At 63.1% G+C, this 57,671-nt stretch carries 44 protein-coding genes and 1 tRNA gene (1 of these 45 running past the window's edge); 6 read left to right on the forward strand and 39 right to left on the reverse strand.

The window, feature by feature from the left end:
* Positions 1–45: 45 nt before the first annotated feature.
* Complete coding sequence (locus C41B8_RS10825) at positions 46–351, reverse strand: hypothetical protein (protein WP_037337814.1); 306 nt, start codon at positions 349–351, stop codon at positions 46–48.
* A 328-nt stretch (positions 352–679) separates the two neighbouring features.
* Between C41B8_RS10825 and C41B8_RS10830 the strand changes: the two genes are divergently transcribed.
* Positions 680–1,477, forward strand: a complete 798-nt coding sequence (locus C41B8_RS10830) for a Crp/Fnr family transcriptional regulator (protein ID WP_037337817.1) — start codon at positions 680–682, stop codon at positions 1,475–1,477.
* A gap of 162 nt (positions 1,478–1,639) precedes the next feature.
* Here the strand turns inward: C41B8_RS10830 and C41B8_RS10835 are convergent, their stop codons facing one another.
* From C41B8_RS10835 to C41B8_RS10850, 4 genes are all read right to left on the reverse strand, one after another.
* Positions 1,640–4,171, reverse strand: a complete 2,532-nt coding sequence (locus C41B8_RS10835) for a plasma-membrane proton-efflux P-type ATPase (RefSeq protein ID WP_051883396.1) — start codon at positions 4,169–4,171, stop codon at positions 1,640–1,642.
* A gap of 991 nt (positions 4,172–5,162) precedes the next feature.
* Positions 5,163–5,786 (reverse strand): hypothetical protein, encoded by a 624-nt coding sequence (locus tag C41B8_RS10840; protein WP_232226045.1) that lies wholly within the window; start codon positions 5,784–5,786, stop codon positions 5,163–5,165.
* Between the two features lie 13 nt (positions 5,787–5,799).
* A complete protein-coding gene (locus C41B8_RS10845) occupies positions 5,800–6,552 on the reverse strand; it encodes a helix-turn-helix domain-containing protein (RefSeq protein ID WP_051883397.1) in 753 nt (250 codons plus the stop codon).
* Positions 6,553–6,555: 3 nt separating this feature from the next.
* Entirely contained in the window at positions 6,556–7,380 is an 825-nt protein-coding gene (locus tag C41B8_RS10850) for a universal stress protein (protein ID WP_051883398.1), read from the reverse strand.
* Positions 7,381–7,787: 407 nt separating this feature from the next.
* Between C41B8_RS10850 and C41B8_RS10855 the strand changes: the two genes are divergently transcribed.
* Complete coding sequence (locus C41B8_RS10855) at positions 7,788–8,435, forward strand: Crp/Fnr family transcriptional regulator (protein ID WP_037337822.1); 648 nt, start codon at positions 7,788–7,790, stop codon at positions 8,433–8,435.
* Positions 8,436–8,527: 92 nt separating this feature from the next.
* Here the strand turns inward: C41B8_RS10855 and arcC are convergent, their stop codons facing one another.
* The 16 genes from arcC to glgB all read right to left on the reverse strand — a co-directional run bounded on the left by arcC (position 8,528) and on the right by glgB (position 34,026).
* Entirely contained in the window at positions 8,528–9,478 is a 951-nt protein-coding gene (arcC, locus tag C41B8_RS10860) for a carbamate kinase (RefSeq protein WP_051883399.1), read from the reverse strand.
* Between the two features lies 1 nt (position 9,479).
* Positions 9,480–10,481 carry an ornithine carbamoyltransferase gene (argF, locus tag C41B8_RS10865; protein WP_037337823.1) on the reverse strand — a complete coding sequence of 334 codons (1,002 nt, stop codon included), beginning with the start codon at positions 10,479–10,481 and terminating at the stop codon, positions 9,480–9,482.
* Positions 10,482–10,501: 20 nt separating this feature from the next.
* A complete protein-coding gene (gene arcA / locus C41B8_RS10870; RefSeq protein WP_037337825.1) occupies positions 10,502–11,722 on the reverse strand; it encodes an arginine deiminase in 1,221 nt (406 codons plus the stop codon).
* A 58-nt stretch (positions 11,723–11,780) separates the two neighbouring features.
* Entirely contained in the window at positions 11,781–14,141 is a 2,361-nt protein-coding gene (locus C41B8_RS10875; RefSeq protein WP_037337827.1) for an Orn/Lys/Arg family decarboxylase, read from the reverse strand.
* 12 nt (positions 14,142–14,153) lie between these two features.
* Positions 14,154–15,620: a basic amino acid/polyamine antiporter gene (locus tag C41B8_RS10880; RefSeq protein WP_051883400.1), complete on the reverse strand. Its 1,467-nt coding sequence runs from the start codon at positions 15,618–15,620 to the stop codon at positions 14,154–14,156.
* 160 nt (positions 15,621–15,780) lie between these two features.
* Positions 15,781–18,057, reverse strand: coding sequence for an Orn/Lys/Arg family decarboxylase (locus tag C41B8_RS10885; protein WP_037337829.1), 2,277 nt, complete (start codon positions 18,055–18,057; stop codon positions 15,781–15,783).
* 226 nt (positions 18,058–18,283) lie between these two features.
* Positions 18,284–19,405, reverse strand: coding sequence for an ABC transporter permease (locus tag C41B8_RS10890; protein ID WP_037337830.1), 1,122 nt, complete (start codon positions 19,403–19,405; stop codon positions 18,284–18,286).
* Between the two features lie 2 nt (positions 19,406–19,407).
* On the reverse strand, positions 19,408–22,167 hold the full coding sequence (gene rbbA / locus C41B8_RS10895) for a ribosome-associated ATPase/putative transporter RbbA (RefSeq protein WP_037337831.1): 2,760 nt from the start codon (positions 22,165–22,167) through the stop codon (positions 19,408–19,410).
* A 13-nt stretch (positions 22,168–22,180) separates the two neighbouring features.
* Entirely contained in the window at positions 22,181–23,263 is a 1,083-nt protein-coding gene (locus C41B8_RS10900) for an HlyD family secretion protein (RefSeq protein WP_051883401.1), read from the reverse strand.
* Positions 23,260–24,702, reverse strand: a complete 1,443-nt coding sequence (locus C41B8_RS10905) for an efflux transporter outer membrane subunit (RefSeq protein ID WP_051883402.1) — start codon at positions 24,700–24,702, stop codon at positions 23,260–23,262. Before C41B8_RS10905 ends, C41B8_RS10900 begins: the two co-directional genes overlap by 4 nt.
* A gap of 133 nt (positions 24,703–24,835) precedes the next feature.
* Positions 24,836–26,695 (reverse strand): ATP-dependent zinc metalloprotease FtsH, encoded by a 1,860-nt coding sequence (gene ftsH / locus C41B8_RS10910; RefSeq protein ID WP_051883403.1) that lies wholly within the window; start codon positions 26,693–26,695, stop codon positions 24,836–24,838.
* A 75-nt stretch (positions 26,696–26,770) separates the two neighbouring features.
* Positions 26,771–27,175: an Hsp20/alpha crystallin family protein gene (locus tag C41B8_RS10915; RefSeq protein WP_037337836.1), complete on the reverse strand. Its 405-nt coding sequence runs from the start codon at positions 27,173–27,175 to the stop codon at positions 26,771–26,773.
* A gap of 365 nt (positions 27,176–27,540) precedes the next feature.
* Positions 27,541–29,916: a phosphoketolase family protein gene (locus C41B8_RS10920; RefSeq protein ID WP_037337838.1), complete on the reverse strand. Its 2,376-nt coding sequence runs from the start codon at positions 29,914–29,916 to the stop codon at positions 27,541–27,543.
* 128 nt (positions 29,917–30,044) lie between these two features.
* Positions 30,045–30,260 (reverse strand): hypothetical protein, encoded by a 216-nt coding sequence (locus C41B8_RS10925; RefSeq protein WP_037337840.1) that lies wholly within the window; start codon positions 30,258–30,260, stop codon positions 30,045–30,047.
* Positions 30,261–30,361: 101 nt separating this feature from the next.
* On the reverse strand, positions 30,362–31,858 hold the full coding sequence (gene glgA / locus C41B8_RS10930; protein WP_037337939.1) for a glycogen synthase GlgA: 1,497 nt from the start codon (positions 31,856–31,858) through the stop codon (positions 30,362–30,364).
* A complete protein-coding gene (gene glgB / locus C41B8_RS10935) occupies positions 31,858–34,026 on the reverse strand; it encodes a 1,4-alpha-glucan branching protein GlgB (RefSeq protein WP_037337842.1) in 2,169 nt (722 codons plus the stop codon). The genes glgA and glgB overlap by 1 nt, the downstream gene beginning before the upstream one ends.
* A 313-nt stretch (positions 34,027–34,339) precedes the next feature.
* On the opposite strand from glgB, the gene glgC reads away from it, so the two are divergent.
* The 3 genes from glgC to malQ are packed head-to-tail and all read left to right on the forward strand — an operon-like array spanning position 34,340 to position 38,670.
* Positions 34,340–35,605, forward strand: coding sequence for a glucose-1-phosphate adenylyltransferase (glgC, locus tag C41B8_RS10940; RefSeq protein ID WP_037337843.1), 1,266 nt, complete (start codon positions 34,340–34,342; stop codon positions 35,603–35,605).
* Positions 35,598–37,286, forward strand: a complete 1,689-nt coding sequence (locus C41B8_RS10945) for a glycoside hydrolase family 57 protein (protein ID WP_037337844.1) — start codon at positions 35,598–35,600, stop codon at positions 37,284–37,286. The genes glgC and C41B8_RS10945 overlap by 8 nt, the downstream gene beginning before the upstream one ends.
* 4 nt (positions 37,287–37,290) lie before the next feature.
* Positions 37,291–38,670 carry a 4-alpha-glucanotransferase gene (gene malQ, locus C41B8_RS10950; protein ID WP_037337848.1) on the forward strand — a complete coding sequence of 460 codons (1,380 nt, stop codon included), beginning with the start codon at positions 37,291–37,293 and terminating at the stop codon, positions 38,668–38,670.
* Between the two features lie 314 nt (positions 38,671–38,984).
* Here malQ and glgP read toward each other — a convergent pair whose 3' ends face one another.
* The gene (gene glgP / locus C41B8_RS10955) at positions 38,985–41,546 is read right to left on the reverse strand and encodes an alpha-glucan family phosphorylase (protein WP_051883404.1); all 2,562 of its coding nucleotides are present in this window, start codon (positions 41,544–41,546) and stop codon (positions 38,985–38,987) included.
* Positions 41,547–41,884: 338 nt separating this feature from the next.
* Between glgP and atpG the strand changes: the two genes are divergently transcribed.
* Positions 41,885–42,751 carry an ATP synthase F1 subunit gamma gene (gene atpG, locus C41B8_RS10960; protein ID WP_037337854.1) on the forward strand — a complete coding sequence of 289 codons (867 nt, stop codon included), beginning with the start codon at positions 41,885–41,887 and terminating at the stop codon, positions 42,749–42,751.
* A gap of 142 nt (positions 42,752–42,893) precedes the next feature.
* On the opposite strand, the gene C41B8_RS10965 is transcribed toward atpG, so the two are convergent.
* From C41B8_RS10965 to odhB, 17 genes are all read right to left on the reverse strand, one after another.
* Positions 42,894–42,969: transfer RNA gene (locus C41B8_RS10965), tRNA-Lys, on the reverse strand.
* A 51-nt stretch (positions 42,970–43,020) separates the two neighbouring features.
* Complete coding sequence (queC, locus tag C41B8_RS10970) at positions 43,021–43,722, reverse strand: 7-cyano-7-deazaguanine synthase QueC (protein WP_037337863.1); 702 nt, start codon at positions 43,720–43,722, stop codon at positions 43,021–43,023.
* A 27-nt stretch (positions 43,723–43,749) separates the two neighbouring features.
* A complete protein-coding gene (gene queE / locus C41B8_RS10975; RefSeq protein WP_037337941.1) occupies positions 43,750–44,382 on the reverse strand; it encodes a 7-carboxy-7-deazaguanine synthase QueE in 633 nt (210 codons plus the stop codon).
* A gap of 95 nt (positions 44,383–44,477) precedes the next feature.
* Positions 44,478–45,251, reverse strand: a complete 774-nt coding sequence (ybgF, locus tag C41B8_RS10980; protein WP_051883406.1) for a tol-pal system protein YbgF — start codon at positions 45,249–45,251, stop codon at positions 44,478–44,480.
* A 13-nt stretch (positions 45,252–45,264) separates the two neighbouring features.
* Positions 45,265–45,849 (reverse strand): peptidoglycan-associated lipoprotein Pal, encoded by a 585-nt coding sequence (pal, locus tag C41B8_RS10985; RefSeq protein WP_037337866.1) that lies wholly within the window; start codon positions 45,847–45,849, stop codon positions 45,265–45,267.
* 76 nt (positions 45,850–45,925) lie between these two features.
* The gene (gene tolB / locus C41B8_RS10990) at positions 45,926–47,242 is read right to left on the reverse strand and encodes a Tol-Pal system beta propeller repeat protein TolB (RefSeq protein ID WP_051883407.1); all 1,317 of its coding nucleotides are present in this window, start codon (positions 47,240–47,242) and stop codon (positions 45,926–45,928) included.
* Positions 47,239–48,450, reverse strand: a complete 1,212-nt coding sequence (gene tolA, locus C41B8_RS10995) for a cell envelope integrity protein TolA (protein ID WP_051883408.1) — start codon at positions 48,448–48,450, stop codon at positions 47,239–47,241. The genes tolB and tolA overlap by 4 nt, the downstream gene beginning before the upstream one ends.
* Positions 48,451–48,894: a protein TolR gene (tolR, locus tag C41B8_RS11000; protein ID WP_037337868.1), complete on the reverse strand. Its 444-nt coding sequence runs from the start codon at positions 48,892–48,894 to the stop codon at positions 48,451–48,453. It lies immediately after the preceding gene.
* 30 nt (positions 48,895–48,924) lie between these two features.
* Positions 48,925–49,683: a protein TolQ gene (tolQ, locus tag C41B8_RS11005; protein ID WP_037337870.1), complete on the reverse strand. Its 759-nt coding sequence runs from the start codon at positions 49,681–49,683 to the stop codon at positions 48,925–48,927.
* Positions 49,680–50,087 carry a tol-pal system-associated acyl-CoA thioesterase gene (gene ybgC, locus C41B8_RS11010; RefSeq protein WP_037337873.1) on the reverse strand — a complete coding sequence of 136 codons (408 nt, stop codon included), beginning with the start codon at positions 50,085–50,087 and terminating at the stop codon, positions 49,680–49,682. Before ybgC ends, tolQ begins: the two co-directional genes overlap by 4 nt.
* Entirely contained in the window at positions 50,080–51,144 is a 1,065-nt protein-coding gene (ruvB, locus tag C41B8_RS11015; protein ID WP_037337876.1) for a Holliday junction branch migration DNA helicase RuvB, read from the reverse strand. The genes ybgC and ruvB overlap by 8 nt, the downstream gene beginning before the upstream one ends.
* Position 51,145: 1 nt before the next feature.
* A complete protein-coding gene (gene ruvA, locus C41B8_RS11020) occupies positions 51,146–51,754 on the reverse strand; it encodes a Holliday junction branch migration protein RuvA (RefSeq protein WP_037337879.1) in 609 nt (202 codons plus the stop codon).
* Entirely contained in the window at positions 51,751–52,254 is a 504-nt protein-coding gene (ruvC, locus tag C41B8_RS11025) for a crossover junction endodeoxyribonuclease RuvC (RefSeq protein WP_037337882.1), read from the reverse strand. The genes ruvA and ruvC overlap by 4 nt, the downstream gene beginning before the upstream one ends.
* A gap of 3 nt (positions 52,255–52,257) precedes the next feature.
* Positions 52,258–53,007: a YebC/PmpR family DNA-binding transcriptional regulator gene (locus tag C41B8_RS11030; protein WP_037337885.1), complete on the reverse strand. Its 750-nt coding sequence runs from the start codon at positions 53,005–53,007 to the stop codon at positions 52,258–52,260.
* A gap of 104 nt (positions 53,008–53,111) precedes the next feature.
* Positions 53,112–54,956: a potassium transporter Kup gene (locus C41B8_RS11035; RefSeq protein ID WP_051883415.1), complete on the reverse strand. Its 1,845-nt coding sequence runs from the start codon at positions 54,954–54,956 to the stop codon at positions 53,112–53,114.
* A gap of 242 nt (positions 54,957–55,198) precedes the next feature.
* On the reverse strand, positions 55,199–56,638 hold the full coding sequence (lpdA, locus tag C41B8_RS11040) for a dihydrolipoyl dehydrogenase (RefSeq protein ID WP_037337890.1): 1,440 nt from the start codon (positions 56,636–56,638) through the stop codon (positions 55,199–55,201).
* A 64-nt stretch (positions 56,639–56,702) separates the two neighbouring features.
* A protein-coding gene (gene odhB, locus C41B8_RS11045; protein WP_037337891.1) for a 2-oxoglutarate dehydrogenase complex dihydrolipoyllysine-residue succinyltransferase crosses the window boundary here: on the reverse strand, positions 56,703–57,671 show its 3' portion. It continues 327 nt past the right edge of the window; only the last 969 of its 1,296 coding nucleotides appear in the window; its start codon lies beyond the right edge, outside the window — the gene reads right to left on this strand; its stop codon occupies positions 56,703–56,705.

The following is a 57,671-nucleotide window of genomic DNA, read 5'->3' on the forward strand; positions in this document are numbered from 1 at the left end:
CACCCAGGGGGGGGGCAAAATTATGTCGGCGTCAGGGGGTCATTTTTACATCGGCGGTAACACATCGTGGCCGGCGTCGACCAGTGCCACACCCTCGATGTCTAGATGATGCGCATCCGCCACCGTCCTTATTTCCGCCTCCCGACCCACCAGAATGGGTTCGATCAAGCCGCAACGCATTGCGTCCAAAGCTCCGCTCAGCGAAGACGGATCGCTCGGCTGGACCACGGCGGTCGCCAGATGTTGCGCATCCTTGGCCTGCTTGATAATGATATTGAGACGATGACCCGAGGCCGTTTCGAGGGTTTTTTTCAACGGAGCATCCATATTGCCTCCGACGCCTGGTGCCATCACACCACCCGGATGATCCTGGGTTCTCGCGGCAGAACCGACCATTCGCCCGGCGTACGCGCTCACCCACCCGCTCGTGATCCCGCCGCATCATGCAATTCGCGATGCTACGACGCGTCACTCACGCCATTCCTGCTTTCGAGCCTATGACTGCGTGGGGAAACAGTCGTTGATCTGAATCATCGGTTTGCATGTTCGATATAGCGACCATTCGATAGCCATAAGAAAAGAAACCGGGCCCGGCCCAGGAGAATGTCCGATGTCGATGCCTCCGGGAACCAACACGCCGAGCGATTCGTCTGCGCGAAATACGGCGCCCGCCGATCGCATGCAAACGTCGGGACGCGGCAACTGCCGTGTCTGCATTTTCAAATCGCGTTGCCTGCCCGCCGAACTCGAGGGGGAAAGGCTGCGCGCGTTCGAACAACAAATCTGGCGACAGAGCCGGCCGGTCAAAGCCGGGCAGATGCTGGTGCACCAGGGCGATATGATCGACTCGATCTACGCCCTGCGGGTCGGATCGCTCAAAGCCTTCATCGACGAGCCCGACGGCAACGAGCGCGTTATGGCGTTTCGTTTCCCCGGCACCATCATCGGGCTTGCCGAGCCGTATCAGAAACAATGGGGCCGGAGCTTCGCCACGCTCGAAGACAGCTGGCTGTGTCGTATTCCGCTGAGCGCGATCACCGAGGCGCTGCACCGGCAACTCATCCATCTTATGAGCGTGTGTCTGCGGCGTGAATATGAAGCGCATCTCACGCTGGCACTCAGTAGCGGAACCCGTAAGGTCGTATCGTTCCTGCTCGAATTGAGCGCGATCTTCAAATCGCTCGGTCAATCGCCCACGCATCTGCGGCTGCCCATGACCTATCTGGACGTCGCCAGCTATCTCGGCATGCGGCACGAATCGCTCTCACGCACGCTCGCCCAGTTGCAGAAACAGACGTTGCTCCGCAAGAAAGGCAAGGAGATTCATATCGATGACTTGCCCGGCCTTTTACGTCTGAAGACAGAGGACGTGATCGGTGCGGCTCCGATGGCCGTCGTGCCAGCCGGGACGCCGGATTCCTATCGCGGCTCCATCGATACCGATCCTTCGCTCGCGACCCATCGGCGCTCGAAGTAAGAGCACACCTCAGCACTTCCGTGGTGATCGGACGAACGAAATCGTCATCACCACGCTTTTGCGGAGAAAGAGCCGCTCACCTCTTCTATTCACCCCGCATAAAACAAACTAAATATCCGTATCGAAATTGTTAAAGCTATTCGGGCAACCGTAGTTCGATTTCTAATGCGTGCGCCGCAGCGATATCGGTTTGATGACCTGCTTTATATGCATCCAGGCATGAGCGCCAGACCGCGGGTACACATCCAGGAAACGATAAGTCTTGAGCTTCACCCAATCCATAACCAGCATCCAGCCCAGCGCGTAAAGCCAGATCAGCCCAATAGACAACCATGAAATAGCGGGCATCAGCCAGCCAAAGGCAACGAAGCATACGCCTACGATTTGCGTGCCGATAATGGCGATGGATAGTTGCCAGGACGGATACGGCGGCCGCCACAATGGATGGCGTGTGCGCGTGACAAACAATAGAAGATGGCCGCCCACGATAAAGCGCAGGAACATCATGCTCTGCGTCTCGGAAATCCCGATATGAAACCAATGCCGGGCCAGCCAATACAGGCCAAGACTTTGTATCAAGGCCAGCAGACCGAGTACGGCCGAGATGGTCAGCAAACGATCCATCTGCCAGCGCACGGGCTTTGGACTCAGCTCTGCGTTATCCCAGGCGATCGTCATGATCGGGATATCGTCGAGCAGAGCGATCAAAATGATCATGATCGTGGTTAGCGGATAGCGGTTGTGCAGCAGCATGACCAAAACGACAAACGCCATGATGCTCAAGGTCATCGCGATACGATAGATCGTATAGCTCATCATGCGTTCGAAGATGCGGCGCGCTTCTTCGACCGCCGCGATGATGACCGATAGGCCTGGCGCGGTGAGGATCAGGCTGGCCGCACTGCGTGCCGCGTCGGTCGCCCCGGACACGGCAATCCCGACTTCGGCCTGCTTCAAGGCGGGCGCATCGTTAACGCCGTCGCCCGTCATGGCGACTATATGGCCACTATCCTGAAGTGACTTGACGATGGAATACTTATGTTCGGGAAAGACTTCAGCAAAACCGTCGGCTTGTTCAATGGTGCGTGCCGCTAATGCCGGGCCATCGGCGTCATCCGCCGCCGCATCCGCCAGGCGGCCGGCCGGCTGAATATTGGTTCCCATATCCAGCTGCCGCGCGATTTCGCGCGCGATTGCCACATTGTCACCGGTGACCATTTTGACGTCGATGCCATGATCGCGAGCGACTGCAATCGTTTCTTTGGAATCATCCCGGGGCGGATCGTATAACGGCAAAATCCCCAGGAACTGCCACCGCGTCTGTCCGTCATCCAGGCGCGCCACGCCCAGCGTCCGATACCCTCTTTGCGCCGCGTCATTAACCGCCTTGGTTGCTTGATCCAGCATTTCCCCTGATAGCGCGCACAGTTCGAACACGACTTGCGGCGCGCCTTTAGTGGCTCGGAAGGCCTGATGATGACCATCCGCGATCGCGGCTTCGGTACGTTTGTGAACCGGATCGAATGGAGTGAAATGGGTCTGCTGATACCCCTCCAGCACCGATGCGTCGGACAGTCCCTGGATGATGGCGTTGTCGATCGCGTCCCGGTCTTCGGGCTTGGACGCCAAAGCCGCGCATAGAACGACATCGGCCGGCCCGGTCTCGGCGAACACAACCGGTTCACCCAGGGTCAGCTGATTTTTTGTCAGCGTGCCGGTCTTGTCGCTGCACAGCACATCGACACCGGCGATCTCTTCAATGGACTCGAGTCGCGAGACGATGGCTTTCATCCGAGACAGCGCTAAAGCGCCGAGCGCCATGGTGACCGACAGCACTGCCGGTAGCGCGACCGGAATCGACGCCACAACGACAATCAGCACAAAAGAAAGCAGTTGCAGTATCGGCATGCCACGTGCGATTTCGACGCCGATCAGCAACAATGAAAGCGCCGCCGCACATACAATGAGCATGTTGCCGATACGCAGTACCGCCTTTTGAAAATGCGATACGGCGCCCGCCGTTTGTACGAGCTTCGCCGTTTGCCCGAAATAGGTCTGAGCCCCGGTGGCGCAAACGACCGCCACCATCTCGCCTTCCTTGATCAGCGTGCTCGAATACGCGATGTCTCCCATATTCTTGGTGACCGGCAGCGATTCGCCGGTCAATGCTGATTGGTCAACGGACAGATAATCGCCTTCGAGCAATTTCACATCGGCCGGGGTCACGTCGCCAAGCCGGAGCCTGACAATATCGCCTGGAACCAGATCGGCGGCATCGATCTCGGCCCACTTTCCGTCCCGGCGTACCCGGGCCTTCAAGGCAAGCTGTCCTTTTAACGCATCCAGCGCATCGCCAGCCGACTTTTCCTCCCAGAAGCCGATGCCGCCATTGATCAGCAGCATGGCGAGAATCACGATAAAACTGTCCCAATCGCCATCGACGGCCGAAAGCACGGCAGCGAGCTCGATCATCCAGGGGATCGGCCCCCAGAAATAGGAGACCAGCTGTCGCCATAGCGACCGCTTCTTTTCGCTCAGCGCATTCGGACCCACAGACGCAAGACGGCTACGGGCGCTTTGGCTGTCCAGCCCATCCATCCGTGTATCGAGTTTTGCGAGCGCCGCGGCCGTATCGAGCGCGGCGAACTCGTTCACTCCATTGTCTTTTCTCTGCTTCGCGGCCTGGGTTGCCATATCGATACCTGTCCCGACACATCAGATCCATAACGACCGGAAACCGGGTCCGGTCCTTCGGCGTCGCCGCCGCGGCTCGCCCTGAGCCAACCCACGAGAGCGGCCGGTCAACACACGATGAATAGGCCCTCTCAAGTCACGCATCAGATGGCGGGTGATACCGGCCGGCGGCCACTCTTGCAGACGTGAGTGGCCATGCACAGCCCATCGATATTTCGGTCGGCCACAATCGAGGTCAGGACCTCGTCCACGCTGTGCGAGCCAGCCCCGGTTTCGACGACGTGATATACGCCCTGCCTCGCGATCGATATTGGGCGTCTTCCGAATAATCACTTCGCATCAAACTCTTAGGACCCACCTACTATTGGCTAGAGTTAGCTTGACGTTGCATCAATATAAGTCCGTGAGTCACCACGCCGATTGATGCAGGTCAAATACAACAGATACGACCAAAAACGCGCTGATCGGCATTCCGTTGGTCTGGTCCGGATAACTCGTGGCACCTCGCGGCCACGACATGGGCGGCGGCTCGCGCGCATCGACTACCGGCCCGGCGTTCGGAATCGCCTGCACGCCCCGTTTGCTGTCACCGCGGCACGAAGCCGGTGGAGCGGCCCGACTCCGCATCGGCATGAACAGCGCCAGTCGGAGGGCGGAAAAACGCAAGCGGCCGTCGGCCCCACCCGACCGATCGCGGCGACCATGCGCCCGACGACATTGACTGACTGGTCGCCGCGCGGACGCTGCTGCCGGGGCCCGGCGCTGCCCTCGGACCTGTGACCGGCACCGTAACCGAGCCTGTCGCCGGGGCGTCGATGACCGTCAAAGACTCGCACCGCGTCGCGAATTGAACGGCTTCAGCGGTCTGGTGGACACGATATGAACGCCGGCCCGGTACGCATCGGGGCCTATCACCCGATCGAGATGCGCATTGACGTGCACAACCGCGGTTTTGAAACGCCCCTAACCCGCAGCCATCCAAGCGCGCCTTTCATGCATTGGGTTTGCGCTGCGTCGAATCGGCGACGGGCGCCAAATCGCCGGCCGGGAGAGAACGGTGCAAACGGGCAGCAAAAGACTTCAGCAACGCCTCGTCCGGCGGTAGCCTGGTGAACAGACGCCGCTCACTGCGCCCGTACGCGGCCAGAATCGCAATCAGCGCGCGCAATTCAACGCAACACGTCTCGGTCTGCTGTTGCGACACCCCGACCGCAACGCGTCTCCGTCGTCGCTCTATTTCGTTCTGTTGGCGCCTGAGACGGTTCAATCGCGCCCGCCCGAGCAAGGCGCCTTCGATCAACCGTGGATATAAGAGTTCTTCCCCGGCCGCCCGGTAACACACCAGGTTGGCCGTGAATTCCTGCAGCCGCGTCTCGGCCGTCGGCCACGCTGCCTCGATAATCGCCAGCTGTACTTCGTTGAGCAGCGAGACGCAGTACTGATTGCTCAACAGTGCCAGTACACCATACGTCGTCAATGCGATATCCGGCCGTGGAACACTGAATGCATCGTCGCGCCAAAATCTTCGGAACGCGTTGATCTGGCTCAAGATCGAACCGATCTCGCAACGGACGATAACGCGGCCATCTGGCAGCAGGATGACGCCCACGAGCACAAAGACGCCATGCTCAGTCGTGCTCCGACCAGCCAGCGACCGCGCATTGAATCAACAGCGCGGCATCCACGATCTGTAGTTGCTTGCCTTGCACTTCAAGGATTCCGGCTTTTTCCAGACGCCGGAAGGCGCGTGACACCGTCTCCTGCGCCAAACCGAGATAATTCGCGATTTCCGCTCGCGACATCGATAGCCGGAAGGTACGGGCAACGCTGCCATTGCGGCCGAGACGGCAGGCGAAGCTGAGCATCAGGATGGCAACACGCTCGGTCGAACGTCGCTGGTTGACCACCAGCAAAAGCTGTTCGTGCTGTGCCAGCGCTCTTCCGACCAGCGCGACCAGTGCATCGCGCAGGGCGGGCGCCTGCTGCATCGCATCCTGTAGTCGGTGCAACGGCAGAACGCGCACCCGAGTCGTTGTAATGGCCGTGGCCATGCAGACGTGCTCGCGTCGCGGCAGCGCATCCAGGCCGACCAGTTCGGTACGAAAATGAAACCCCGTGATCTGTTCACGCCCTTCATCGTCGACGATCACGGTCTTGAGCATGCCGTCGATGACGCAGTAGAGCGCGTGCATGCCGTGCCCCTGCCGGAACAGCCGTTCTCCGCGAACCAGCCGGCGTTCGCGCGATACATCGTCGCCGAGCTGGGCCATAGCAAGCGGCGATAGCGCATGCGGCAGGCACAACTCGTTGATGCTCGCGCTGCGACTGTAGTGCAGCAGATCGGCAACCCGAAGCGTGGCGTGGGAATTCAGGTCCGCCACGCGTCAACAGACCACGAATGTCGGCACCATCATCCGGCGCATGAGGGCGGCGCTAGTCTGACCCACCGCGACCTGGCGTAACTTGGGATGCCCGTAGACCCCCATGCACAGCAAGTCGGCCGCCTTATCCGCGACCATCGAAAGCAGCACTTCACTTACTTCAAGAACACCGGCAGGCACCGTTGTTACCGAGGCGTTTACGTGATGCCGTGCCAGATAGGACTTGATCTCATGGCCGTCGGCCGATTGCACCTTCGCATCGAGACCGGGCGTGACGTCCTCTTTCACGATGACGACGTCCACGGTGGTCGCATTGACGAGAAACGGCAACGCCGCACTCACCATACGGGCCGCCTGCGGCGAATCGTTCCAGGCGAGGATGACGCGGCTTGCGATGTGGGCAAAACGATCGGAACGCGGGAGCACCAGGACCGGGCGCCCGGACATCAACGCAATTTCGACCGGATCTTCGTAGGTTCCCAGTCCCCCTCGATCGGAGGGATCGAACTGCCCCATGACGATCAGATCCGCATACAATCCATGCCGGGCGACTCGCTCCACCCGATCGCCCTCGTCGGAACGCCATTCATACTGCACGCCGGCGTATCGCCGTGCCAATGCTTCGAACTTGTGCACGAGTTCGGTCTCCCTACGTTCAGAATAGACGTCGAGTTGCCCTGGATCGCCGCTGTGGCCGATCTCGGGCGCCCCCTGATGAATCGCCGTCACATAGGCCCCATGCTGAACGGCCAACCGTAGCGTGTAGTCCCAGATCGTTTCGCGGTGTTGCACCGAACTTGCATCCAGCAGGACCGTTTCGTAACCCATCGTTGCCCCCGCAGCGCCATGACCGTTGGACAGAATACCGCTAGGCATTCTGTCCAACGGTTGCCCCGGCGAGGCCGATCGCTCGCAATCCCGGGGATCTCGGCTGAAGCATGCGCGAATCCGGCGCCCCGGTCGTTGATTTCAATCAACTGAAAAATCAGCGGAATCGCGACATAGCCGGAATGTGGCATATATGAGCGCCGGATTTATGACATAGGTCATAAACGCCATGCGCCGTCCGACTAGCATCGGGCTATGCATTTCCGCGGTCATATGGATCAGATATGTCGAACGGGAACCATGACCGGCGACGGCGGCTTGCACCAGAGCCCATCCGAAAGCCATCCGGGTCGCCGCGTGCCGTACCGTCCGCCAACTGTCACGCCTGTGCATTCAAGCCCACCTGCTTGCCCGCGGAACTCGACGGCGAGGCGCTGACGCGCTTCGAGCAGCGGGTCTGGCGCTCGTCACGGGCAGTGCGTGCCGGCGAGGTCCTGGTCCGGCAAGGCGAAACGATCGATGCGCTGTATGCGCTACGCGTCGGATCGATGAAGGCTTTTTTCGATGAGCCCGATGGCACCGAGCGCGTATTGGCGTTCCGCTATCCGGGCGCCATCATCGGCCTGGCCGAGCCTTACCAACAATGCTGGTCGCGCAGTTTTGCCGCCCTCGAAAACACCTGGGTCTGTCGTATTCCGAGCACGGTAATCGATGACGTGCTGCAGTATCAGTTGATCCACCTGATGAGCGCCTGCCTTCGCCGTGAATATCAATCCCACCTGACGCTCGCACTGACCAGCAGCACGCGTCGCGTGGTCGCATTCCTGCTGGAGACGAGCGCGACCTTCGGCGCACTCGGCCAGTCTGCGGTTCGTCTTCGTCTGCCCATGACCTACCTCGATATCGCCAGCTATCTGGGCATGCGTCATGAATCGCTCTCGCGCACACTCGGCCAGTTGGAAAAACAAGGCCTGATCCAGAAAGACGGCAAGGTCATCGAACTCAACGATCTCGCGCGGCTTCGGCGGATGAAAGACGAATCGACACGCGATTGAGCGGCAGCGACCGGCCCCGCTCTGCTTCACACCGATCATTCGCAGAGGGCCGCGTCGCGCGTATTCCGAGATCAGTGGCGCCGGTCGAGCGCTTAGCGGGGCTCTCTCCAATAATAGGCACACTCGCCCTTGGCGCCCGCCTCGATACGCGTGCCGGCCCGGCCGTTGAGCAGTAACAACGCATCCTCGAGCCGACCAATGGCCGCCATCCCGCCGGTCCGGGCGACGAAATCCCGGGCCGCGGCAATCTTGGGCGCCATCGAGCCGGCGGCGAACGTCATATCGTCCAGGGTCCCGGCGCTGACGCGCCGGATGCGGCGCGCCGCCGGCGTGCCGAAATCCACTTGCACCGCATCGACATCGGTCAACAACAACAATGCATCGGCGTTCAGGCAGCGGGCGAGCAATGCGGAGGTCGCATCCTTGTCAATGACCGCCTCCACACCGCCGTAGGAGCCGTCGTCGCGTCGAACCACGGGAATGCCACCGCCGCCGGCACAGATCGGGATCACGCCTTCGCGTAACAGCAGCGCGATCACGTCCAGTTCGAGGATGTCCACCGGGGCTGGCGAGGCCACCACACGACGATAGCCACCGCCGTCCGGCGCGATGGACCAACCGTGCTGCCGGGCCATCGCTTCAGCATCACGCTGGGTGTAGACCGGCCCGACCGGTTTCGTCGGCTGCTGGAAGGCGGGATCGGCCGCGGCGACTTCCACTTGCGTGAGTAGCGTCGCGATGCCGCGATCGCGCGGTAGCCGGTTCGCCAGCTCCTGCTCAATCAGATAACCGATCATGCCTTCCGTCTCGGCGCCGAGCACATCCAGCGGATACAGTTCGTCAGCGTTGTAGGCCTCGCCCTGAAGCGCCAATAGTCCGACCTGCGGCCCGTTGCCGTGCGCGATGACGACTTCGTGCCCGCCGTTAACCAGTCGGGCCAGCGCTTCGGCGGCGATTGCGGCATTCGCGCGTTGATTCTCGGCCGTCAGCGGCTGGCCTCGCCGCAGGAGCGCATTGCCGCCGAGTGCCACCACTACGCGCATCTCAGCGCCCCAGCGTGGCGACCATGATCGCCTTGATGCTGTGCAGCCGATTCTCGGCCTGGTCGAATACGATGGAATGCTTCGATTCGAAGACCTCCTCGGTGACTTCCATCGAATCCAGCCCGTAGGTCTGAAAGATTTTCTCCCCGTACTGCGTGTCGCGGTTGTGAAACGCCGGCAGACAGTGCATCACGCGCACCGCCGGGTTGCCGGTCGCATCGAGCATCGACCGGTTGATCTGATACGGGCGCAACAGCTCGATCCGCGACGCCCAGGCCTGTTCCGGCTCGCCCATCGACACCCAGACATCGGTATAGAGAAAATCCACGCCGGCGACGGCGTCGTCGACATCGTCGGTCACCACGATGCGCGCGCCGGTCTGCTCGGCGAGCGCGCGACAGTAGTCCAGATGTTCGGCGGCGGGCTGACGCTCGGCGGGAGCCGCGATACGGCAGCCCATGCCGAGCTTGGCCGCCCCGATCATGAGCGATACGGCCACATTGTTGTGGCCGTCGCCGACGAAACAGAAGGCGATGTCCTTGAGCGGTTTGTCGCAGTGCTCGGTCATGGTGAGGAAATCGGCGAGCACCTGGGTCGGGTGGAACTCGTCGGTCAGCCCGTTCCAGACCGGCACGCCGGCATGGGCTGCCAGATCCTCGACGATGGACTGGCCGAAACCGCGATATTCGATGGCATCGAACATGCGCCCGAGTACCCGCGCGGTGTCCTTGATGCTCTCTTTGACGCCCATATGCGAGCCGCTCGGGCCGAGATAGGTCACGTGGGCCCCTTGATCGTGGGCCGCGACCTCGAACGCACAGCGCGTGCGGGTACTGTCTTTTTCGAATACCAGCGCGATGTTACGTCCGGCCAGCCGCGGCTGTTCCGTGCCGGCTGCGCGCGCGGCCTTGAGCTCGCGCGAGAGGTTCAGCAGATAACCGATCTCCGCGGGCGAAAAATCCTTGAGCGTGAGAAAACTGCGGTTGTACAGATTGAAAGCCATGATGAAATTTCCGGCAAAAACTAGATCGGATCGCGTTCGAGCGGGCAGCTCATGCAATGGGCCCCGCCCCGCCCGCGCGAGAGTTCGAATCCGGGAATCGTAATCACTTCGATCCCGGCCTTGCGCAGCTGGGTATTGCTGTAGACGTTGCGGTCGTAGGCGATGACCACGCCCGGCGCGATCGCCAGCACGTTGTTGCCGTCGTCCCACTGCTCGCGCTCGGCTTCGTACTCGTCGCCTCCGGTCGGAATCACCCGCAGCGCCTTGACGCCCAGCGCATCGGCGACCGCGTCCAGGAAATTGTCCTCCGCCCGTAAATCGAGCGTGCCCTCGCGCTCGCCCGGGCGCAGGCTCCAGGTCCGAAACGACTCCACCGCGGCCGGGAACATCGTGGCCGCATCGCGATCGAGCAATGTGAACACCGTATCCAGATGCATGGCCGCGCGCGCCTTGGGAAAGGCCGCGGCGATCACGCGTTCCGCGCCCCCACGGGCGAACAGATTCAACGCCAGAGATTCGACGGCCTGGGGCGTCGTACGCTCGCCCATTCCGACCAGCACGGTGCCGTTGCCGATGGGCATCACGTCGCCGCCTTCGATCGTCTGGCCGTCGTAGCTGCGGTCTTCCTCTCCGAACCAGAAGGCGAACGGTTGATCGCGGAATAACGGATGAAAGCGGTAAATCGTTTGGTAGTTCAGGGTCTCGCGTCGGCGCGCGGGCTTGGCCATTGGGTTGACCGATACCCCGTTATAGATCCAGCACGAGGTATCCCGCGTGAACAGATGATTCGGCAACGGCGGCAGAATGAAGTCGTGCCCATCCATGGCCTCGGTGGTCAGCCCGGTACCACGGAACGGGCTTTCGGCGCGCGCGAGACCGCCGATGAGCATGTCCGTGAGTTCGCGGGCCGGCCGTTCGGCCAGATAGGCGCGCACCTCCTCGCATAGCGCCACGCCCACGTTGCCGGGCGTGATCGCACGCGCCAGCAGCCAGCGCCGTGCCTCGGCGTCCTCCAGCGTCTCGGTGAGCAGATGTTGCAGGTACAGCACTTCCACGTCGCGCTCGCGCAGCGAATCCACGAACACGTCGTGCTCCTCCCGCGCTCGCTTGACCCAGAGCACATCGTCGAACAGCAGGCTTTCGCGATTACCGGGCGTGAGCCGCTGCAGGCTCAGATCCGGGCGATGCACGAGCACGCGGCGCAGCGTACCGACTTCGGAATAAGTGCCCAGCTGGCTCATGATCGAACTCCTTGCAATGACAAAGCATCAACGGCGCATGCCACCTCTCGTGGGCACTTCATTCCTGCACCACGTAGGTATAAAGACGGGTCCGGCCATCTTCGGTGACGGCATAGAGGCCCTGAATTTCGTTGGCGAAACCCGGGAAACGATTGGCCGCCGCCTCGAACATGCGGAAGTAATCCAGCATCGGGCGGGCGGCGGCATCGTAACGCTCGCCCGGCACGACCACGCCGATACCCGGCGGGTAGACCAGCGCGAGCGTGGCCGCGATACGGCCCTCGATGTCGTCGATCGGCAGGAAATCGACATCGTTGGCGATCAGCCGATCGGTGGCCTGTTTCGGCGTAAGCGCGATCTCGGGAAAATGAGCCGCGCGGAACTGGTCCCGCTGCAGTGCCGCGGTATCGGCGTCGCGATAGAAGGCATGCATCTCGGCGCACAGATCGCGCAGGCCGAGCCCGGCATAGCGATCGCCGTGTGCCGCCACGAAGGCCGGAATGACCTCGGCCAGCGGCGCGTTGGCATCGTGCAGCCGTTTGAATGCCATCAATGCACTCAACAACGTGCCGGCTTTGCTCGACTCCAACCCCGGGGTCAGCAGAAACAGCAGGCTGTTGAGATCGTTCTTCTCCGGCACGATGCCCTGCTCGCGCAGATACTGCGCCACCACCGCGGCCGCGATGCCGTGATCCGCATACGCGCCGGTCGCCGGGTCCAGCCCGGGCGTCAGCAGCGTGAGCTTGTTGGGATCGGTCATGGCGTAGTCGGGCGCCAGATGCCGAAAGCCGTGCCAGGCCGCGTCCGGCGCCAGCGCCCAGCACGCCGGGTCACTGGCCAGACGTTCGGTCTCGACGTCTTCCCAGGCGATGGCTTCATCCGCCGCCTGCCATACCCCGGAGCGCGGTAGCCGCAGCTGGTCCGGTACGAAGGGATCGAAGAACCAGCGCCGGGCCGGGTCCGATTCGGTCGCCTCGTAATGCCGCTTGAGCTGGCGGATTTTCTTGCGCAGCTCGATGCCCAGACGAATCGTCTCGTCCCAGAGCACCTGGCCCGAGCGGCCTTTCATCATCTGCGCACCGACGTCGAGCGAGGCGAACAACGGGTAATACGGCGATGTCGAGGCATGCAGCATGTACATCTCGTTGAACCGCCGATGCTCGATGCAGCGCTTCTGGCCTGTGATATGCGCGTCGCGCACATGGATCTGCGACGCCTGCGAGAAACCCGCGAGCTGCTTGTGGGTGGACTGCGTGGCAATGATGCCCGGCTGGTCCGCGCCCAAACCGGCGAGTCCCATGGCGAAGTGATCGGCGAACAACGGGTGGAACTTCATGAAGCCGGCCCAGGCTTCGTCGAACAGGATGTAATCGCACAGCGGCCCGAGTTTTTCGAGAATCATTCGGGCGTTGTAGATGCTGCCGTCATAGCTGCACTGCTCGACCACCGCGACCCGAAACGGGCGCGGGCGATCGGCGATCGCCGGATCGGTCACCTGTGGATGCTCGCGGATCGCCTGGCGGATACGCGCTTCGTCGAGCGCGTCGTAGTCGATCGGCCCGATCAGGCCGTAGCCGTTGCGCTGGGTCGGCAGATAGACCGGAATCCCACCGGCGAGCACGAGCGCGCCGTGGTGTGCCGACTTATGGTTGTTGCGATCGAACAGCACCAGATCGTCGTGCCCCACGAGCGAACTGAGCACGATCTTGTTCGAGGTCGAGGTACCGTTGAGGACGAAGTAAGTGCGATCGGCGCCAAAGATCTTCGCGGCCTCGCGCTGCGCGGCGAGCGCCGGACCTTCGTGGGTGAGCAGGTCGCCGAGTTCGACCACCGAGTTATCCAGGTCGTTGCGAAAGATCGCTTCGCCGAAATGCTCGACGAACACGCGGCCGATCGGGCTCTTACTGTAGAACACGCCGCCGTTGTGTCCCGGGCAAGTCCACACCTGATTGCCTTGCGCAGCATAGTCCACCATCGCGCCGAAGAACGGGGTTTTCAGCGATTCGGCGTACGCATCCAAATGGCGCGCCAGATTCTCCGCGATGAACGGGGGCGAATCCTCCGCGAGAAAGATCGTGCCGGTGACGCGGTCGAGCGTGCCCGGGGCGATTTCGGCCAACTGCATCCGCTCCGTGAGCAGGAAAATCGGACATTCGAGCCCGCGGTCGCGAATCCAGGCGACCAGCGCCTCGGTGTCGGCGGTATCGCCGCCTTCACGATCCCATTGAAGCACCAGGCAACCGAACGACGCGTTGCTGCGAATCAGGAAACGCGTTTCCTCGAACGAGCCCGCGCGAACCACGTCGTAGGCCAGATCCGCGAGCGCGTCGACAATGTGTTGCAGCTGGCGCTGCTCGGCGGTATCGCGTTCGCGCCCCGGGGCGAAGAACAGGAACTGAAACAGATGATGGTAAGACATGCCCTCTCCCACTCAGCCGATGCTCACGGTGCCGTTCGCGATCAGCGATACCGACACGAGCGCGGCGATCACCAGCACGATCACGGCACCGGTTTCCCGCGGGCTGAACACTTTCGCGCCGCTCCCGTGCTGGCGCCGTGTGTACCAGTACACCGGGATACCCAGGGCGAAAATGATGGTCGACAGCAGGATGAACTGCGGACCGGCGGCGTACAGCATCCACAACGCGTAGATCGTGCCGAGCACGCCGCTGATCAGAGCCGGCCGGCGATGCTCGTGACCATGCGCGCTGGCGAACCCCGGCGACCGGGAATAGCGCCACAGATAAGCAGCACTGGCGAGATACGGCGGCAGCACCGTGACGCCGGTGATCGCGATCAGCCACAGCCAGGCGTTATGCGCAAACAGCACCACGAACATGGTGACCTGCATCACTGCCGACGACAGCCATAGCGACGGCGCCGGCGAGTGGTAACGGTTCTCGTGCGCCAGGACCGCTGGAAACACGCCATCCTTGGCGCCTTCGAACGGCAATTCCGCGACCATGATCGTCCAGGCCAGCCAGCAGCTCAGCAGCGATACCAGCACCGACACGATCATGAGAATAGCGCCCCACTGCCCGACGACGTGCTCGAGCACATACGCGGTCGACGGGCTCTTGAGGCCGGCCAGGGCCGTCTGCGGCATGACCGCGAACGGCAGCACCGAGATCAGGAAATACAGCAGCAGACAGAGAAACAGGCCGATAAAGGTCGCCCGCCCGACATCATTGCTGTGACGGGCACGACCGGATACGACCACCGCGCCCTCGATGCCGATGAAGACCCAGAGCGTGACCATCATCGTGCTCTTGACCTGGGTCAGCACATTGCCGAGATGGGCCTGTTGTCCCCAGATATCGGTAGAAAATTGGGCACTACTGAAAAATACGGCCAGAATAACGATAAACGCGACAATAGGGATGATCTTGGTCGCCGTGGCCACGGCGTTGAGAAACGCGGCGCGCTGGACGCCGAACAACACGATGAAGTGCATGGCCCAGATCAGAATCGAGCCGCCGATGATGGCCGGCCAGCCGGTCGCCACCTGGGGGAAGTAGTACCCCAAGGTCTGCATGATCAGCACCGCGAAAGCGACGTTGCCAAATGCCGCGCTGAGCCAATACCCCCAGGCCATTTGAAAGCCGGCAAACCGGCCGAAGCCTTCGCGCGCATAGGTATAGATACCGGCGCTCAAGTCCGGGCGCTTGTCGGCCAGGGTCCGGAACGTATTGGCAAGAAACCCCATGCCAACCCCGGTCACGATCCAGGCAATGATCACGGCCATGAGCGAAGCGCCCGCGGCCATGTTCTGCGGCAGACTGAATACGCCGCCACCGATCATGGCCCCAACCACCATGCCGATCAGGCTGAGCAGCCCGACCCGGCGCCCGGCCGGCTGTTCCGCCGTGGCCGCCTTGTCTTCCACCGTCCCACTCATTTTTTTAAATCCTTTCCGCGCCCTTTGGCGCCGCGAATTAATGGTTTTTATAAACCCAGCGTAGCCGGCGCTTTTCACCGACCGGAAGATCAAAATATCCGGATTGCCACCGGGCCGAATTGATTCGCATCAAATACGTCGAAAAAAATCGATCGGGCGATCAATCCATACGAATACAAGGGATGGTGTAAGTCGTGCCGGCGGCGGATTGCGCGATCGACAGCCCATGCACTTCGCTGGCGAAGCCTGGGCACGCCGTCTCGGTGTCGCGACAGAATTCCAGATACGCCGCGACGCTCCGATCGTCGGTACCGAATCGCTCGCCGGGCATGATCAACGGGATACCCGGCGGGTATGGCACCACCATCACCGCGGCCACCCGGCCGGCCAGCGCGTCGATCGGCACGTTGTCGACGTGGCCGCGTACCAGCGCATCGTAAGCATCGGCCGGCGTCATGACGGCCGTCGGAATCGTGGTATAGATGTCCTGCATCAATCGCAGGGCATCGTGCTGCGCGATCAGATCGTGCATGCGCCGGCAGAGATCGCGCAGACCCAGCCCCGCGTAGACGGACGCATTCTCCGCGTACAACGCCGGGAACACGTCCTCGACCGCCGCGTTGGCATCGAACAGCGCCTTGAACTCGAAAAGCTCGGCGAGCAGGCTGCCCCACTTTCCGCGCGTGATGCCGATCGAGAACAATACAAGGAACGAGTACAACCCGGTCTTTTCCACAACCAGGCCGCGGGTCCAGAGAAAACGCGCCACCACCGCGGCCGGGATGCCCCAGTCCGCGAGGGCGCCATCCGATCCGATACCCGGGGTCAGAATCGTGACCTTGATCGGATCGAGCATCACGTGCCCGCTCGCCAATACCTCGAAACCGTGCCAGGACGCCTCGTGACGAACCAGCCATGCCTCGGGCGCAGGCGTCGTCGCCGGCTCGGCCGTTCCGCTGTCTTGCCGCGTACCGACGGCCGTCGGCGGCTGCCACAACCGGAACCACCAGTCGGGGGTTTCCAGCTCATCCGTTACCCGGGCAAAACGTTCCCGGAATGCCATGGCCTCGTCGAGCGTATCTTCGACCAGCGCGCGTCCATTGGCGCCCCGCATCATGCGCGAGGCCACATCGAGCGAGGCGATGATGCCGTATTGCGGCGAGGTCGAGGTATGCATCATGAACGCCTCGTTGAAGCGTTCGGCGTCGTGGGGCTGCGCGTCGCTTGCGCGGACATGCACCATCGAGGCCTGCGAAAAAGCCGCCAGCAGCTTGTGGGTGGATTGCGTCGTGAATGTGGCCGGCGCCCCAGGCTGCGCGGCCCCTTCGGCCATACCGAAACGCCCGGCATAAAACGGGTGGAAGCGCGCGTAGGCGAACCAGGCCTCGTCGAAATGCAGCACGTCCACACTGCCGGCGAGCGTGGCGCGCAAGGCGTCGACGTCGTAGCAGAGGCCGTCGTAGGTGGAATTGGTGATCACCGCCAGCCGCGCGTGCCGGCAACCTTCCGGCACCAGCGGGTGTTCGGCCAGCCGCTGCGCGATGCGCTCGGCCGTGAGTTCGGCACGCGGGATCGGCCCGATGATGCCGTAGGCGTTACGCGTGGTCGGCAAGTAGACCGGTATCGCGCCCGTCATCACGATCGCGTGCAGAATCGACTTGTGGCAGTTGCGATCGACCAGCACGACGTCGCTGCGGGCGACATTGGCATGCCAGACGATCTTGTTGGCCGTGGATGTGCCGTTGGTGACGAAATACGTCCGATCGGCACCGAAAGTCCGGGCCGCCTCGCGCTCGGCCTCGCCCACCACACCCGAATGTTCGAGCAGCGAGCCGAGTTCCGGCACCGAGACCGACAGATCCGAACGCAGCACGTTCTCGCCAAAATATTCGAAGAACGCCCGGCCCACCGGCGATTTGAGAAATGCCACGCCGCCGCTATGGCCGGGGGTGTGCCAGGAATACTTGTACTCCTCGCTGTAGCGTACGAGCTGAGCGAAGAACGGCGGCAGTAGCCGATCCAGATATTCACTGGCCGCCTCCGCCACATGCCCGGCAATGAACGTCGGCGTGTCTTCGAGCTTCCAGAAATAGCCGCGCACATGACGCAGCGCCTCGATGCTGATCGACTGCAACGCGACCTTGTCGGTACAAAGGAAAATCGGCACGTCAGTATTACGGGCCCGTATACGGGCAATCAGTGCCTCGAGGGGGCCGCTGGCGGCGGCGCCGTCGATATCGCCGTTGATGACCACCGCTGCTATTTCCGGGTGCGCCTGGATCATGCCGGCGCCAGCAGCCGCGCTATCGGCAACCAGCACACCGTCGTGCCGCTGTTCCAGCTGCGTTTTCAGGGCATGGATCATCGCCGCGCCCGCGCTCCGCTCGGTCCACTCGGGATCGATCACCAGTACCGGAAACTGCTCTCGCCAACTCATCGCGTATCACCCGTATTCAGTGGAGCCATCGAATCACCAAGCCGCCGGGCGTCGGAAGACGACGGTATAGGCGAGCGTGGAGGCCATGCTGCACCTTGGGCGCACGCGGCATTCGAGGCGGCGCGAATGGCGCCCGACGATCTGCCCGGGGGTCGGTGTTTCGCGAAGTCTAGGCCCGGGCGTCTGAGGCGACGTTGACCTGAATCAAGCGCATTCGACAGCGCGCTCAGGCCATCGTGGCGATGGTCCGGCGAAAGCGCAGAAGCGATGCGGCGAACAGCACGCTGCCAATCGCCAGAATCGCGGCAAGCTGCGGCCAGACGGTGGCGAGCCCAGCGCCGCGATAGAGCACGGCCTGGGCGAGTGCGACGAAATGCGTGGTCGGCGCGGCCAGCATGATATCGGCCACGGCCGTTGGCATGCTCTCGCGCGGGGTCATGCCGCCGGACAGGATATCGAGCGGCAACAACAACAGAATGAGCAGCAGACCGAACTGGGGCATGGAGCGTGCCACCGTGCCCAGGAATATGCCCATCGACGTGGTCGCGAACAGATGCAATGCCACCGCCGACAGGAACAGCAGCGTCGAACCGTGTACCGGCACCGCCAGCAGCCCCCGGATCACCACGAACAACGACACCGCCGTGGCGGCCAGCACCACGAGCGCCATCGACCACACCTTGCTGAGCATGATTTCCAGCGGCGTGACCGGCATGACCAGAAGATGCTCCACCGTACCGTGTTCGCGCTCGCGAATCAGCGCGGCGCCGGTCAACACGATCGAAAGCATGGTGATGTTGTTGATCAGCTCCATCACCGCGCCGAACCATTTCTCGCTGAGCTGCGGATTGAAACGAGCGCGCAGCACCAAGCCGACCGGCAGAACCGGCTCGTTCTGTCGACGGCGCACGAAATCCGTGACCTCGTCGTTGACGATGTTCTGGATATAGCCGGCGCCGGTAAACGCCTGACGAACCTGGGTTGCGTCGACGTTGAGCTGCATGGCCGGCACGCGCCCCGCCATCACGTCGCGTTGGAAATCCGGCGGGATGTCGAGTGCGAAGGTATCCCGGCCGGTGTCCAGACGTGTGTCCATCCGATCCGCTGCGATCAGGTCGGGCGGTCGGAAATAAGGCGGTTGAAACGCATCCACGATCCGTTGGGAAAGCGGGGAGCCATCTTCGTCGACGATCGCGATGGCCGCATTGTGCAGGGTCTCGGGCATGGCGGTGGCGGCACTGTAAATCGCGAACGTAAAGGCATACAGAATGAGCACCAGCATGCCGCGGTCGCGCACCAGGCTGCGCAGTTCCTTGATGCCGAGATGCCATATGTTGGCCGCGCGCACGCTCAACGCTCTTGCTTGTGCAACAACATGGCGGTCAGCCCAAGCAGAATCGGCACGCTGACGATCATCGGCCAGAACGAACCGTACAGATCGGCGAAGCCCAGCGCCTTCGAGAACGTGCCACGAGAGATAGTGATGAAATGCGTGGTCGGATAGAGTTGACCGATGACACGGCCCGCCCCTTCGAGCGAGGCCACCGGGTTGATCATTCCCGAAAAACTGACTGCCGGCAGTAGTGTCAGCACGGCGGTGCCGAAAATCGCCGCGATCTGGCTGCGCATGAACGTAGAGATCAGCAGCCCGAGCGCGGTCGCGCAGATGACATAGATCAGCGCCGCCAGCGTGATCGCGGCCAGGCTGCCCTTGAACGGCACCGCAAACAGCGTCACCGCCAGCCCCATGAGCAGCGCGAAATTGATCATTGCGAGTACGACATACGGCAGCTGCTTGCCGAGCAGGAATTCGAGCCGCGTGGTCGGGGTGACATAGAAATTCGTGATCGAGCCGAGTTCCTTCTCGCGCACGACGCTAAGCGCAGCCAGCATGGCGGGGATCAACATCAGCAGCAGCGGAATCACCCCCGGCACCATGGCCGTAAGACTCTCGATATCCGGGTTGTAGCGATAGCGCGTCTCGATATTCACGCGCCCCGCGGCCTCCGCGCCGCGGCCCGCCTCACGGGCCTGTCGTGCCAGCCAGTGCTGGTGCATGCCCTGGACGTAGCCGCGAATGGTTTCGGCCCGACTCGGCATGGCGCCGTCGATCCATGCCCCGATATTCACAGCGCGCCCGCGGGCAATATCGCGGGCGAAGTTCGGCGGGATCTCGATCGCCAGACTCAACTGGCCGTTACGCATGCGCCGATCGAGATCGGCATAGTCGGTGATCGGCGCTTTCTCGGTGAAATAACGCGATCCGGCGATGCTGTCGGTGTAGTCGTGGCTGAGGGGGGACTGGTCGTGATCGAGTACGGCAAAGCTCAGATTCTCGACGTCCATATTGATGCCGTAGCCGATCACCAGCATGAGGATCACGCTGCCCACCAGCGCCAGGGTCAGCCGGATCGGGTCGCGTCGCAGCTCCAGCGCTTCCCGGCGCGCATAACTGAGCGTCCGGCGCAGATCGAACACGCGTCGAACGCCCGCCGTACCCGCGACGGATGCAGCGGACGGCACGGCTGCGGTCACCGCTTCAGCGGGCTCGGCTGACGCGGCGGGGGCGGCCGCCTCTTGCAGGTACCCGATGAAAGCATCCTCGAGTGTGTCGGCGGCGCGCTTACGGGCCAGCTCGGCCGGCGGGTCGGTCGCCAACACCCGCCCGGCATGCATGAGGGCGATCCGATCACAGCGTTCGGCTTCGTTCATGAAATGGGTGGAGATGAAGATCGTCACGCCGTCATGTCGCGACAGATCGGCCAGAATCCGCCAGAACGCGTCCCGGGCCACTGGATCGACGCCCGAGGTCGGCTCGTCGAGGATCAGTATTTCCGGCTGGTGGATCATGGCCACCGCGAGCGATAAGCGCTGGCGATGGCCCAGTGGTAACGCCGTCGGCAGCGCATTGACGACCTGCGCCAGATCGAAGCGGTCGAGCATGGCCGCCACGCGGGCGGCGCGGTCCGCGGCCGGAATGCCGAACAACCGGGCATGCAGCACCAGATTCTGGCGTACCGTCAGCTCGGTATAGAGCGAGAACGCCTGCGACATGTAGCCGACGCGCCGGCGCGTCGCCATATCACCGGCATCCACCGGGCGGCCGAATAACCAGGCCTGACCTTCGCTCGGTGGCAACAGCCCCGTGAGCATTTTCATGGTCGTGGTCTTGCCGCAACCGTTGGATCCGATAAAGCCGAAGATCTCGCCGCGGCCGATGGAAAAACTCACATGGTCGACGGCCATGAAATCGCCGAAGCGCATGGTCAGCCCACGCGCCTCGATCGCGATCGGCTGCGTTCCGGCCGACAACGGCGCGATCTGGACGGCGTGGTGCTCACGCCGGCGCTCTTCGGGCAGCAGCGCAATGAAGGCGGTCTCCAGATCGTCGCAGCCGGTCCGTTCGAGCAGCCCGGCCGGCGTATTGCAGGCCAGAATACGGCCGGCATCCATCGCCACCAGCCAATCGAAGCGACCCGCCTCCTCCATGTAGGCCGTGGCGACCACCACGCTCATGCCCGGACGCTCGGCGCGGATACGGTCGATCAGATCCCAGAACTGGCGGCGCGACAATGGATCGACGCCGGTCGTGGGCTCGTCGAGCACGAGCAGATCCGGATCGTGGATCAAGGCACAACACAGCCCGAGTTTCTGCTTCATCCCACCGGAGAGCTTGGCAGCCGGCCGATCAATGAAATCGGCGAGCCCGGTGCTGGCGGTGAGATGCGCGATGCGCGCACGTCGCTCGGCGGCGTCCTGGCCGAACAACCGGCCGAAGAAATCGATGTTTTCGAATACCGACAGCGTCGGATAGAGATTCCGCCCCAGCCCCTGCGGCATGTAGGCAATGCGGGGGCAACTGCGCTGACGATGCCGGGCATCCGCCATGTCTCCGCCGAGCACTTCAACCTGGCCACTCTGAACCGCTCGCGCCCCGGCCACGAGCGATAACAGGCTCGACTTGCCCACGCCGTCCGGCCCGATCAGCCCGATCATACGGTCCGATGGCAAACTGAGATCGATATCGATCAGCGCCGGGCGATGCCGATAACTCAGACCAACCCCGCTCAGGCGAGCCACCGGCACGACGCCGCCCGCCCCATCGCGCATGGGCGTTCCCGTCTCAGCCACGGGGCAATTTGACCTGCAGATCGGCCGGCCATGGCGTCGCGGGATTCAGACGCACGTAAACCATGCCCGGCAAGCCGGTCTTGACCTGCTTGAGATGTTGCTGCAACAGCGCTGGCGCGATCCGCGCCTTGACCCGGAAAGTGAGCTTCTGGCGCTCCTCCGCGGTTTCGACCGTCTTGGGCGTGAACTGCGCCACATCGGCGACATACGAGATCGTGGCGGGAATCACATAGCCCGGTGCCGCATCGAGCACGATACGGGCCTCGGCCCCCAGGGCCACGCGCCCGGCCTTGGCCGTTGGCAGGAAGAACGTCATGTAGACATCGCTCAGATCCACCATGCTGAGCACGCTGGCGCCCGCGGCCAGCACTTCGCCGGGCTGGGCCACGCGATACTGGATGCGCCCGGCACGCGGCGCGTGCAGCACGCTGTCCGCCAGCTCGGCCTTGAGCTCCTGCGTCGCGGCCACGGCCGCCTGGATCGACGCCTCGGCCTGGCCCACCGATGCCTGAGCGGCCTCGATCGCCGCGCGGCTGGCCTGGACCTGCGCACGCGCGGCGGCGAGCGTAGCGCGTGCCTGCTGGTAGGCCGACTCGCTGTCATCGAGTTCCTGCTGTGAACCGGCCCGCTCGGCCAGCAGCGCCCGGGCGCGGCGGAAGCGCTTGCCGGCGACGTCGGCTTCGGCCTTGCGCTGCGCCACCACGGCTTCGGCGTTGGCATACTCGGCCCGCCGCAGCGCCACGTCGGACACTGCCGAGGTGCGGGCGCTGCGCGCCTGTAGTACCCGTGCCTTCGCCTGCGCCAACTGGGCATCGAGCGTCGCGGTATCCATATGGGCCACAACCTGGCCGGAGGCGACAAAATCGCCCTCGTCCACCGCGATGTCGTGAATGCGGCCGGCATATTTGGTGGCGAGCTCGATATCCACCGCTTCGATACGGCCGTTGCTGGCGGCGAAATCCGGCCCCGGCCCGTCCGGCTGCCAGCGCAGCCACGCCCATACGCCGATCGCGACGATCACCGCCGCCACCGCGCCCCAGAACAGCCCCGTCTTCATTTTCGGGCTTACGGTCATGTACTCGCTCCCGTTGGCAACCGGCGCTCGACCCGGCCCCCGCCGAGCGCGCGATACAGATCGACCGCGTTGGTCAGCTCGGCTCGACGCATCTGCACCAGCCGCTGCTGTTCGGTGAACAACGCGCGTTGGGCATCGAGGACTTCGATGAAGGCCACGGAGCCGTTGTCGTATTGATGGCGGGCAAGGCGCACGCGGGCGCGCTCCGCCGCCACGGTGTATCGCAAAGCCTCGACCTGTAGCCGCAGCCACTTGCGCGCGGTGAGCCCGTCGCGCACCTCACGAAACGCCTGCTGCACGTCCGATTCGTACTGGGCCACCGCCGTATGTCGCCGCGCCCAGGCGAGATCGAGATTGGCGCGACGCTCGCCGTAATCGAATAGCGGCACCGTAAGACGCGGCACGAACAACCAGCTGCTGGTCCCAGCTGCGAACAAGTCGTTGAGCTGCGCGCTCGCCGTGCCATAGCTCGCGGTGAGCGTGATCTGCGGCAGAAAAGCGGCACGAGCAGCGCCGATGTTGGCGTTCGCACCGCGCAATCGCGCCTCGTCGGCCCGCAGATCAGGGCGATTGAGCAACAGGTCGGACGGTAAGCCGGGCCCGAGCGTCGTTACGACGCCCTGGCCCGCCAAAGAACGCGGCGGCGGCAGCGCGCCGGGCCACTCGCCCACGAGTTGCTGCATCAGATGTCGATTCCTGTCGCTGTCCTGATGCAATGCCGCAAGATCCGCTCGCGTGCTGCCGGTCAGCGTCTGCATCTGGCGCAGCGCCAGTTCGGACGTCGCCCCCAACTCATAGCGCCGCCGCGCGATACGCAGCGACTCCTCGCGATTGCGCAGCGTCTGGGTTGCCAGCGCGATCCGCTCGTCCAACTCGCGCTGCAACAGATACGTATCGGCCACCTGGGCAATCAGGCTGATCTCAAACGAGCGACGCGCTTCGTCGGTGGCCAGGTATTCAGCCAATGCCGCTCGCCGGAGGTTCGCCACCCGGCCCCAGAAATCGAGTTCGTATGACGGTACGAGAATCGCCAGCTGGTGCTGCTTGATATCGTCGCCGCCGATCAACGGCGTATTACCCGGCACATCGCCACGGATCACGGTCCCGCTGGCGTCGATCCGGGGCAGCTCGGAGGCACGCTGGATTCGATACTGAGCGCGGACTTCATCGACCCGGCTCACGGCCACTTGAAGATCGCGGTTATGCGCCAGCGCGGCTTCGATCAGCCGCTGCAGACGCGGATCTCGGAAGAAATCCCGCCAGCCGACCCGAGCGGCGTCGAGCGCCGGCTCCGGCGCATTCGCGGCACCGGCATCATAGCGTGGCGGTATGGGCGGGACCGGCATGCGCTCGGCCGGCGCCAGCGAGCAGCCAGCCACCGTGAGGGCACCGATTATCAGCGCCACACGACGCCAGTAGAACAGCGACAACTCGTCCACCGATCCGTTCCGAATTCGATGCCGTATGGTTGCGGATCGACGCCGGGAACGACTTGATCCGCATCAACCCGCCGATGTGCCCGAACCGTTCTGTGCCGGCCTTGCCCGCGATCTGTCGGCGCCGCGCACCGCTTTATTTCGCGGCCCCGGCACGTAGTGGCGTCACCGATTGTCCGCCGCCAACCAGATCGGCCGCGAGCCGATCCAGATCGGCGGCGTCCAGCGTTTCGTGCTCGAGCAATTCCCTCGCGCCAGCTTCCAACACGTCGCGATTACGCTCCAGCGCGGCATAAACGCGCTCGAATACGTCGTGAATGATGGTGCGCACGGCGCCGTCGATCGCGTCGGCCGTGTGCTCGCTAAAAGACCGCTCGCCTGGCCCGCCATAGCCGCCCGGACCCAGCAGGCTGGCCGGCTCGTTGTCGTAGGTGACATAACCGAGCTGCTCGTCCATGCCGTAGCGTGTGACCATGCTGCGCGCGAGATCGGTGGCCTTGGACAGATCGTCGGCGGCACCGGTCGACAGGTGGCGGTAAACCAGTTTTTCGGCCGCCCGCCCGCCGAGCAACACCGCGATCTTGTTCTCGAGCTCTTCCCGCGTCATCAGGAAACGATCCTCGGTCGGTCGCTGCAACGTATAGCCCAGCGCCCCGATGCCGCGCGGAATGATCGAGACCTTGTGCACCGGGTCCACGCCGGGCAGCAGCCGTGTCATCAGCGCATGGCCCATTTCGTGGTGCGCCACGATCTCGCGCTCGCGCGGGTTGAGAATACGGTTCTTCTTTTCCAGCCCGGCCACGATGCGTTCGATCGCGTTGTTGAAATCGATCATCGTGACGGCGTCGGCGCGACGCCGGGTGGCGAGCAGCGCCGCTTCGTTGACCAGATTGGCAAGGTCGGCACCGGTAAAGCCGGTGGTGAGCGCCGCGATCTGTTCCAGCGCCACATCCTCGGCCAGGCGAATCTTCTTCACGTGCACGCGCAGGATCTGGATGCGCCCGGCCTTGTCCGGCCGATCCACCAGCACCTGGCGATCGAATCGGCCCGCGCGCAGCAACGCCGGGTCGAGAATCTCGGGCCGGTTGGTCGCCGCCAGCAGCACGAGTCCGCCGCTCGGGTCGAAGCCGTCGAGCTCGACCAGCAGCTGGTTGAGCGTCTGTTCGCGTTCGTCATTGCCGCCGGTCTGGTGGAACACGCCGCGTGCGCGCCCCAGCGCATCCAACTCGTCGATGAAGATAATGGCCGGCGCCTTGGCCCGCGCCTGCTGGAACAGGTCCCGTACCCGGGCCGCCCCGACGCCCACGAACATCTCGACGAACTCGGAGCCGCTGATGGAAAAGAACGGCACCTCCGCCTCACCGGCCACCGCACGCGCCAGCAGCGTCTTGCCCGTGCCCGGCGGGCCGACCAGCAGCACGCCCTTGGGGATATGGGCACCGAGCGTGCTGTAGCGCTTCGGGTCCTTGAGAAATTCGATCAGTTCGACCAGTTCTTCCTTGGCTTCGTCGACGCCGGCCACATCATCGAAACCGACCTTGGTATCGGTTTCGACATAGATCTTGGCGCGGCTCTTGCCAACCTGCATGAACCCGCCAGCACCGGAGCTGCCGCCGGCCATCCGACGCATCAGGAAGATCCACACGCCCAGAAACAGGCCCATGGGCAGGACCCACGACAATAGCGTCCCGATCCAGGTCGTATCGGGCGCGCCGCGATACGTCACGCCTGCCTTGTCGAGCTCGGTCCGCAGGTCTTCGGGCACCCGTAGGGTCGTGAAATGGGTCTTGCCGTCGCGCGGCTGCTTGAAATCGCCACGTATCGACTGCGTTCCGATCGTTACATCCTTGATGTTGCCCTGGTTCAATTCCTTCTGGAACGCGCTGTACGGCAAGCTCACCGACTCCGTATTGCTGTGGGTGAGCTGCATCATGGCAATCAGCACCAACACCGGGATGAGCACTGACCAGATGTATGGATAGATATTTTTATTCATCGATTTAGGTTGGCCGAATCAAACCGGTTGACGGCGCGTTCTGCCACCGCGCCGCCGCCAATACGGGATGCCCGCTCATTCGGGTAACTCGCGTAATGCATCGGGTACCGGCGCGTAGAGCCGGGCGAAGCGGACTTCGACCGCGCCTTGCTCCGGCGCGACATCGAACCGGCGGCTGTCGGCGTCGAACGGCAAGCTAATGCTGCGAGCGAAATGACGCTGGCCGCAGGCGCCCGGATGCGGGCGCTGCGGGTCGTGCCAAACGCGTGGCCGCTCCCCGGAAAGCAAAAGCATGCCGTCCTCTACCGCGACCTTAATGGCACCCGCCGCCACGCCGGGCAATTCGGCACGGATCACATAGTGATCGGCAAATTCGCGAACATCGACGACGAGCATCCAGTCGTCCCGATCATCGGTGGCGACACGATGCCCGGCGCTCGTTTGCGCATCGCGATCGGGTTTATCCGTTGTTTGTCCCATGGTCGCCTCCGGACCATCCAGCGCCGAGCGGTGAACACCATTCGAGCCAGCGTGCCGTATTGGCGCGCGTCGATCGTTGATCAGGATCAAACGGTGCCCCGGGCCACCATGTCCGACACGGTCGGCCGACGCGATGGAAAAACAGCTGGAGACTCGCCGTTTTTTCCCGCGCGCAAAAACAGAATCCGAGCCTGTTCGTCTATGGCTTCAAAACGCCGACCGGCCGAGCGCAGCGGGCCGGTAGCGCATCGGCCCGCCGGACGAGACACAACGGCGTGTCGTCATGAAATACGCCCTCGAAAGGCAGACATCGCCCGCTGTTTCCCATGCCATTCACCGGAAGCGACAGCTATTTTTCTGCCGGGTTAATCACCCGCCCCCGGCCACTGCCAATCCCGCACCTCGGGCATGTCTTCGCCATGACGATCGATGTATTGCCGGTGCTGGATGAGCTTGTCGCACAGAAGCCGCTTGAGCCGCCCGGCGCGCGCATGCGGGCGCGGCAGCTGGTCGATCGCATCGATCGCCAGGTGGAAGCGGTCCAGTTCGTTGAGCACGGTCATGTCGAACGGCGTGGTGATGGTCCCTTCCTCCTGATAGCCATGGACCCGCATGCCACGATTGCAGCGACGATAGGTCAGGCGGTGCACCAGCCACGGGTAGCCATGAAACGCGAATACGACCGGCCGGTCGGCCGTGAACAGATCGTCGAAATCGGCATCGCTCAGACCGTGCGGATGCTCGCGGTCGGACTGCAGTTTCATCAGGTCGACCACGTTGACCACGCGCACGGTGAGTTCCGGCAGATGCTCGCGCAGGATGGACACCGCCGCCAGCGTTTCCAGGGTCGGCACGTCGCCGCAACAGGCCATCACGATATCCGGCTCCTCGTCGCTTTCGTTGCCGGCCCAGTCCCATACGCCGATGCCGCGGCTGCAATGCACGATCGCCTCCTCCGCGGTCAGCCACTGCGGGGCCGGATGCTTGCCGGCGATCACCACGTTGACGTAGTGACGGCTGCGCAAACAGTGATCCATGACCGACAACAGGCAATTGGCATCCGGCGGCAGATAGACGCGCACGACCTCGGCCTTCTTGTTGACCACATGATCGATGAAGCCCGGATCCTGGTGGGAAAAGCCGTTGTGGTCTTGGCGCCATACATGCGAGGCAATGAGGTAGTTGAGCGAGGCGAGTCGCGGCCGCCACGGTAGTTGCGTCGTCACCTTCAACCACTTCGCGTGCTGATTGAACATCGAATCGATGATATGGATGAAGGCTTCGTAGCAGTTGAACAGGCCGTGGCGCCCGGTCAACAGATAGCCCTCGAGCCAGCCTTGGCATTGATGCTCGCTGAGCACCTCCATCACGCGCCCGTCGCGGGCCAGCAGTGCATCCTCGGGCCATAGCTCGCCGAGCCATTGACGCGATGTGGCTTCGAACACGGCCTCGAGACCATTGGACAGCGTTTCATCGGGCCCGAACAGCCGAAAATGACGGCGTTCGTCGTTGAGCCGAATCACGTCGCGCAGGAATGGGCCGAGCACATGCGTGTCGCCCTTGCCGGTCGTGCCCGGCGTCGGGACCTGCACCGCGTAGTCGCGGAAGTCCGGCATGCGCAGATCGCGCAGCAACAGACCGCCGTTGGCATGTGGATTAGCGCCCATGCGCCGCGGCCCGACCGGTGCCAATTCCGCCAGCTCGGGCCGCAGGCGACCCGTGTCGTCGAACAGTTCCTCGGGCCGATAGCTTTTCAACCAGGCTTCGAGCTGTGCGAGATGCGCCGGGTTGGTCCGCGGATCTCGGATCGGTACCTGATGTGCCCGGAACGTGCCCTCGACCGGTGTGTCGTCGACCCGTGCCGGGCCCGTCCAGCCCTTGGGCGAACGCAGCACGATCATGGGCCAACGGGGCCGTTCGCAATCGCCACCGGACGCGACACGCTCGCGGGCTTCGCGCTGCGCGGCGCGAATTTGTTCGACCGCCCGATCCAGCGTGCTCGCCATGGCTTCATGCATCAGCGCCGGCTCGTGGCCCTCCACCCGGATCGGCGTCCAGCCATAGCCGCGCAGCAATTGATCGAGCTCGTCGTCGTCAATACGGGCCAGCACCGTGGGGTTGGCAATCTTGTAGCCGTTGAGATGCAGGATCGGCAGGACAGCGCCGTCGGTCGCCGGATTCAGGAATTTGTTCGAATGCCAGGCGGTAGCCAGCGGCCCGGTCTCCGCCTCGCCGTCGCCAACGACACAGGCGGCGATCAGTTCCGGGTTGTCGAACACGGCACCGAACGCATGGCTGAGCGAATAACCCAGCTCGCCGCCTTCGTGGATCGATCCGGGGCATTCCGGCGAGGCATGGCTTGGCACGCCGCCGGGGAAGGAAAACTGCATGAACAGCTGACGCAGGCCGGCTTCGTCGCGGCCGACGTCCGGATAGATCTCGCTGTAGGTGCCTTCGAGGTAGGTATGGGCGAACACCGCGGGGCCGCCGTGGCCCGGCCCCGAGAGATAGATCATGTCCAGATCGTGCGCCTTGATCGCCCGATTCAGGTGCGCATAGATGAAATTCTGCCCGGGCGTCGTCCCCCAATGCCCCAGCAACATCCGCTTGATGTGACGCGGCTCCAGCGGCCGGCGTAGCAATGGATTGTCGAACAGATACATCTGCCCGACCGAGAGATAGTTCGCCGCGCGCCAGTAGGCATCGATCCGCTGCAACAGGTCGGGATCAAGCGTTGCCATTGCATCCGTCCTTTCGCGTCGTCAAGCCCGGACGCGACCGACATCGACCCGTCACCACGGGCCGACGTCGCGAATCGTACGCCCGGAGGTTCAAACCGATCGCGCCGACAGACGCGCCGGGAAGAACGTCATCGTTTCCAGGCCGCCATGCGAGCTCGGCATTGCGGACGCCAGGGGCAGTCGCTTTCGTCGCAGGTATTGCGTTCGTCGGTAGCGAAACAGGGAATACCCCCGTCGCGCACCTGCTGGGCCCAGACATGCCAGCGCAACCGCGCCGGATCCCGCTGGCCGTGCAGGGCCGCCACGCGATGACCATAAACCTGTTGGAACTGCGTCTGGCTCATGAGTCTGACCCTCGGATGGGATGGCAGCGCCGATCCCGTGGATCGGGATCGGTATGTGCCACTACCTTAGGTCGCGCCGGACACGGGCGAATTGAGCCAGATCAATCCCGGGGCATCCCCTCGATGCCTCGCGACCGGGCTGCCTGGGCGTAGATCTCGAGGTAGCGGCTCGCACTGGCCCGCCAGCTGAAATCTCGGGCCATACCCGCTCTTTGAATCCGGCGCCAGACGTCCGGCTGGGCAAAGTAGGCGAGCGCGCGCTCGAGTGCTTCGATAAAGGCGGCTTCCGTAGCCGGCTCGAACACGAAGCCGGTCGCGCGCTGGTCTTCGAGCGTGTCCGTATCGGTATCGACGACGCTGTCGGCCAGCCCGCCGCAGCGATGCACCAGCGGTGGCGTGCCATAGCGCTGGCTGTACATCTGATTGAGGCCGCAGGGCTCGAACCGCGACGGCATGAGAAATAGATCGGCCCCCGCCTCGATACGATGCGCCAGCCCTTCGTCAAATTCGAGACGCACGGCGACCGCGGCGGGATGCTCGGCCGCGATCGCACGAAGACGTGCCTCGATCGCCGGATCGCCCCGGCCAAGCAAGGCCAACTGCCCGCCGCGTTCGAGCAGGCGCGGCAGGCCGGCCAGGATCAGATCGATCCCTTTCTGCGCCACCAAACGCGAGATCACGCCGCATAGCGGGGCCTCGGCACGCTGGGCAAGCCCCAGCTCGTGCTGGAGCGCTTTCTTGCAGCGTCGCTTACCGCGGAGATCTTCGGCGTCGAAACAGGCGGGAAGATACGGGTCGTCCGCTGGATTCCAGACGTCGGGGTCCAAGCCGTTGAGAACCCCCGACAGGCATTCGCCCCGTGCGCGCAGCAGCCCATCCAGCCCATGCCCCGCATGCGGCGTGCAGATTTCGCGGGCATAGGTCGGGCTGACGGTGGTCAACGCATCCGCGAACGCCAGGCCGCCCTTGATGAAACTGAGCTGGCCATGGAATTCGAGCGCGTCCCGGTGCCAGAGCCAGGCCGGCAAATCGAGCCGAGCGCGCGTCTCGGCCGCGAACAGGCCGCGGTATTGCAAATTGTGGATGGTAAAAATCGTCGTGGCCGGGACGCGTTCGAGCATGGCGTGTACTGGCACGAGCCCGGTTTGCCAGTCGTTGCAGTGGAGGATATCGGCCTGCCAGTCCAGTCCGGCCCGTCCGCCGGCCAGCGCTGCGGCAGCCCGGGCGAAAACCCCGAAGCGGTACGCGTTATCGGGCCAATCGTTGATATGTTCGTCATGATACGGATTGCCGCGTCGGTCCCCGACGCCCGGCAGGTCGACAAACCAGCTGCGCAGGCCGCTGGAATCCGGTCGGGTCGTCAATAGACGTATCCCGGCGACCGGGGGCCGGAACCCGGGGACGGCGGTCAATTCGGCATACTGGGCCAGCACATCGCCATAGGCCGGAATCAGCAACCGTACATCGTGGCCCGCGGCTGCCAGCGCGCGTGGCAGACTGCCGGCGACATCCGCCAGCCCGCCGGTCTTGATCCAGGGCACTGCCTCACTGGCGACAAAGAGAATACGGTGTCGTCGTACCGGATGATCGTCGGGCATCATGGCCGTGGCCCCCGCTGAAGAATCAGGCCGCCGAGGGGCGGCAGCGTCAGAACCAGCGATTGCGCCCGGCCATTGCAGGCTACCGCTTCACTCTCGATCCCGCCCAGGTTGCCGACGTTGCCGCCGCCATACATCGAGGCATCGGAATTGAGCCGCTCGCGATAATAACCGGGCTCGGGCACGCCAAGACGATAGCCCTCGCGGGCCTCGGGCGTGAAATTGAGGATCACGACGATGTCCTGGTCGCCGCCGCGTCGCTGGTAAGCGATGATGGAATGACCGGCGTCATCGCAGTCGATCCATTCAAAACCGGCCGGCTCGAAGTCCCGACGATGCAATGCCGGCTCGTTCTGATACAGACGCCCGAGATCGCCAATCAATGTAGCGATGCCGCGCCGCTCGGGCTCGTCGAGCAGGAACTGCGGCAAGGCCAATTGATCGTTCCATTCCCAGGGATTGGCCATTTCCGCGCCCATGAACAACAGTTTCTTGCCCGGATAGGTGAACTGATAGGTATACAGCAGGCGCAGGTTCGCGCGTTTCTGCCACGGATCACCGGCCATCTTGCCGTAGAGGGAGCCTTTTTCGTGTACGACCTCGTCGTGCGACAAGGCCAGTACGAAATTCTCGTTGAAGGCGTATAGCAAACCGAAGGTGAGTTCGTCGTGGTGGTAGGCCCGGTGAACCGGGCGGCGATGCAGATAGTCGAGCGTGTCGTGCATCCAGCCCATGTTCCATTTCATGGAAAACCCGAGCCCCCCGGCTTCGGGCGGACGCGAGACGCCCGGCCAGCTGGTCGACTCCTCGGCGATGGTGACGCTGCCGGGGCATTCGCCATGGGTGAGCACATTCAGTGTGCGCAGGAACTCGGTCGCCTCGATGTTTTCATTGCCGCCGTGCGCGTTGCGCCGCCAACGACCCGCCGCGCGGGCATAGTCCAGATACAGCATCGACGCCACGCCATCGACGCGCAGGCCGTCGAAATGGAATTCCTGCAACCAGTAGAGCGCGCTCGACAACAGGAAGCTGCGCACTTCCGGGCGGCCGTAATCGAACTGCAGCGTCCCCCACTCCGGATGCTCGCCGCGCAACGGATCGGCGTCTTCGTACAGAGCCTCGCCATCGAAGCGGGCGAGCCCGAAGTCGTCGCGCGGGAAGTGCCCCGGTACCCAGTCGAGATATACGCCGATACCCGCTTGATGCAGCACATCGACGAAATAGCGTAGATCGTCCGGCTCCCCGTAACGGCTGGTCGGCGCGAAATAGCCCGTGGGCTGATAGCCCCAGGAGGCGTCCAATGGATGCTCGGTGAGCGGCATGACCTCGACGTGGGTCATGCCCAGCTCGCGTACATAGGGCACCAACCGATCGGCGAGCTCGCGATAGTTGAGAAAGCCGCCGTCGGGCTGGCGTTGCCAAGAGCCGAGGTGCACTTCATAGATGGCGATTGGCGCCCACTGCCAGGCGCCGCGCGCGGCCATCCAGTCGCCATCGCCCCAGATGTGGTGCGACGGCCCGGTCACGACCGCGGCCGTGGACGGCCGGCGCTCGAAGCGCCGCCCATAGGGATCCGTCTTGTGCCGCACTCGCCCGTTCACATCGCGAATCTCGAATTTGTAGAGCGCGCCCTCGGACAGTCCCGGCACGAACAGCTCCCAGACGCCGCTGCGGCTATGGATGCGCATGGGATGCGCCCGCCCGTCCCAACGGTTGAAGTCGCCGATCACGCTGACCCGCTCGGCCCGGGGCGCCCATACGGCGAAACGCGTACCTTCGATCCCCTGATCCGTCGCCTGATGCGCGCCCAGCAGGCGCCACGCCTGGGTGTGTTCACCGGTATTGAAGCGCGCTAAATCGGTTTCATGCAGCAACGAGGCAAACGCGTACGGATCGTGCTGTTCATGCCGATGCCCGTATTCGTCGATCCAGCTCAGGCGATAGTCATCGGGCAACCGGCCGTCGTCCCCCTGCCATTCGAACAAGGCCGAGTTGCGGTAGCGCGTCATGGGCTCGTTCAACGGCATTAACCAAGCGCGATGTGCATGCGGCAGGAAGGCGCGGACGACTTCGCCGTCGCGGCCGACGTGGCGGCCGAGCACGCGATGCGGATCGTGCAAACGGGCATCCAGCAGGCGGATGACCTGTTCATTATGCGAGTCGTTCACGCTGCTTCATCCCCGGCCGGGTCAACCGTTCCATCCTGCGGGATAGTTCCGCACGATATTTTGCGCGAAATCAATACCACCGCCCTCTTTTTGTCTTAATCTGTAAATAGCCGTCGATGTTTCGCCCGAGTCCATGGCCCGAAGGGTTGAATCGCCATAAAAATTGACGAGGGACGCCTCTCGGCATCGCGAGTCCGAGGCGCGGCCTGCCCGGAGCCGATGGCCAGCGGAACACGATGTGCGGACGCCGACGCGGTGCGCGCACGCTGCGTCAATAGGCCCGGGTACGGGGTTATGGTGGAGGGTGGTGACCATGGATGGCGAAAAACAACAAGCACATTCCAATCGCTTCATCAGTCTGGTCACACGCGACACGCTCGCCATGGTCCTCGCCGGCGGTCGGGGCACCCGGCTGGGCGGCCTGACGCGACGACGCGCCAAACCTGCCGTGCCCTTCGGCGGCGAGTTCCGCATCATCGATTTCGTGCTGTCGAACTGCATCAATTCCGGTATTCGCCGGGTATCGGTGCTGACCCAGTACATGGCGCATCCGTTGATCCGCCACATGCATCAGGCCTGGGGTTTCCTGCGCGGTGAATTCGGGGAATTCGTCGAGGTCGTGCCTGCCCAGCAGCGCATGGGCGAGGCCTGGTACCGCGGCACCGCCGACGCCGTTTATCAGAACCTGGACATCATAGCGGAGCATGAGCCCCGATTCGTGCTCGTGCTGGGCGGCGATCACGTCTACAAGATGGATTACGGCCCCATGCTGGGTTTCCATATCGGGCACGAGGCCGACGTCACCGTGGGCTGCGTGGACGTGAGTCTGGATGAAGCCCGGGGGTTCGGCGTGATGACGGTGGACGATGACCAGCGCATCCGCTCGTTCGATGAAAAACCCGAGGCGCCCACGCCCATGCCGGGCCGCCCCGATCGAGCGCTGGCATCAATGGGCATCTATGTCTTCAGCACCGACTACCTGGTGCACATGCTCGAGGACGACGCTGCCAATCCCGACTCGAGCAGCGATTTCGGCAAGGACATCCTGCCGCGAGCGGTCGCCGAGAATCACGGTGTCTATGCCTACCACTTCAACAAGCATACCGATTCCGGCACCGGCTACTGGCGCGATGTCGGCACACTTGACGGCTATTGGAACGCCAATCTCGAGCTGATCAACGTCACCCCCGAGCTCAACCTCTACGATCGGGACTGGCCGATCTGGACTTATCAGGAGCAGGTCCCGCCGGCGAAGTTCGTATTCGACGACCAGGGGCGCCGGGGCGAGGCCGTCAATTCCATGGTGGCGGGCGGCTGCATCGTGTCGGGCGCGACCGTGCGACGCTCGTTGCTGTTTTCCAGCGTACTGGTTGCCGAACGCAGCGTGATCGAGGATTCGGTGATTCTCCCGGATGTGGTCATCGGCGCCGATTGCCGGATTCGTCGCGCCGTGATCGACAGCGACTGCCATATTCCCGACGGCACCCAGATCGGTATCGACGAGGTCGCCGATGCCCGTCGCTTCGAAGTGACCCACGAGGGCATCGTCCTGGTGACCCGTGAGGCCCTCAATGGCTGACACCAAGCGCCCGCCGTTGCAGATCGTGCTGTGTTGGCACATGCACCAGCCGGATTATTTCGATCCCACCAGCGGCCGGTTCCAGGACCCCTGGACCTATCTCCACGCGATCAAGGACTACGTCGACATGGTGGCGCATCTCGAGGCCCATCCCGACATGCGGGCGGTGGTGAATTTCTCGCCCGTGCTGCTGGAGCAGATCGAGGCCTATACCACCGACCTGACCGCCGTGGCCGCCGGGGGTGGGCGAATTCATGATCCGCTGCTCGCCGCGCTGCATCAGCCGTTGATCCCGAACGAGCGGGAGGAACGCATCATGCTGCTTCGCGCCTGTCTGCGGGGCGCGGAGAATCGCTTGTTCGAGAACCTGGCCGTCTATCAACGCCTGGTCGCGACCGCGCGCCACATGCTCGCGCATCCGGACGAAATCGGCTATCTGCACGATCAGTTCTTCGTCGACCTGCTGGTCTGGTACCACCTCGGCTGGATCGGCGAGACGGTGCGGCGCAGCGATGCGCGTATCCAGGACCTGCTGGCGCATCAGCAGCACTACAGCATGCTCCAATGCCGCACGCTGGTGGCCGTAATCCGCGAGCTGATCGGCGGGGTGATCGATCGCTATCGCGTTCTGGCCGATGCCGGGCGCATCGAGTTGTCGATCACGCCGTACAGCCATCCTATTCTGCCGCTGCTCATCGATTTGAACAGCGCGCGCGCTGCCTGGCCGGACTGCCCGATGCCGCTCGCCGCGGCTTATCCGGCCGGCGAAGATCGCGCCCGCTGGCAGCTCACCCGGGCGCGCGAAGTCTATGAACGCTTCTTTGGCCATCCCCCGGCCGGCTGCTGGCCGGCCGAGGGCGGCGTCTGCGACCGCACGGTCGCGCTGGCCGGAGAAGCCGGTTTCACCTGGGTCGCAAGCGGGCAAGCAGTGCTACGCAACAGCCTGGCCGATGAAGAGCCCGCCATGACCGCGCTCTATCGCCCCTACCGGCTACCGAATGGCGGCGCGGCCTGTTTCTTTCGCGACGATGCATTGGCCGACGCCATCGGCTTCGTTTATCGCGACTGGCACGCCGACGACGCGGTTGCCGAATTCATCCATCGGCTTGAAGCGATCGACGCCGCCCGAACAGACAACCAGCCCATGGTGGTCCCGATCATTCTCGATGGCGAAAACGCCTGGGAATACTATCCGGAAAACGGCTATCACTTTCTCGGCGCCCTCTATACCGCGCTGGCCAGCCACGAACGCCTGGCCACCACGACTTTCTCTGCATTTCTCGAAGCGGCCCCGCGCGCGGCCGGCCGACTGCGCAAGCTGGTGGCCGGCAGCTGGGTTTATGGCACGTTCTCGACCTGGATTGGCGATAGCGAGAAGAATCGGGCCTGGGACATGTTGGCCGCTGCCAAGCACGTGTTCGATCAGAGAGCCCCAGCGCTGGACGATGCCACGCGTGCCGCCGCCGAGCGCCAGCTCTCGCTGTGCGAAGCCTCGGACTGGTTCTGGTGGTTCGGCGGCGACAACGCGGCGGATACGGTCACCCATTTCGAGCGCTTGTTTCGCGTGCATCTCGCCGCGCTATACCAGCTGCTGGGTTGCGACCCGCCCGATGCCCTGGCCCATGTATTCACCCACGGCGTGAGCCACGGCAGCGTCGATACCATGCGCCCAGCCCACTGACCCGATGCCGCACACGTCCGCCTTGGATCGCCGACGCAGCGGCGTGCTGCTGCATCCGAGTTCGTTGCCGCGGCCTAGCGACGGCCGGGCAGCGCCGGGCGAGGCCGAACGGTTCTGTGATTTTCTTGCCGCCTGCGGCTTCAGCGTATGGCAGACCCTGCCCCTGAATCCACGCGACGAGACCGGCAGCCCATATCGCAGCGCGTCGGTGTTCGCGATCGATCCAGCGCTGCTCGCCCTCGACGAAACGACCGCCGTCGAGTCGCCTCCCGATCTGGAGACCTTTGTCACGGAACAGGCGTACTGGCTGCCCGACTATGCGCTGTACATGGCGTTGCGGCGCGAACTGGGCCGGCCCTGGTATGACTGGCCGGCGCCACTGCGCCAGCGCGAACCCGGGGCGCTACGGGCCGCACGGACCCGGCACGCCGCGGCCATCGGCACCACCTGCCGCCATCAATTTCGCTGCCATCTCGCCTGGGCACGCGTGCGCGCGCAGGCACACAGCCGCGGGATCCGGCTGTTCGGCGATCTGTCGTTCTTCGTCGCCTACGACAGCGCCGACGTTTGGGCTCGGCGCGACCTCTTCCAGCTCGACGCGGCCGGCCGCATGACCGCGAACACCGGCGTACCCCCGGATTATTTTTCTGCCACGGGCCAGCTCTGGGGCATGCCGCACTACGACTGGCCGGCGATACGCGCCGATCACTGGCGCTGGTGGATCGAGCGTCTGCGGCGCCAGCTCGCGCTGTTCGATCTGTTGCGGCTGGACCATTTCCGCGGGCTCGCCGCCGCTTGGCGGGTGCCCGTGGACCGAGCCGATGCCGCCAGCGGCCGATGGGAGTCCGGCCCGGGCGATGCACTGCTGAGCGCGCTCACCGATGCCCTCGGTGCCCTACCGCTGGTGGCGGAGGACCTGGGGCAGATCACGGCCGATGTGGACGCACTGCGTCAGCGCGCCGGGCTGGCGGGCATGCGGGTGCTCCAGTTCGCTTTCGACGGCAACGCCGATAACGTCCATCTGCCGCACAATCATGCGAACAACGCGGTGGTCTATACCGGCACACACGACAACAACACGCTGCTCGGCTGGTGGCGCGAGGATTGCGACAGCGCCGCCCGCCGCCATGTCGCGGCCTATCTCGGCCAGCCGCCGGATCGCGTACCGGCGGCTCTTCAACGTCAGACGCTGGCCTCCGTCGCTCGGCTCGCGATCCTGCCGATGCAGGATATTCTGCAGCTGGGGGCCGAGGCCCGCATGAACCGACCGGGCACCGCGACCGACAACTGGTCCTGGCAACTCGAAGGCATACCCGAAGATCCGGAAACACGCGCTTATTACCGCTCGCTCAACACATTGTACGGCCGCTTGGCGGGCGACTGATCGCCAGGGCGTGTTGAGGTTTCGTGCGAGCGCCGCGTTGGCGTCCGCAAATCGTGACCGGCAAGGCGCGAGTCGCCGGCTCTGGGCGTGCCACGACCCAGACTCGCAACACCGTTGAGCGGCCCTGGTTAATTTTTTATGGGCGGCCCCACCCGAAGGGACAAGCGCCCATGAATTAACGACACGACGGCAATCCAGCGTTGTCGCTCTCTCGCGTAGGCCCACTACGCCACGTTCGCTACGCGTCGTCTTGCCGCCCCTGGTTAATTTTCAGGGAGCGCTTGGCGCGGACTCGGACGAAACCTCAACACGCCCTAGAGCCAACGCATCAACCCGGTCTCGAATGGATGCGCGAGCATGGGGTGATGCGGATAAGCGCGCACTTGATATTCATAGCGCCCGGGCACCTCGATAGGCTCCGCGAGGCGATAAATCGCGGTACCATTCTCGCCGTTCTCCGGTGCGAGCAGACAGCAGATCCCGGCCTCGGTCTCGCCGTCGTCGCGCACGCGCGTCATGACGCATTCGAGCCGCAGATCCTCGGCGCTCAGCCCCTGTAGTTGTACTTCAATATGCAGTTCCAGCGGTTCACCGCTATCGATCTGCTCCGGTCGACCGTTGCTGCGGCTCAGGGTGACGCCGGGCCAGGCATCGGCGACTCGTTGCTTCCAAGCCACCAGCTCGGCAGCCGGCTTGCCGTTGTCACGGGCCAGACGACGACCGTGCCGGGTGGCCGGAATATACAGATTCTCGATGTAATTCAGCAGCATGCGCTGCGCATTGAAATGCGGCAGCACGGTATACATCGACGCTTTGGCACGCGCGACCCAGCCGGGCGAATAACCGAAATGCCCCCGGTTGAAGTACAACGGTATGACCTCGTCTTCAAGCAGATCCAGCAGGTCCTCGGCCTCGTAGTGATCGCGCTGCTCGGGGTCGCTGTGATTATAGGGTGTGATCGCCCACCCGTTGTCGCCCTGGAAACCCTCGCCCCACCAGCCATCGAGCACGCTGACATTGAGCGCCCCGTTGAGCCCGGCTTTCTGTCCGGAGGTGCCGCAGGCTTCCATCGGATACAGCGGCGTATTCAGCCAGACGTCTGCCCCCGCCACGAGCTGGCGCCCCATCGCTAGGTCGTAGTCCTCGAGCACAAACAGCTTGCCGGCGAATTCGGGCTGCTGCGACTGTTCGACCAGCGCACGAATCAATGCCTGGCCGGGTTCGTCCGCCGGGTGCGCCTTGCCGGCGAACAACAGGATGACCGGGCGCTCGGGGTCGTTGAGCAACGCCGCCAGCCGCGCCGCGTCGCGCAGGAGCAGCGTCGCCCGTTTGTAGGTGGCAAACCGCCGTGCGAACACCAGCACCATCGGGTCGCGTCCAAACGTCGGCTTCAACATGGCCAGGCGGCGCTCGATATGCGCTTCGCCCACGCCCTGGCGTCGATATTGGCGCGCCAGGCAGTTGCCGACATAGTCGAGCATATCCGCCTTGATCGACATGCGCTGCAGCCAGAATTGCTGGTCCGGTATCGACGCCACCAGGTCGTGCCAGAAATGATGATCGCACTGTCGGGCGCGCCACCCGGGCGCGTGCATATCGAAGAAATAGCTCCACTGCCGCGACAGAAAAGTCTGAACGTGGACGCCATTCGTCACGTATTGCAGCGGCGACTCGTCGATCGGCACCTGCGGCCAGATATGGGCCTCCATTTCCGCCGTCACGCCCCGATGGATCCGACTCACCGCGTTCTGATAACGAGATGCACGCAGCGCGAGCGTGGTCATGTTGAAGGCCGTCTGGTTCTGTTCGCTCTGGCCGAGGGCCAGCAGCTGTTCGAGCGGCAAATTCATCGCCTTGGCATAAGGCGCAAGATAAGCGGCCGCCAGATCGTGCTCGAATACATCGTGCCCGGCCGCAACCGGCGTATGGGTCGTAAACACGGTGGCCGCCGCGACCTGCTCGAGCCCGGCCTCGAATGTCGTGCCGGCCGCGATGGCTTCCCGACACCGTTCGACCATGAGGAACGCAGCATGCCCTTCGTTAACATGCCATACCGAAGGCTCCAGCCCGAGTGCGCGCAGCGCTCGGACACCCCCGACGCCCAGAACCAGTTCCTGCTCGATGCGGCGTTTCTTGTCACCGCCGTAAAGCTGGAACGTGATCGAGCAATCCGCCTCGTCATTGCCCTCGACATCCGTATCGAGCAAATAGAGCGCCAGATGGCCGATCTCGGCCCGCCATATCTGAACCACCACATCCCGTCCCGGCAACGGGACGACGATCTGTAGCGGCGCGTCGTTGTCGTCGCAAACCAGGGTAATCGGCAAATCGCGCAGATCGTGCGGTTGAAACAACGCCTTCTGGCTGCCGTCGCGCTCGATCTGCTGGCGGAAGTAGCCCTGGCGATACATGAGGCCCACCGCCACGAACGGCAGCCCTAGCCCGCTCGCGGCTTTGCAATGATCGCCAGCGAGGATGCCCAGCCCGCCGGAATACAACGGCAGACTCTCGTGCAGACCGTACTCGGCGCAGAAGTAAGCGATCAGCCCCTGTTCGGAATCCAGCTTTTCGGCAACGAGCGCAGACGGACGACTGGTCTGATCGCGATACGTCCGAAACAGGCCGAGCACGTACTGGTATTCCTCCAGGAAGGCGGCATTCCCGGCGAGCTCATCGATCCGCTGTTGCGAAATCCGGCGCAGGAACACTTTGGGGTTATGCCCGCATCGTTCCCACAACGCCGTATCCATGCGCCAGAACAAGCCACGGATATGGCGATCCCAGGCATACAGCAAATTTTCCGACAACGCCTTGAGTTCCGACAGGGATTCGGGCAACCGAGCCTGAACCTCCAGGACATACTTCTGACCTGACATGCCGTGACCTATTTTATAAACGCCGGAACCACCGCCGACGCGCGATTCGATGAGTCAGCACTCGCTCAATATATAGCGGTATCGCGGCGATTGAGCACACCCGCGGCGAATAATTTCGTAGCGCGCCGCTCCGACTCGAAGGATCGCCATGCGGCATCGTTACAAGACACGGCGCGCCATCTATTGACGCGGATCAAGACCTCCCGACACGGCGGTCACGTCCGGCACTGAAAGCGAGTGGTTGATTCGGATCAATCCACTTTCGCCAAGGCTGGTTACAATGCCGTCAGTCGATGCACCGTCCAGCCGTCGACCTACACCACGTGCCCGAGCCCTGGATGAGCCGAAGCCACGAAATCCAGCGGCAGATCCGCAATGTACAGCGCCTGCAACGCGTGATGCGGTCCATGCAGCTGGTGGCCATGGCCAAGCGCCGCCGATGTACCGACCGAATGCTTGCTGGGCGTCCTTATGCCGCTGCCATTCGCCACGTCGCCCGACACGTGGTGGCCGCGCACAGCGAATTCAGGCACCCCTTGTTGGATCATCGCGATGACCAGCGCGCCGGCTATATCGTGGTGACATCCGATCGCGGCCTTTGCGGCGGTTTGAATCATCGGTTGCTGACACGCGTCAACCACGCGATGGATGCCCGAACGGAAACCACTGACGAGATCCCGCTGGGCGTATTCGGCAAACGTGGCATGGCATATTTTCGCCGGCGCGCCGGGCGGGTGCTCGCCTCCGCCAACAATCTGGCCGATGCCCCCGCCGCCGAAGCGCTCACCGAGACGATCCGAACACTCATCGATGAGTATGCCGAGGGCCGCATCGATCGCCTGTTCCTGGCGTTCAATCGTTTCGAGAATGTGTTGCACCAGAAGCCGATGATCGTACAGCTTTTACCGGTCCTGCCTATCGAAAGCGACGACATGCCGCACACTTGGGACTACATCTACGAGCCCGAGTCGATCGACCTGATCGACGCTGTACTGCGCCGCTATATTCATTATCAAATCTACCAGGCCGTGCTGGAAAACCGGGCGAGCGAGATGACCGCACGGGCCACCGCCATGCAGAAAGCGACCGACAATGCCGCCAACCGAATCAAGAAACTGACCCAGATTCGTCACAAACTTCGGCAGGCCGCGATCACCCAGGAGATTCAGGAGATTATGGCTGGATGCGAGGCAACCAGCGGCTGATCCGGGACCGACTCCGCCTCTTGCCCGCGTCGGTTCCGCCCCGCTTCAAACACAAATCCACCGCCGAACCGGCGCTGCTCACGCCATAAAAAAAGCCGCTTCATGAAAATGAAGCGGCTTTCGATGCCCCAAAAGGCTTGTCTGGTGGGCCGTGCAGGATTCGAACCTGCGACCAATTGATTAAAAGTCAACTGCTCTACCAACTGAGCTAACGGCCCCACGCGGAGCGCGAATGATACCGGAAAATAGCGGCTTTGCCACCCCCGAAATCAGGATTGCGGCGCATCCGGCTGGTAACGTGTTGGATCCGGCACACCTGCGGCTTCAAAGCCCGCACGACGCAGGCGACACGCGTCACACAACCCGCAGGCCCGGGCATCGTCATCGGCCTGATAACACGTCACGGTCTGGCTGTAGTCCACGCCCAGCTCGTGCCCGCGAGCGATGATCTCGGCTTTGGTCCGATGCATCAGCGGCGTCTTGACCGAAATTGGGTGGCCTTCCACCCCGACCTTGGTCGCCAGCGCCGCCATGCGTTCGAATGCTTCGATGAATTCCGGTCGGCAATCCGGGTAGCCCGAATAATCCACGGCATTCACGCCAATGTATATCGCATCAGCGCCGAGCACCTCGGCCCAGCCCAGCGCAACCGAAAGAAACAACGTATTGCGTGCCGGCACGTAGGTGGACGGTATGCCTTCGGTCGGGCTCTCGGGCACGTCGATGCTGGCATCCGTCAGGGCGGAGCCGCCCATGCCGTCGAAGTCGATCTTGACTATCTTGTGCTCGACCACGCCGGCTGCCGACGCGATCCGTCGGGCCGCCGTGAGCTCGGCGGTATGACGCTGGCCGTAGTCGAAACTCAGCGCGTAGCAGCGATAACCAGCCGCGGCCGCTTCGGCCAGGCAGGTGGTGGAATCGAGACCGCCGGACAAGAGAACGACGGCCGAAGGTTGTTCGGACGCAGACATCGAAGTTTTCCGAAAAAATGACGGGTATCAATGGCCCGGGGCGTCGCCCCAGAGTTGCTTGTGCAACTGAAGCTGGAAGCGTACCGGCAGTCGATCGGCTACGATCCAGTCGGCAAGATCGCGTGCGGTGATTTCGCCGTGGCTTGGCGAAAACCAGACAATACAGCCCGCCGGCGGCGTAATTTCCGCGAGCCGTGCCTTGGACCATTCGTAGTCGGCCCGCGAGCAAATCACGAATTTGAGCTGGTCGTGATCGGTGAGCGCCGCGATGTTGTCCCAGCGATTGCGTGCCGCCTCGCCCGAATCCGGCGTCTTGATATCCACCACGCGCGAGGCGCGCTCGTCGATCGGCCGGATATCCAGGGCGCCAGCCGTTTCCACCGAAACGTCGTAGCCCGCATCACAGAGCCGGCGTACGAGCGGCGCCACATTGGGCTGCGCGAGCGGCTCCCCGCCGGTCACACACACATCTCTAGCGCCGAAGGCCTCGACTTGGTTGATAATCTCATCGAGCCGGGTCCACTCGCCGCCATGAAACGCATACGCCGTGTCGCAATAATGACAACGCAGCGGACACCCGGTCAGGCGAATGAAGGTACAAACACGCCCGGCTGCCTTGGCCTCGCCCTGTAAAGAGCAGAAGATCTCCGTGATACGCAGCGCATCCTCACGCTGCGGCCAACGGCTTTCGCGTACGCCGTCACGGCGAAGCCCATCAGATCGAACGTCGAGAACATCGGGCACGGTGCGTCCGGTCAGCCGTTACCGAGCGACTGCAGCTTCTGCTTTGCCAGACCTGCGGAATCGCTGTTCGGATACTGGTCGATCACGCGTTGCAGCGTGGACTTGGCATTGTCGGTGTGATTTTGTGCAGCCTCGATGAGGCCAATCTTGTACAGCGAGGCGGGCACCTTGGAGGAATTGCCGAACTTGTTGACCACCGTTTCGAACGCCTGCTCCGATGCATCGAGGTTCTGCTGCACGTAGTAGGCCTCGCCGAGCCAATACCAGGCGTTGTCGGTCAGACTGGTATCCGGATGTTGCGAAACGAACTGCTTGAACGCGGCGATGGCCGCGTCGTACTGACCGTTCTTGAGCTTGTTGAAGCCATCCAGATACGCGGCCTGAGTGGCCGAATCGACATCCGAGGCATTGCTGCCGTCGTCATTGCCGGTGGCCGCCGCGCCGTTGCCACCGCCGGCGGCACCGTTTCCGGCACCGCCATTTTCGAGCTTGCTCAGTCGCTTGTCGAGATTCTGATAGAGATCGCGCTGCCCTTTCTCGTTCTGCTTGAGCTTGTACTGCAGCGTATCGACTTTGCCATTGAGATCCCGCACCTGCTGCTGCAGTTGCTGAATCTGCTGGTACAGGCTGAACAGATTCGACCCGTTGTCGTTTTGTGCCAACAGAAGCGGCTGGTGTCCGCCGCTACCGCCGACATCGGCCCGGGCCGGGCTCGCAGCCAGCCCGGCCGCGCTAAGCGCGACCGTGGCTGCCAGCGTGGTGGTGATCAACGCGTTCCGCATCATCGACCTCTAACGACTATTGGTTCGTGTAGATGAAGTCCACGCGACGATTCTTGGCATAGGCCGCCTCGGTGTGACCGAGCACGGCCGGCCGTTCTTCGCCGTAGGATATCGTGGTGATCTGGCTCGCGTTCGCGCCCGATAGAACCAGCGCCTGCTTTACAGACTCGGCACGACGCTCGCCCAGGGCGACGTTGTATTCACGCGTACCGCGCTCATCCGTATTGCCTTCCAGACGCAGATGCACGTTCCGGTGATTGGCCAGATACTGGGCGTGGGCCTGAATCACGTTGGAGTATTTGGACGGAATGGCGCTGCTGTCGAGCGAAAAATAGATGGTTCGCGTGGACAGCGGGTTGTTAGGATCGGTGAACAGGTGGCGATCCCCCTTGGGAATGCCTTCGAGGCCGCGCACATCGATATCGCGACTCTGCCCCATGCCCGAACTCTGGCCATTGCTCCCCTGCATGCCGGCTTCCGGCATGCCGCCGTTATTGCGGATGTTTTTGCTGCCCCCGCAAGCGGTGACCGCAACGGCCGTCGCCAGCAACACCATGACCAGCATCAGCCGGCGGGCGAATTGAAAATCGAAGTGACGCATTGCTCGAAAGCTCCTTGCTATTGTTGTTTATCAACCGCCGGCCGCTCGAATGCTGCCCGGCGTATTGATTCGTCGATCAGTACCCCAACGGCCCCCAGGCCGGCTCGCGTACTTCACCGGCCTGGGACAGCGTGGACTTCGCTTTCCCATCGACCGAGACGGTCGCCAGCGAGTTACTGCTGCCCTGGGTGGCATAGAGGATGGCCTGACCGTTGGGGGCAAATGCGGGACTGTCGTCCAGCGGCCCGTCACTCACGACCCGCACATTATTGTTCGCAAGGTTCATCACCGCAATGCGAAAGCCGTTGGCACTCTGCTGAACCATAGCCAGCAATTTGCCGTCCGGAGAGAAATCCGGACGCTGGTTACTCTGACCGTCGTAGGTCAAGCGCTGAACTTGGCCGCCATGACTACTCATCTCGTAAATCTGGGGTTTTCCGCCACGATCCGAGGTGAATGCGATTTTCTGTCCGTCGGGCGACCAGGCCGCCTCCGTATCGATCGAACTGCTGTGCGTGAGCTGCTGCATCTGCCCGGTCGACAGGTTATAGACGTAGATATTGCTGTCACCGTTCTGCGACTTGGTCAGCGCGATACGATTGCCGTCTGGCGACCACGCGGGAGCACCATTCACCCCGGAGCCCGACGCGATGGTACGCACCTTGCCGGTGGCCAGATCCTGAACGCGAACGCTGCTGACGCCCTTGTAGACATTGAACGCCACATAGGCGAGTTTCTTGCCGTCCGGCGACCAGGCCGGCGACATGATCGGGTCCTGGGACGAATAAACGGTGCTCGGGTGGCTACCGTCGTAATCCGATACCACCAGACGGAACTGGCGCTTATCGGCCGAACTCCCGGTTACGGTCACGTAGGCTATACGGGACAGGAAATAGCCTTTCTTGCCGGTGAACCGCTGGTAGAGCAGATTGGCGATCGTGTGGCCGGCCTGTCGCAACTGATTCGGCCCGGCATTGAGCTGGTAGCTCGCCACCGACTGGCCCTGTGCCGCATCCAGCAAATTGAATGTGATCTTGTAACCGCCCTGGCCGTTCGGCGACGCCGAGCCGACCACGAGATTATCGACGTGCTGTGTCCGCCAATTGTCGTAGTTGACCTGATCCGGCGAACTCGGCTTAGCCAGCATATTGCCGCGTGGGAAGATCTTGAACAAACCGGTCGATGCCAGATCGTTGCTCGCGATCTGGGCGACATCGACAGGCATCTGCTGCCCCTGGCTCGAACCGAACGGCACGATCGCGATCGGGATCGCGCTGTCGGAACTCTTGGTGATATCCACCTGCAGGGCGGCCTGAGCCGGCGATACCGCGATGGCCATCAGGCACAGGGTCGCGAAGCCGACGACGAGCGATTGAAGATTCTTGTATTTCATTGGTCCGGCTTGAAGGTGAACTCGATTTCCGACTGGAACAGATTGTCCGAGGGCGGCGTGGGCAGCGGATCGGATTTGTAGATCGCCTGTTTGACCGAGCGGTCGATCGCCGCACTGCCGCAGGACCCGAGCAGCTGCACGTTGGTGATCTGGCCACCCGGCAGCTGAGTGACTTTAACCTTGCACGAGATATTAGAGGCGCCCGGCGGGCGAATCCAGTTGCCCTCGACCTTATCCTGGATGGCCTGAACATATCGCGCCATCGCTTTCTGATTGACGGCGTTCTGCCGCCCGGCCGCTTCCTGAGCCAGCGCTTTCTGGAGGTCGGCCTTCGCGGCGGCTTCACGCGCCTGCTTTTGCGCCTCGGCTTTCTTCTTGGCCTCGGCCTCCTTGCGCGCCTTTTCTTCGGCGGCTTGTTTCTTTGCCTCGGCTTCCTTGCGCGCTTTTTCCTCGGCCGCCTGCTTTTTGGCCTCGGCTTCCTTACGCGCTTTTTCTGCGGCGGCCTTCTTTTGGGCTTCGGCTTGCTTACGCGCCTTTTCCTCGGCGGCTTGCTTCTTGGCCTCGGCCTCCTGCTGCGCTTTTTGCTCGGCCGCCTTCTTTTTGGCCTTGGCTTCCTCGCGCGCTTTCTTTTCGGCGGCCTGCTTCTTGGCTTGGGCTGCCTTGCGCGCCTGTTCGGCTGCCGCCTCTTGCTTCGCCTTTTCTGCGGCCTCCTTCTCGGCCTGTTCCTGGGCCGCTTGTTGTTTAGCCTTTTGAGCCGCTTCCTGCTTGGCTTTCTGCTCGGCCGCCTGTTTCTTTGCTTTTTCAGCCGCCGCCTGTTGCGCGGCCTTCTGTGCCGCCTCTTGTCGAGCCTGTTGCGCGGCTGCCTTCTGTTGCGCCGCTTTTTCGGCGGCTTGCTGCTGCGCCTTCTGCTGAGCGGCTTTTTGCGCCTCGGCTTGCTTCTTTGCCGCCTCGGCTGTGGCCTGTTCGTTCTGCTGCTGGTCCGGCTTCTGCGGCTGCTTCTGCGCCGGCTCACTGGACGCCGGCGTCGACTGTGCGCTGGCCTGCACCACCGAGGCCTCGATGATCGAACGCCCGCGATTACCCTTCGAGGCCGAGTCGTGGAAGAACTGGATACCGAAAATCAGAAAAGCGGCAACAAGCACGTGCAGCAGGACGGCCAGAACCACCGCGCGCCAATGCTCACCCATCTTTTCCAGCAGATCGAGCACCTATCCCCCGCTTTTCGACTTGGGCTCGTCGACGTTGTTCGTAATCAGGCCCACATGCTCGGCACCGGCCTGTTGCAGCAGCACCATGCCGCGAACCACGTTGGCATAGGCCCCGGACCCGTCGCCACGCACCGCCACCGGGGCGTTGGGACGCTCATTAAGCACTTTGGAAACCGTGGCGGTAATCTCATCCGGCGATAGCGGCTTGTCGGGTGATGGCCCGACATTGAGCGACATATCGCCATCCTTGGTGACGGTGAGCACGATCGGATGATCGTTCTTCATGTCCAGCACCTTGGCCGGCGCCTTGGGTAGATTGACATTCACCCCGGTCGTCAGCAGCGGCGCGGTCACCATGAAGATGATCAGTAACACGAGCATGACGTCGATGTATGGAACGACGTTGATCTCGGCGGCCAGACGGCGTTTTTTTCGCGTTCTCATGATCGATGGAACCTCGGCGGCCAGCGACGGCTAGAGCTCCGGTGCGGTGCGCACCGGTTCCGGCTTGTCGGCCTTCTTCGCCGCTCGTTCACGCACGATCGGATTCGCGGCATTCACGCCGCGTTCGACGATCCCGGCCATCTCTTCCATGAACGTATCGAATCGGTTCTCGATGAATTCGAGGCGATTGCTGAAGAAGTTATAGGCCACGACCGCGGGTATGGCGGCGAACAGACCCATCGCCGTGGCAATCAGCGCTTCGGCAATACCGGGTGCGACCATCGACAGGCTGGCCTGCTGCACGTTCCCCAGCCCGATAAAAGCGCTCATGATGCCCCAGACCGTGCCAAACAGGCCCACATAGGGGCTGATCGAGCCGACCGTAGCCAGAAAAGCGAGCCCGGATTCGAGCCGCTCAAGCTCGCGCGACAACGCGACCCGCATGGCCCGCTGCACAGACGGTACGATATCCGAACTGGATACCGCGTCGCCCTGATTGCGCTGACGTTTGAGCTCTTCGTATCCCGCCTTGAACAACGCCGGCATGCCTTCAGGATGCTCGTCGTGACGATGCACTTCCTCGTAGATGTCCTTGACGTTGCCACCGGACCAGAAACGATCCTCGAACCATTCCATCTCGGCCACGGTGTTCTTCATCAGTCGCCGCTTGGCGAAGATGACCACCCAGGAGGCAATCGAGGCCAGCAGCAGGATCACCAGCACCGCCTTGACCAGCGTGCTCGCCTGCATGATGAGACTGACCAGACTCATGTCGGTCGCGACGTTCATCTCGACTCCTTGATAAGCGCTTCAGGCAACCGGCATGGCCGGAAGTCCGCGACTTTTACACAGGCCACCGTGAATTGGCCCTGAATTAACAACGCCCCGTCGCGCGTGATCTCCTGTTCGAAGACAACACGAGCGCGCGTACGTTCCGCAACCGCGGCACTGACGGACAACCGATCATCCAGCCGTGCCGGGCGTCGAAAACGGATCGACAGGTCGGCCAGCGTGAAGACAATGCCGTAGGCGTCGGCCAGGCTCTGATGCCCGAGCCCCTGGGCTTCGAGCCACTCGGTGCGGGCCCGTTCGAAATATCGCAGATAATTGGCATGGTAGACCACGCCGGTAGCATCCGTGTCTTCGTAGTAGACCCGGACGCCGATATGAAACGGCGTCGGCACGTCACTCATCGAGATCGAACAGATCGGACGCTGCCGTTCGGCCCGTGTCGGGCACCGGCAGCCCGTAATGGCGATAAGTCGCGGCCGTGGCCAGCCGGCCGCGCGGCGTGCGCATCATGAAACCCTGCTGGATAAGATAGGGTTCGATGACATCCTCGATCGTCTCGCGTGCTTCGCCGATGGCCGCCGCAAGACTCTCGACCCCGACCGGGCCGCCGTCGAATTTCTCGACCAGCGCACCGAGCAGCTTGCGGTCCATCACGTCGAAGCCATTGTCATCGACACGCAGCATGTCCATGGCCCGAGCGGCGGTATCGCCATCGATCCGGCCGTCGGCCCGTACTTCGGCGTAATCCCGCACGCGCCGCAGCAAGCGATTCGCCACGCGCGGCGTGCCGCGTGAGCGGCGGGCGATCTCGGCAGCACCGGCCGGCTCGATCGCAATCTCCAGAATGCCGGCCGAGCGCGTCACGATATGCGACAGATCGGCCTGGGAATAGAATTCCAGACGCTGCACGATGCCGAAGCGATCGCGCAACGGCGACGTGAGCGCGCCGGCCCGCGTGGTCGCGCCCACCAGCGTGAACGGCGGCAGATCCAGCTTGATCGAGCGCGCCGCCGGGCCTTCACCGATTACGATATCGATCTGGTAATCCTCCAGCGCGGGATAGAGCACTTCCTCGACCACCGGTGACAGGCGGTGAATCTCATCGATGAACAGCACGTCGTTGCGCTCGAGATTGGTCAGCAGCGCTGCCAGATCGCCGGGGCGTTCAAGGACCGGCCCGGACGTCTGGCGAAAGCCGACGCCCATCTCGTTGGCGATCACGTGGGCCAGCGTGGTTTTGCCGAGCCCCGGCGGGCCGAAGATCAGCACATGATCGAGCGCCTCCGATCGCGCTCGCGCGGCGGACACGAAGATATCGAGCTGCTCGCTGACCTCCGGTTGGCCAATATACTCCGCCAGGCCGGTGGGCCGCAGCGCACGATCGAATCGCCCATCCTCCGGGCGCTCGGCCGAGCCGACCAGGCGCTGCTCGGTCTCGTCTCCGTATTCCGGTTGCATGTCAGCGCACCGCTCGTTTCAGGGCTTCGCGGATCAGCGCTTCGCTGTCGTTGGTTTCGGTATCCAGACCGCGCAACAGACGATCGGCTTCGGCCGGCTTGTAGCCCAGGGCCACCAGCGCATGCCGGGCATCGGCGCTCGCCCCGCCAGTGACCGGGCCACCGCCGTCTTGTGCCGGGCTGGCGTTCAAGGTTGGCGCGATGTCGGTGCCGGAGAGCTTATCGCGCATTTCGACCAGCAGGCGCGCAGCCGTTTTCTTGCCCACCCCGGGCAGCCCGGTCAGACGCGCCGCGTCGTCGGCTTCGATGGTCGCCACGAAGTCGGCCACGTTCATCCCCGACAGTACGGTCAGCGCGAGCTTGGCGCCCACGCCAGAGACCTTGATCAACTCGCGAAACAGGCGCCGTTCGGCTTCTTCGGCAAAGCCGTACAACAGAATGGCGTCATCCCGCACCACCATCTGGGTCAGAAGCGTCACTTCGCCTGATTGTTGCGACAGCGTGAAGAAGGTCGACATCGGCGCTTCGACTTCATAGCCGACGCCGCCGACATCAATCACCAGCCTCGGTGGCTGTTTGGTGACGATACGTCCACGCAGTTGTCCAATCATGAGGTTCGCGCCTGTGCTGCCTGCATGCGGCCGCTCGTATGCGCATGGTGAGCATGGCACAACGCGACCGCGGCGGCGTCGGCGGCATCGGCCTGAAGCGGCCCCTTGGCGCCCAACAGCATGGCGATCATATGCTGAATCTGCGCCTTGTCGGCATGCCCGCGGCCAACAATGGCCTGCTTGATCTGCGTTGGCGTATATTCGGCCACGCTTAGCCCGGCCGACGCGCCGGCACAGATGGCGGCACCGCGAGCCTGACCCAGCTTGAGGGCGCTGGAGGCGTTACGCGAGACGAAGACGTCCTCGACCGCCATCTGATCCGGCCGATACTCGCGGATGACTTCGGACAGCCGATCGAAGATCAGCCCCAGCCGGGTTGGAAAATCGGCGCGCGGCAACCGGATGCAGTCGATAACCTGTGCCCGCGGCGCGGCACCGCCGTCCACGATCGCATAGCCGGTAATCGTCGAACCCGGATCAATGCCGATGATTCTGGGCACGCCCTAGGCCGCCTCGTCCGACAACGAGGCTTCGTCGAATTCGACGTTGGTATAGACGTTCTGGACGTCGTCGATGTCTTCCAGCGCGTCGATCAGTTTCAGGCACGTCTGCGCGGCGTCGCCGGTCAGTTCCACCGTGGTCGAGGGGCGCATGGTGACGTCACCGTCGGCCGGCGCGAACCCGGCGGCTTCGACCGCTTCGCGCACCTGGGTGTAATCGTCGGGCGCGGTCAGCACTTCGAACGAGCCGTCCTCGTACTCCACCAGGTCTTCGGCACCGGCTTCGAGTGCCGGATCGAGCACTTGTTCGTCGTCGACATCCGGCGAGAAAGTCAGCACGCCCTTCCGATCGAACAGATAGGCCACCGAACCGTCGGCGCCCATGTTGCCGCCATTGCGACTGAACGCATAGCGGATTTCGGAGACCGTACGATTGCGGTTGTCGGTCATGCAATCGACCATGATCGCCGCACCCTGCGGACCATAGCCCTCGTAGCGAACTTCCTCGAAGTTGTCGCCACCGGACTCGCCCGCGCCACGCTTGGCCGCTCGCTCAATATTGTCCTTGGGCATGTTGGCCGCCAGCGCCTTGTCCCAGGCCAGGCGGAGCCGCGGATTGTCGTTGGGGTCGGAACCGCCCATACGGGCGGCCACGGTGATCTCGCGGATGAGCCGCGTGAAAACCTTGGCGCGCTTCTTATCCTGGGCTTTTTTCCGATGCTGGATGTTCGCCCATTTACTATGCCCTGCCATAAACGCCTCGTCTGGATACGCTCGGCGGCATTTTAACAGGCTGCATGGCCGCTGGCGTGCCGAGCACGGCGAAACGTCGACCCCGAGCGAAACCTTCTTACCGGCTACAACTCGATCTGCAGGCCAAGCTCCACGACCCGGTCGCTCGGGATGAGATAGTACGCCGTCGCCGGCATGGCATTGCGCGACATATACGCGAACAGACGCTCGCGCCAGACCATCATCCCCGGCACATCCGCCGTGGGAATGAGTGTTTCGCGGCCGACGTAGTACGTCGTCTGATCGAGGTCGACATCCAGCCCGTACTCCTCGGCAAAGCGAAGCGCCACCGGCACATTCGCGGCCTGCATGAAGCCGTAATAGACCTGCATGCGATAGAAGCCGCGTCCGAGATCCTCGATTTCCATGCGGTCGGCTGCCGGCACGCGCGGCACGTCGCGCGTGTGCACGGTGAGCAGGATCACCTGCGCATGCAGCACTTTGTTGTGCCGCAGATGGTGCAGCAGCATCGGCGGGGTTCGCGTGCCGGCGTGGGTCATGAACACCGCGGTGCCGTCGACCCGCAGACTCTGATCGGCATGCGCCTCGATGAACTCATCGAGCGGCTCGGTATCTTCGTTGAGGCGCCGTCCGACCAGATCGCGCCCAGTCCGCCATGTCGCCATTAGAAAGAAGATCAGCCCGGCCACGACCAGCGGGTACCATCCGCCGTCCGGAATCTTGAAGACGTTGGCACCAAAAAACGACAGATCGACCAGGATCAACAGCAAGGCGATGGCGGCAGCGAACGTGGGGAACCAGCCCCAGCGACGCGCGACGAAGAACGCGAGCACGGTGGTGATGACCATATCCAGCGATACCGCCACGCCATAGGCCGAGGCCAATCGATCCGAACTCTTGAACCCGATCACCAGCCCGATGGTCGCGGCCATCAGCACCCAGTTCACGATCGGAATATAGATCTGGCCGTACGATTCGCGCGACGTCTGTACGATGCGCATCCGCGGCAGCTGGCCCAGCTGCACCGCCTGGCGAGTGAGCGAGAACACGCCGGAGATGACAGCTTGCGAGGCAATCACCGTGGCCAGCGTCGCGATCAGCACCACCGGATACAACGCCCAGTGCGGCGCCAGTTCATAGAATGGCTGCCGGGTCTGGGGATCCGACAGCATCAGCGCGCCCTGGCCAAAGTAATTCAGCAGCAGACCGGGCAGCACGACGGCAAACCAGGCGATACGGATCGGGGCGATGCCGAAATGCCCCATGTCGGCATAGAGCGCCTCACCGCCGGTGACCACCAGGAACACCGTGCCCATGACCAGGAAACCGGCAAAACCATTGGCGGCGAAGAACGTCACGGCATGCACCGGATTGACCGCTGCGAACACGCCGGGGTGATGAACGATGCCGCCGATACCGAGCACGCCGAGCGTGGCGAACCAGAGCAGCATGACCGGGCCGAAGAAGGCGCCGACAGCCGATGTGCCTCGGTGCTGGATCAGGAACAGGCCGACCAGGATCGCGATCGTGATCGGAATCACATAGGGCTGAAAGGCCGGCGTGGCCACCTGCAGCCCTTCGATCGCACTCAGCACCGAGATCGCCGGTGTGATGGTGCCATCACCGTAGAGCAGCGCGGCCCCGAACAGGCCGAACAGCATCAAGATATAGCGCCGGCTGGCCTTTTCAGTCTTCCATGGATTGAGCAGCGCCACCAGCGCGATGATGCCGCCCTCGCCGTTATTCGAGGCGCGCATGACGACCGACAGATACTTGATCGAGATGACCACGATCAACGACCAGAACATCAACGACAGCACGCCGTAGATATTGCTGGCCTGGGTATCGATGCTGGCGTGCGCGTAGAACGCTTCGCGCAGGGCGTAGATCGGGCTGGTGCCGATGTCGCCGTAGACGATACCGAGGGCGGCGAGACAGACCAGCGGCATCGACTTGCCATTCTTGGATGCATCGAGGGGGGTGTCCTCCCCGGCGGTCTTGTTGTTTTCGTTGTCTTCGTGCCGGGCGTGCCGGGCCAGCGAACGTTCTTCGCTCTCGTCACTCATTCAGGACAAACGGACATAAAAAAAACACCATGATCCGGAGTCTACACGGCTCCGCATCATGGTGTTCACGGCCTTGAGGACGGCGTCGCGACTGTTCGTCGCAACCCGGACCCGCGGTCGGTCGGCTACTTCTTCTTGCGCGGCGGCGGGAAATGAATCGGCCGGCCGTCCACGGCGAGTGCAGCCTCGTGCACGGTTTCCGACAGCGTCGGATGCCCGTGCATGATGCGGGCAATATCCTCGCTCGACGCCTTGTATTCCATGGCCACGACCATCTCCTGCACGAGTTCGGACACGTACGGCCCGATCATGTGCACGCCAAGGATTTCGTCGGTCTGGGCGTCGGCGATCATCTTGACGAAGCCACCCTGCTGACCCAGCGCCTTGGCACGCCCATTCGCCGCGAACGGAATCTGGCCGACGCGATAGTCGATGCCGGCGGCCTTGACCTGGGCTTCGCTCTTGCCGACCCAAGCGAGCTCCGGCGTGGTGTAGACCACCGACGGGATCGCGTCGTAGTTCACGTGCGGCTTCTGGCCGGCCAGGATTTCGGCCACCGTCACGCCTTCTTCCATGCCTTTGTGCGCCAGCATCGGGTTGCCGACCACATCGCCGACGGCGTAAACGCCGGGCAAGCTGGTGCGATAGAAATCGTCGGTATCGACGAAGCCCTTGTCGTCGAGCTCGACCTGGGCGCCCTTGGCACAGAGATTGGCCGTGTTCGGGCGGCGGCCTACGGCCACGATCAGGCGATCGAAGGTTTCGCTCTTGTTTTCGTCACCCTGGGTGTATTCGACTCGGACCGACTTCTTGTTGGTCTTGGCCGAGGTCACGCGCGCGCCGAGCTGAATATCCAGGCCCTGCTTCTTGAAGGTCTTGAGCGCTTCCTTGGCCACATCGCGATCGGCGATCGGCATGAAGTCCTCGACCGCCTCGAGCAGCGTGACTTCGGCGCCCAGGCGCGACCAGACGCTGCCCAGTTCCACACCGATATAACCGGCACCGATGACGCCGACCTTCTTCGGCACTTCGTCGAATTCGAGCGCGCCCCAGGAGTCGACAATCAGTTCGCCGTCGAACGGCGCGATGTCGAGCTCGACCGGGATCGAGCCCGAGGCGATGATGATGTTCTCGGTCTTGATGGTCTGCTCATCGCCGTCGTGGCTGGTGTATTTCACCTCGCCCGAATCGACCACCTGACCGCTGCCGGCCAGCGACTCCACGCCGTTGGCCTTGAACAGGCTGGCGATGCCGCCGGTCAGTTCCTTGACCACGCCGGCCTTGCGCTTCTGCATCTGCGCGATGTCCATTTCGACATCGCCCACCTTCAAACCGTGGGTCGCGAATTCATGATTCGCGCGGTGGTACAGCTCGCTGGATTCCAGCAGTGCCTTGGAGGGAATACATCCCGCATTGAGACAGGTGCCGCCGAGCGACGGCTTGTCGTCGAGGTTGAGCCACTTGTCGATGCAGACCACGTTCATGCCGAGCTGGGCGGCACGGATCGCGGCCACATAACCGGCCGGTCCCGCGCCGATCACCACGACATCGTATTCCTTGCTCATGCTTGTCCTTGCTTGATTTCTCTAAAGAAGAGCGCCGGCATGAAGCCGGCGCGTCGTATTCGAATCAGACCTGCAGCAGCAGCCGAGCCGGGTCCTCGAGCAGTTCCTTGATCGTACGCAGGAACAGCACGGCATCGCGGCCGTCGATGAGACGGTGGTCATAGGATACGGCCAGCATCATCATCGGGCGGATGACGATCTCGCCGTTGCGCACCACGGGCTTGTCGTTGGTGGCGTGCATGCCCAGGATCGCCGCCTGCGGCGGGTTGATGATCGGCGTCGACAGCAGCGAACCGAACACGCCGCCGTTGGTGATCGTGAACGTGCCGCCGGTCATTTCATCCATCGTGACCTTGCCGTCCTGGGCGCGCTTGCCGAAGTCGCGGATCTTCGACTCGACCTGAGCGTAGGACTGCTGGTCGGCGTCGCGCAGCACCGGCACGAGCAGACCACGCGGCGAGGAAACCGCGACGCCGATGTCGTAATAGCCGTGATACACGATATCGCCTTCGTCGATCGAGGCGTTCATGATCGGGTAGCGCTTGAGCGCTTCCACTGCCGCCTTGACGAAGAACGACATGAAGCCGAGACGAACATCGTGCTCCTTCTCGAACTTCTCTTTGTACTGCGCCCGGAGGTCCATGACCGCCTTCATGTCCACCTCGTTGAAGGTGGTCAGCATGGCGGTATTCTGAGAGGCATCCAGCAGGCGCTCGGCGATACGCTGGCGAATACGCGTCATCGGCACGCGCTGCTCGACACGCTCCGGCGAGACTTCGCCCAGCGCCTGGCGATCGGCCTGCTCGGTCGCCGGCGGCTGCGCGCCGCTCGTGTCACGATTGGCGCTCGACGTGTTCTTGGCACTCGAAGACTTGCTATCGATCGCCTTCTGCACGTCGGCCTTGGTAATCCGGCCATCTTTGCCGGTACCGCTGACATCGCGCGCGGCGATGTCGTTTTCGTCCATGAGCTTGCTGGCTGCCGGGCTGGCCACGGCGTCGTCGCTGCCGGACTGGTCGCTATCGGCATCCGA

This window comes from Salinisphaera hydrothermalis C41B8 (assembly GCF_000732535.1).
Lineage (GTDB): Bacteria > Pseudomonadota > Gammaproteobacteria > Nevskiales > Salinisphaeraceae > Salinisphaera > Salinisphaera hydrothermalis.

Excerpts from the sequence above, each read along its gene's own strand:
- C41B8_RS10825 (WP_037337814.1), bottom strand. The coding sequence starts at position 351 with ATGGCACCAGGCGTCGGAGGCAATATGGATGCTCCGTTGAAAAAAACC.
- C41B8_RS10830 (WP_037337817.1), top strand. The coding sequence starts at position 680 with ATGCAAACGTCGGGACGCGGCAACTGCCGTGTCTGCATTTTCAAATCG.
- C41B8_RS10835 (WP_051883396.1), bottom strand. The coding sequence starts at position 4,171 with ATGGCAACCCAGGCCGCGAAGCAGAGAAAAGACAATGGAGTGAACGAG.
- C41B8_RS10850 (WP_051883398.1), bottom strand. The coding sequence starts at position 7,380 with ATGGGTTACGAAACGGTCCTGCTGGATGCAAGTTCGGTGCAACACCGC.
- arcC (WP_051883399.1), bottom strand. The coding sequence starts at position 9,478 with ATGCGCGTAGTGGTGGCACTCGGCGGCAATGCGCTCCTGCGGCGAGGC.
- argF (WP_037337823.1), bottom strand. The coding sequence starts at position 10,481 with ATGGCTTTCAATCTGTACAACCGCAGTTTTCTCACGCTCAAGGATTTT.
- arcA (WP_037337825.1), bottom strand. The coding sequence starts at position 11,722 with ATGAGCCAGCTGGGCACTTATTCCGAAGTCGGTACGCTGCGCCGCGTG.
- C41B8_RS10875 (WP_037337827.1), bottom strand. The coding sequence starts at position 14,141 with ATGTCTTACCATCATCTGTTTCAGTTCCTGTTCTTCGCCCCGGGGCGC.
- C41B8_RS10880 (WP_051883400.1), bottom strand. The coding sequence starts at position 15,620 with ATGAGTGGGACGGTGGAAGACAAGGCGGCCACGGCGGAACAGCCGGCC.
- C41B8_RS10885 (WP_037337829.1), bottom strand. The coding sequence starts at position 18,057 with ATGAGTTGGCGAGAGCAGTTTCCGGTACTGGTGATCGATCCCGAGTGG.
- rbbA (WP_037337831.1), bottom strand. The coding sequence starts at position 22,167 with ATGCGCGATGGGGCGGGCGGCGTCGTGCCGGTGGCTCGCCTGAGCGGG.
- C41B8_RS10900 (WP_051883401.1), bottom strand. The coding sequence starts at position 23,263 with ATGACCGTAAGCCCGAAAATGAAGACGGGGCTGTTCTGGGGCGCGGTG.
- ftsH (WP_051883403.1), bottom strand. The coding sequence starts at position 26,695 with ATGAATAAAAATATCTATCCATACATCTGGTCAGTGCTCATCCCGGTG.
- C41B8_RS10915 (WP_037337836.1), bottom strand. The coding sequence starts at position 27,175 with ATGGGACAAACAACGGATAAACCCGATCGCGATGCGCAAACGAGCGCC.
- C41B8_RS10920 (WP_037337838.1), bottom strand. The coding sequence starts at position 29,916 with ATGGCAACGCTTGATCCCGACCTGTTGCAGCGGATCGATGCCTACTGG.
- C41B8_RS10925 (WP_037337840.1), bottom strand. The coding sequence starts at position 30,260 with ATGAGCCAGACGCAGTTCCAACAGGTTTATGGTCATCGCGTGGCGGCC.
- glgA (WP_037337939.1), bottom strand. The coding sequence starts at position 31,858 with ATGCCCGACGATCATCCGGTACGACGACACCGTATTCTCTTTGTCGCC.
- glgC (WP_037337843.1), top strand. The coding sequence starts at position 34,340 with ATGGATGGCGAAAAACAACAAGCACATTCCAATCGCTTCATCAGTCTG.
- C41B8_RS10945 (WP_037337844.1), top strand. The coding sequence starts at position 35,598 with ATGGCTGACACCAAGCGCCCGCCGTTGCAGATCGTGCTGTGTTGGCAC.
- malQ (WP_037337848.1), top strand. The coding sequence starts at position 37,291 with ATGCCGCACACGTCCGCCTTGGATCGCCGACGCAGCGGCGTGCTGCTG.
- glgP (WP_051883404.1), bottom strand. The coding sequence starts at position 41,546 with ATGTCAGGTCAGAAGTATGTCCTGGAGGTTCAGGCTCGGTTGCCCGAA.
- atpG (WP_037337854.1), top strand. The coding sequence starts at position 41,885 with ATGAGCCGAAGCCACGAAATCCAGCGGCAGATCCGCAATGTACAGCGC.
- queC (WP_037337863.1), bottom strand. The coding sequence starts at position 43,722 with ATGTCTGCGTCCGAACAACCTTCGGCCGTCGTTCTCTTGTCCGGCGGT.
- ybgF (WP_051883406.1), bottom strand. The coding sequence starts at position 45,251 with ATGATGCGGAACGCGTTGATCACCACCACGCTGGCAGCCACGGTCGCG.
- pal (WP_037337866.1), bottom strand. The coding sequence starts at position 45,849 with ATGCGTCACTTCGATTTTCAATTCGCCCGCCGGCTGATGCTGGTCATG.
- tolB (WP_051883407.1), bottom strand. The coding sequence starts at position 47,242 with ATGAAATACAAGAATCTTCAATCGCTCGTCGTCGGCTTCGCGACCCTG.
- tolR (WP_037337868.1), bottom strand. The coding sequence starts at position 48,894 with ATGAGAACGCGAAAAAAACGCCGTCTGGCCGCCGAGATCAACGTCGTT.
- tolQ (WP_037337870.1), bottom strand. The coding sequence starts at position 49,683 with ATGAACGTCGCGACCGACATGAGTCTGGTCAGTCTCATCATGCAGGCG.
- ybgC (WP_037337873.1), bottom strand. The coding sequence starts at position 50,087 with ATGAGTGACGTGCCGACGCCGTTTCATATCGGCGTCCGGGTCTACTAC.
- ruvB (WP_037337876.1), bottom strand. The coding sequence starts at position 51,144 with ATGCAACCGGAATACGGAGACGAGACCGAGCAGCGCCTGGTCGGCTCG.
- ruvA (WP_037337879.1), bottom strand. The coding sequence starts at position 51,754 with ATGATTGGACAACTGCGTGGACGTATCGTCACCAAACAGCCACCGAGG.
- C41B8_RS11030 (WP_037337885.1), bottom strand. The coding sequence starts at position 53,007 with ATGGCAGGGCATAGTAAATGGGCGAACATCCAGCATCGGAAAAAAGCC.
- C41B8_RS11035 (WP_051883415.1), bottom strand. The coding sequence starts at position 54,956 with ATGCCGCTGGTCTGTCTCGCCGCCCTCGGTATCGTCTACGGCGACATC.
- lpdA (WP_037337890.1), bottom strand. The coding sequence starts at position 56,638 with ATGAGCAAGGAATACGATGTCGTGGTGATCGGCGCGGGACCGGCCGGT.